Here is a 57,671-nt window from a genome sequence, read left to right on the forward strand (position 1 = left end):
CAAGGAAGATAATTTTATTCCTATGAAAGTGGCTGGTGAAATTGCCCGGGAAAACGGACTGACTCCTTTTGTGCTTCAAACTTCAGGACATATGGGCTTTATTGAACAACGACAGGAGTGTTTGCGGGAAGTGTTTCGGATTATTTACGAATGTTAAATGACAAGTAAATTTAACCACAAAGGATACACGAAATAAAAAATATCTTAGATATAAAAACCCTGTAAACCAGCGCATAGAATTTCCTGCAAAATATTTTACAAATAAAAAAGGATGCCGTAAACAGCATCCTTCCATTTTTGTATCTAACAATACGGTCTTATTTTTTTCCACCACCAAAATGGAAACCAACTTTAACAGACATATAGTTATACTCATCATATCCTTTTTCTTGACCGAAAATCAAGTTGTACTGAAGAGCCATATCGAAATGACCGTAAGAAAAACCTACTTTTGGAGCAATACCAAATTTAGATCCCAGATCCATACTAGCAAGTGTTTCCCCATTAAGTTCTAAATCAGCAGATCCTAAAGCATAAACTCCTGCATCCATACCAACAAACGGACGGAAAGAATTGGTATTAAAATAGTAATCGAAGGTTGCAGCATAAGAAACAACAGCTGAAATATCCAATGCATTTTCATCAGCTGATCCCATAACAGCACCTTCAACTTTAGCTCCTAATAATATGTTATCAGTAATTTGATACTTAGGATTCAAATAATATCCAACACCAGCATCTAAAAGATCTCCACCTGGAATGGCATACAATAAACCAGCATCAACACGAAACGATTTAAAAGAATCAGACTGAGCTGAAGCAACTCCTGCAAACACAACGCAGGCAACAACTAGAGTTAAAATTTTTTTCATATTACAATAGTTTAATTAAAATTAAGCTCAAATAAATACATAAACGATTATAATAACAAGATATAAAACAACACATTCTTAACTTAAGAATATAAATACATATAAAACAGAAGCTTGCATTAAATCTTAAATTCCCGTTTTTGATTAACAACGCAAAATCTTATGTCAGCGCATAAAAAAAAACTGGTGTTATATTTCAATAATAACACCAGTTAATTAAAAATATTATTTGGTTAGTCTTTTAAACCATAAAGCAACTCATATTCTCTTTTGGCCGCTTTGGTATGCCACTCTTCAGGAATTACTTTCCAATTCTGATTGCATTGAATATCAATAGTTCCTTTTTCCTCAATCCATTTCATAAGATAGTAACGTAGATCTTTGGTGGTAGAGTTGATCAAACGAGTCGTCAATTCCTCTTTTGTAAGCCCGGCGCCTTCGGTTAAGTGATTACCACCGCCGTTTCCACGATAAGAATTAAGTGCTACGCGATACATTTTTGCCTCATCAAAAGCCTCTCCATTACTCATCTTCAAAATACTTACTCTTTCTCCATATGGTTTTCTAAGATCTACTACATAATCGATTCCTTCAGCCGAGCTGTAATTAAAAAACATCGTACTAAGCTTGCTGCCCTTCTCAGTAGTTTCAATAAATAACATGGGATCACTTGCTTTTTCCATCTGATGAAACCAATCTTTATAACTGAATTCCAAAAATCCATGAATCTCTTTTCCTGTAAGATTTATGGTGTACAGCAAATTTTCAAACCGATATAAATTAAATAAATCGCGCACCTGAAGTTCGCCTGAATCAATAATCGCATTAAAAGAAAGTGGTGATGCGAAAGAGATATCGGCATCAGCCAAATCCAATTGAATGTTCTGCACCAAATCAATAAAAGGGGAATCACCAAACATAGCATCTTTTGTAGAAATACTATGTTTAAAAGTGCCAACCGGCCGCGAAACATATTTACTCACCTCATCAAATAAAGGTTGAAAACGATCAATATATTCTTTCGATGCCTGCAAATCCCGAACCTCAATTAATTTTGGATTCAGAGTTTTATGATACTTTTTTGTTTCCTGATTCCAGCTGAAATCTACATCAACTTCAGCCAAAAAATGAGCTCTGCTTTGCGGATTTATCACCAAAACCTTCTCCTTGTCAGGATTTTCCACCCAAATAATATTCTCCTGATGATCGTGTCCGCAAATAACCATATCAATACCCGAAACTTTCTCTGCCACAAGAACAGATGCATTTTCAGGGTTTGCCTCTGTTCTATCATGCTCCTCTCCTGCTCCTGAATGAAACAAACCAATTACAAAATCAGGATTCTCTTTCTCCTGAATAATTTTCATCCATTTCTGCGCCGACTCAATCATTGGTTCAAAATGCATTCCCGACCAAATTTTTTCCGGTAACCATTTCGGAATTGCCGGAGTTATCAACCCCAGAACAACAATCTTAACACCCTTCTTCTCAATTACAGAATAAGGCTGAAAGTAAGGCTTGCCGTCTGAGTTACGAACTGCATTGGCTGCCAGCCATGGAAATTGAAATTCTTTCTCTAATTTATCGTAAACCTCATGACCTGGTTCAATATCATGATTTCCAACCGTTCCCGCATCATACTGCATAAAGTTCATTACTTCAGCACAAATATGTTTGGTTTCAGTCTTTTCAAAATTAGAATAGTAAACCAAAGGGTCACCTTGAAGAATATCGCCGTTATCAAGTAAAATAACCTCAGCCCCTTCTTTCTTTCGCTCCTGATCAACATAGGAGTATACCTGCGCAAGAGAAGAAGTTGTCTCTTTATCGCCAACTAAATCGTATGGAAAAAGAGCTCCGTGAACATCACTTGTTCCAAACACTTTCACCTTAACATGTTCTGCCTTATGTCCATTACAAGAAGAAAGAACAAAAGCTGTAAAAAACAGGAAATAAATATAGAATCTTTTCATTTTTATTTTTTTTGGGCTGATAAGATACTACAAAAATGAATACGGAATTACATAAAAATCTATTTCATAAAAAAAGGGGTCCAAATTACCCGGATCCCTCAATCATAAATCTATAAAATCTAATTATTAAAGCGTCTATGTCTGTTTCCATTCCCAAAATCTTGTCCCTTTCCCGAATGACTTAAAAACAGAATCAGTTGATCTTCGGTTAAAAGCTTACGAACCTCCATATTGTGATCCACTTTCATCTTTGCCAATTTATTCTGAATTCCCGACAGGCGATCCATATTTTCAATGATCATTTTCTCATCAATATTTTCTGAAGTCATGATTTGTTTCTGCCTTAACTGCAATATTTCCACCTGATCTCTTAGCTCTTTTGATGCATTAAAATGAGCAATACGAAGATCTTTCATCTGCTCCTTCTGCTCGTCCGAAAGATTCAGCCGGTTTTTATCTTGCCTGTCCTTTTGCATTCCTTGATGCTCAAAGCCTCGGCCATATGCCACGGCTCTTTTATTACGAACACCATCGTTATGCATTTTACCATACTCGTTTTGCATCTTGTTTGTTTCGCCCCGCTTCATTCTCTGTTTTCCTGTCACACAACTTAACCTCATCTGTTTTTGTTCCTCAGTAAGTACAGATTTTATATCCATCCTCATAGCAAACTGTTCCTTTTTCAAGCGGTTTTTTAAATCAGATGCTTTATCAATATTGGCGTAAATGGCTTTTAAATTTGGTTTATCCGCCGACATCAGTGTCTTTTGCTGAGCGCGAAGTTCATTCAATTCATTTTTCAAATCTTTTGTTGCCTTGGCAAACTCTATTTTAGCCTTTTTTATTTGCTCTTTTTGCTGATCGCTATACTCAATCCCTTTGCGACAATCCTTATTCAAACTCATATTTCTTTGAGCATTCAGATTTAATCCTGCACACATCAATAAACCTGCAACTCCAATTACTGCGATGTTTTTCTTTATATTTTTCATGCTGTTTCGTTTTATGGTATTATCAAATTGATTTATGTAAAAACTTAACATTCTCACTACTGCACCATTGTAAAATCGATTTCAGATTTTAGACCTGATCTTTTTAAAAAGGTTTAAATCACACTATCAGAAATAAAAAAGACCCGCAAAATGCGAGCCTTCCCATGAAATATATTTTTTGAAAAACTACTTAAACAAAACTTCAGCTTCAAGTAAGGTTTTATCAAGATCTTTAATAATCGGGTAAAAACCTTCGTCGTCAATTACATCTCTTGCAATATAGGCCTTCAATTGAATCTCAATTACATTTAATGATTGAGCCAATCCGTGAGGGTCCGGTTTTACTCCTTTATTTTTAGCGTAAGCAACCAATTCCTTAACCACAGGCTGATGTTTAATAAATGCAAGCACAGACTTATAATCTTTCAATTCAAGCATTTCAGCCCGATGATCGTCAACAAACGAAAATGCATACTGATAGATTACCCCTTTACTTCTCAGTTCTCTAAAGTAATTTGAATAACCGGAAGTATCAACAGGAATAAATACATCAGGCATAATACCTCCGCCACCGTAAACAATGTTTCCCCCGGGAGTTTCAAACTTTAATGAATCATCAAAATGAATTGAATCTTGTTTCTCAAATTCACCATGCAAAAAGCGGTGATTCAAATCATTGTAATAATCCTCTTTGCCATTCTCGTATGATTTCTGAATGCATCTGCCTGTTGGAGTATAATATCTGGCAACCGTTAATCTTAGTGCTGATCCGTCGGGAAGACTTCTCTGTTCCTGCACCAATCCTTTACCAAATGATCTGCGGCCAACAATCCTGCCTCTGTCGTTATCCTGAATGGCTCCCGCAAAAATTTCACTAGCAGAAGCAGAAACCTCATCAATTAAAACCATTAGAGGAAGATCCTGAAACTGACCATTTCCATTTGACATGTAATCCGCTTTAGGCTGAGATTTACCCTGCGTGTATACTATCATTTTACCTTCAGTCAAAAACTCATTGATCATGTTTGTTGCTTCGGAAAGATACCCGCCTGTATTCCCCCGCAAATCAACAATCAGCTTTTTCATTCCTTGAGCTGCCAATTTTTGTAATCCTTCGGAAAACTCAAAATAAGTAGTGGCCGCAAATCGACTGACCTTAATATATCCAATTGAGTCCGAAAGCATATAAGCAACATCAACACTGGCTACAGGTATAGATCCTCTTAATAATTCTTTATCAATGATCTTTTTCTCTCCTCTTCGATAAATTCCAATTTTAACAGGAGTTCCTTTCGGTCCTTTCAAACGATCAATAATATCATTATCCGACATTTTAACTCCGGCAACAAGCGAATCATCAACCATAACAATTCTGTCACCAGCTTTTATTCCTGCAATTTCTGACGGGCCGCCAGGAATAACGCGCACAATGGCAACAGTATCCTGATAGCGAATGAACTGAACTCCTATTCCGCCAAAATTACCTTTCAAATCTTCGTTTACACGCTGCAGGTCTTTAGCCGGAATATATACAGTATGAGGATCCAGATCTTTCAGTATAGCTGGAATAGCCTTTTCAACCAATTCCCCGGATGACACAGTATCCACATAATCTTTCTCGATCATATCCAATACAACATCCAACTTACTACCTGAACCCTGTAAATTAAAAATGCCCGGCTCAACACCTGCTCCTTTTTGAAAAACGGAATTCAACACCATACCCAATACCACAGCAAAAGCCAAAAGTATTGGAAATAATATTGTGCTTCTCTTGTTATTAATTCCCATGAAAAATATTTTAAATCTGTTCTTTTACATTTACATATTTCACTTCAATCCCTGCTCTTTCCAACAAGTCTTTTCCATCCGTACTATGATATTCTTCAGAATAAACAACCCGAACAATCCCAGCCTGAATTATTAATTTTGCACACTCAATACATGGTGTAGCAGTTACATAAAGTGTTGCATTTTCACTGCTGTTACTTGATTTTGCAACTTTGGTTATTGCATTTGCCTCTGCATGTAAAACGTAAGGCTTAGTCTGAAAGTTTTCATCCTCACAAACATTCTCAAAACCGGAAGGCGTTCCATTGTATCCATCTGATATAATCATTTTATCCTTTACAATTAATGCTCCAACCTGTCTTCTTACACAATATGAATTTTCAGCCCAAATCAGAGCCATTCTCACATATCTTCTGTCTAATTTATCTTGTTTTTGGTCCAAATCCAACTGTTTAGCATTTTGCATATATACTCTCTTATTTAAAATGGTTCAAACAAATGTATAAAAATATATTGGGAGAACTTCTTCCACTGCATATAGATTCAAATAATTTTGAACCCAAATCCTTGCCATTAAATAAATGCCTTTTCGTCATTGTTTTTGTGTCGATTATCAAAATAAACAACACAAAAACCACAATTCACATCAACACACTAGGCATCAAACAAATACAACCAAAGCTTAATTCAAGTGAAATTTGTAAACATAAATTAAACGAGGGGATTTCCTAAGATTTACAGCCACATAAATATACGAACCGGAAACCAATGATTTGTGTCAAATTTCTTAAAATATCAAAAACACCAATCTTAAATTGTTAATTTTTCTTAAAAGAACATATTTTACATGTTCCTTTTACAGAGATATAAAACAGCAAATCCCTTTTAAGAATACTGTAATCAAAAATAACTAATGAGCCAGATCTACAAACAACTGCGATATATCTTACTTATTATTTATTTACTATCAACAAGCTTTGCAAAAGAAGGATATTCATTACATCACAGCAAGATTAATCTTTTAACTTCAATTCCGGATAATTCACTTTCGATTACTATTGATAAAAAAATAATCTGTGAAGGAGAACTTACTCAAATCCATATCACACAAAGTGAGATTGGTGTAAACTACCAACTCAAATCTGAAGATACAAATATTGGCAGTCCGCAGGCAGGAAATGGTTCTACAATCCATTTTACCATAACTCCTAATTACTCGACCTTATACCATATTACGGCAATTAATGCAATAACATTAGAAAGTATTGACCTGTCTCAAACTGTAAGCATCGAAGTTATCAACAAGCCGGATGACAATATCGCCGTAAGCATATCCGAAGATCAAATCTGCATTGGAGAAAAAACAATTATTTCACTAAACAGCAGTCAATTAGGAGTTAGCTACCAATTATACGATGGCACATACATGCAGCAAAGCCCAATTCAGGGAAACAATTCAAGCATTTCTTTTCCTGAATTCTCTCCTTTTCGATCTGTAATTTATCATATCGTTGCAACGAACAACACCTGTGCTTCTACATCAACACTCCAACAAACAGCTAAAGTTTTAGTTGGCCTTCCTCCGGAGGATCATTTACACCCAACTATTGACAAACATACCATTTGCAAAGACGAGGAAGTAATAATTTCTTTGACACCAACCGACCCGGCTGTTAGTTATCAGCTTTTTGCCGGAGATACTCCAATTGGATCGCCTTTAGCTGGAAATAGTGAGGACATAAACTTTGAACCAACTATCCCCTCTTCTTCAACCACTTATCGAATTGAAGCACTGGGAAACAAATGCATAAACCCAATAAATATTAGATATACTGTTGACGTTGACGTTCACAATCCACCACAAACCGATCGGGAGCTTATAGCCAGTCGTGAAAAAATATGTGTCGGCGAAGAAGTCGTTTTATCGATTGAAAATAGTGAAGAAGGCATTTATTACCAAATTCACGATGGAAGTAATTTTCTGGAAGCAAACATTATAGGCAATAGAAATACAATCACCTTTCCTTCATTAAAGCCATTAAAACCGACCAAATATCAGGTTTACGCCTATGAATCTGTTTGTACAGATAAAAAGATTTTAAGCAGCAGTAAACAAATTGACCTTTTTGATATTACCCCTCTCTCACTGGAAAGTTTTGTAACTCCCTCGGAAATTTGCCTGGGTGAACTTGTAGATGTTGAGCTGCCCACGTCAATTGATGGAATAGAATATATTTTGCACGATGGAAACGAGGAGATTGGCAGCATAACCGGTTCGGGAGAAGCAGTTGTTTTCGAAGAAATTCTGCCCAAGGAACAATCCAGTTACAAAATAACAATTGGCAATTGTGCAGATGAGTTCATTGGCTCAAAACCCGAAATTGTGGTTCATAAAAATCCAAAACTGCAAATTCTTAGCAGGGATGTTCAATTTGAGAATGATGGACAGCTCACAATTAGTACAACTGACGGAACACCTCCTTACCAATTTATTATCGATCCGGGCGATACCTACTCGATCGAAGAGAATGTATTGGAGTTAGATAATTTAGCCATAGGAACCTATCAAATACTTGTTGTTGATGCAAATTATTGCCGATCTTCAGATGCTGGTCAGCTAACCGAAATACATTTAGAGGATGGTAAAAAGGTTGTTGTCGGCAATGCACTCACTCCGAATGGTGACGGGAAAAATGACGAATGGCTGATTCAATACGAATCGGATTTAAATGCTCCTGAGGTATCCATTTTCAATATCTACGGACAGGAAATTTATCATGCCAAATCTTATCAAAATAATTGGAAAGGAAGTTATAACGGATCGATTCTGCCCAATGGTGCTTACTACTACCTGATCGATTTTAACTCAGAAAAAATTAACCCGATCAGGGGAACGATATCCATTCTTGGCAAGAATTAAGCTGAATATACGCATATTATGAGAATCCAAGTAAGGCTTACAACAATCATTTTAATACTAATAGCTTTTGCTGATTTTTCTGCAAAAGCACAACAAGTGCCATTACTTGATCAGTATTACATTAATCCTGTTGTATACAACCCGGCAGCTACAGGAGCAAATGGATTATTCAATTCATACCTTATCCGCAATCAAAAATTCATGGGTTTTAATGGCGGTCAGGTTACGCATGTTTTCACAGCAGATGCTGCATTAAATGATGGGAAATATGGTGCTGGCTTAAACCTGACAAACGATGATGTAGGTATTTTTAGTAACACACAAGCATTACTTAGCTATTCGTACCGTTTAAAATTCAACGACAAACACAACCTTCGATTCGGTATTTCTGCCGGAGTTTCAGATTTTAGAATGGATATGTCAGGAATTATAGCAGACTCCAGCGATCCATACTTACTTAACAACAACATCAAAAGCACTGAGTTTATGGCTAACTTAGGTGTTTATTACTCTTATAATAATCTATTACTGGGCATCACAGTACCTCAACTACTCAACAACTCAATATCCGAATCGAGTGGCGGTAAACAAAGTTTTTACCAATTAAACCGACAATTGCTGGTAACCGGTGGCTGCAGGTTTCCAATCAATATGGTTAAAAACCTTAGCATTTCTCCGTTCCTGCTTCTTAGATATGCCGATAATTCACCTTTTCAGTACGATGTGAATGTTATTGCTGATTTAAAAGACAAAGGGTGGTTTGCGGTTAATTATCGTGATGAATTCTCACTGGGGCTTAATTTAGGTGTAAAGATTCTTAAAAACTTTACGATTGGATATTCTTATGATCTTGGTATCAAAAAAGCCGGACGATACGCATCCAACAATCATGAATTCCTTCTTGGCTTTAGTCTCCCACTATCTTCTGATAAAAAACCAGACAGAATCTTGGACAACGACAGCAGTATCCTTAAAACCCTGCTGGCCGAGAAATACAAAAAAATAGATTATTTAAGAAAGGCTTTGGAGGAAATGGAAAAAAGAGATAAACAGTCTGACCAGGACAGAGATGGTGTGGCCGACGATATTGATCAATGTCCTAACACGCCTTCCTATTACATTGTTGACGAAACCGGTTGTCCGGTAGATTCTGATGGAGATGGAATCGTTGACAGTGAAGATCTTTGTCCGGAAATAGCAGGAAGTTTCGAAAACAAAGGATGCCCGGAGCAGAAAGAAGAAAAAATAGATATGGAAGATCATCTTGAAAACATCTATTTCTCGTTTGGAAATTATACCCTTACCGAATATTCCAGAAATAAACTGGCAACCTTAATAAAAATCCTGAAAAAGAACCAGAACTACACGCTTAAAATGCACGGACATACAGATGACATAGGTTCCGACAGCTCTAACATAGAATTGGCTTACAAACGCTTGTTAACTGTAAAAAATTATTTGGTTCTAAACGGTATTCCCGATAACCAAATAATCGTTGTCCCTCATGGCGAAAGTTTACCCGTTGTTGCAAATACTGACAATAAAAGCCGCGCTAACAACCGAAGAGTTTCCTTTGAAATATACAATTACCAGTAAGAATCTAAATTTGCCTTCGATACAAAAATTAAAAAACCAAGGCTAATTAACGGGCCAACTAAAGTACAAAAAGTCCTGCCAACTTTTATCAGCAGAACTTTCTTCATTTATTCTATTGCAAATTTTTATTTAAACAGAAACACTTTTCTTTCCTGAGAACCTGGTCGTCCAATGATATTTTTAAGGTAATCATTTACTTCAGATAAAACACCTGCCTTTTGAATATAGCCTTTCCCCATTGGCATGCATGCACCCCATGCGCCACTAGGACTGCAATCTTCAAAATCGGTAATCTTAACAATTGTGTGCACTCCTACAGTGATAATGCATGTAGAATAGTTTTTTGCTTCGGCTAAAACTTCAACAACATTTTCCTTTGTTAAATCCGCTACTTTATCAGCTTTACTGGCGGCCAACTCGTTAATTGTAAAGATTGGTTGTCCTAAGTCAATATTGCCTGCATCCAATTGAATGGTTCCTTTTAGAAACTCTTTCAGCACTTCAACTTTGGTATTTTGTGCGCTAAGAGCGAACCCGACAAATACAAAAAGTATTAAAATAGATTTTTTCATGGTCTAATTTTTCAGATTAAAATTGATAGTATTCAATTAAGTTATGATATCAAATCTACGAAATATGTTCACTAATTCCACCATGTTTGATTAATAAAAGTTAAATAGTTATTCACTATGCTCTCCAAATGCAAATAAATTAAACAAGTACATCAAAAATAGCCGACTGAAAAACGAATATCATAAAATGAAAAAAGCCCGGGCATCACACCAGACTTTTTCACTAACCACTAATTACTAACCTAAATCTTTAATCTATGAAAAAAACCACTTACTAGTTTTATTCTTTTTTAAAGGTAAATCATTAAAATGTTAATTGCCTGAAAAAGAAGTTAAAGAAGCTTAAATTAATTGGAGTAATTGGTCTGGTAAGATGAACTGCAGTTAAAAAAAAGAAACCCGGTGTTCGGCCGGGTATCAATTTATCTAAAATCCTAAATCTAATCTACTAAATCTATGAAAAACCTAATCTTTAATCTCTATGAAACAAATCTACTTCAAAATGTAGTTAACAGATTGGAACAAGTGTTAAAGAATATTAAAATTGCAATCCTTAAAAAGAATTCCCTATCCGCTTTTTTAAATCTAAAATGGATACGCCGGAATTCCATTCATAGGATTTTGAGGATATTTAAGGCAAAGTTCAACCAGTACATCTTCATGTGTAACTCCAACATTCATTACAGTATCATTTCCCCCGTAATAAATAAATATTGTACCATCATCCTTACGATGAGCACCACAACAAAATACGACATTGGGAACATGAACATACTCTTCGTCTTTCGTTCTGCAGTCTGCTTTAGCAGGAAATAGAATCGGAATATTAGATACCTGAACTTTCTCCGGGTTTTTCAAATCATGAAGAGCGACACCCAAAGTATAAGGATTACCATCCATAGTGCCTCTCACCCCATGAAAAATATTAATCCACCCATATTTTGTTTTAATGGGAGTTGCACCCGGTCCTATTTTACTGCCAAATGTGCTTGGTCCTCCAGCCTGTCTCATAATTGGCTCCTTTGTTAAAATCCAATTATTATTGAAAATATCTTTATTGCAACCAATTTGAATCTCTTTAAAAACGCCTCCGGTGTGATCTTCGGTATGATCATTAGGCCGGAAAAGAGCATAATACCGGTCATTAATTTTCTCAGGAAAAATTACGACATTCCGCATATCCACATCCATTAACGGACCATGCCTTACAAACGACTTAAAATCCTGAGTTGTAATCAACGAAACACGAACCTTATCTTTTTCCAGTGCATGATAAGCACTGTAAGTAATAAAATAAGTGTCTCCTACACAAGAAATCCTTGGATCTTCAACTCCTCCGGCTTCATTTTCAATCAAGTTATTCTTATTAGTTCCCTCAGCAAACACATCCTTATCATTACAGGGTTTTATACTTGGTTCAGAATCAATCGCCCAATTGTTTATTCCATTGCGGCTGCGAGCAGTACCAATCACAGAAATTCCATTTCGAAGATGTGATCTAAACAACATAATCACCTCATCGTTATAGAATGTAATGCCCGCATTGTGAACAGTGATTACCTGGTATCTTGGATCTTTCCAAACACAGTTAACATCGGCACATGTGATAATTGGATTCCCCGGATATCTGGAAACAGGATTATTTAAATCAACTTCTGTCTCCCAATCAGTAATCTGTATTTTTCTCTTGCAATTTTCCATAATTCTATCATTTAAATGGTTCATTCCATTTTCACCACTCTACAAATAAAATCCTTATAGCTCACTGGCTAGTATACTCTACTTCCTTATCTGTATACTTTATTCCCTAATTTACTAAAAACGAGTCTAACAGATAAAATTAGAGTGACTTCACCTTGTCAGGGTATTCGTATTTTGTTACTTTTCCTAAAAAAAATGTTAAGGGTTCTTACTTGGGGTTTAATACTGTTTTTATTTCTTACTGGTTTTAAAGCAAGCAACTGGAGACACAATCAAATAGGAAGTATAGAAGGACTATCCAATAGTGCCGTAACTTCATCTTATTTAGATTCGAAAGGATACATGTGGTTTGGAACATGGGATGGACTAAATCGATTCGATGGAAGCAATATAAAAGTATTCAAGCCCAATGCATTTCGTAAAAACACAATCAACAACAATATCATTAGGAATATTCTTGAAGATCGGTTCAATAATTTATGGATCGTGACCGAAAATGGCCTCAATACATATGATTACGAACAAAATATTTTTACCTCCTATTTAAACAACACTGATTTTATAGAATATCGTGAAGAAAGTTACCGTACCAGTTTAGATTCTGACTCGATAATTTGGTGCAGTAAATACAATTACGGCATTTGCAAATTTGACTATGAAAACAAACAATTTTCTGAACCAATTCAAATTTCCAATCAGGAAGACATTACCAAAAAAACTGTTGGTTTTGCATTTACATCCAATGAACAGTTGTGGTGTTTGTCGGAAGAAGGAAATGCATATAAATTGGAGCACAGAGACACATGGAAAATTACAGAAACAATTTATCTAAGCAGTAAATACAAGTTCGATTCTGATAAAAACTGGTTTTATACCTACCATCAACAGCTCTTTCTTTTTGTAAGCTTAAACAATGGAGGACTTTTATCCATTAATCTTGAAGACGGAACAATTCAAGAAACCAAACCTCAGTCCACTCCCTTTTCTGTTACTTCTTTATCGGTAAGCTTAGATGGTGAATTTTTGTGGGGAGGTACCGATGAAGGAGAAATATTCAAATTAAATTTGTCTGAAGCATGCCAAATCAAACTTTTAGAGAACTCTGAAAACAAAAAGGTTAAGATTTGGTCGATCACCCAAACAAAACCCGATCTTTTATGGATTGGCACCGATGGAGATGGAGTACACAAATACATCATGGAGGGCAATTTCTTCGAATTGATAAAAAAAGGAGATCTTTCGGAAGGCAATTTAAACCACAACATTGTTAGAGCCGCGCATGAAGATGAAAATGGAAATTTATGGATAGGTACCAGAGGAAACGGATTAAATTTAATCACTAAGACTAATACACCCACCAAGGTTTTCGATACCCAAAACGGACTTTCGAACAATGCAGTATTATCCTTAGGCAATGATTCTTTTAAAAACATTTGGATTGGTGTTGATGGTAAAGGAATTGACATGTTTGAAACTAAAACCGGAAAGATTTTACACTTCCCAGATGATTTTGAGAATACATCAGACATTAAATTGGGATCTGTTTATTCAATTTGTTTGGATGCATTTAACGATTTATGGATAGGTACCAGTGGTTATGGTTTATTTCGTTTGAGTATTGTGCGCAAAAAAGATGGGAAATACCGTCTGAGAGATCACAGTCACTACAAAAGTGATCCTCTCAATAAAAACGGACTAAACAGCAATATAATCTATTCAATAGTTGAGGGTGAACCCAATATAATGTGGATAGGTACCCGTGGTGGCGGTCTTTACCGTTTGAATACAATTTCAGAAAAATTTGAGGCTTTCAGAAGCAACTCAAACGATCTTAATTCCTTACTGAATGATGATGTTTTAAGCCTGTGCAAATCGAATAATGAGAACCTGTGGATAGGTACCAGCGGAGGACTTGACAGATTAAACCTAACCACTTTTCCGTATCAGTTTACTCACTACACAGAACAAAATGGATTGCCAAACAATACGATTCACGCTATTCAGACTGATCAAAATGACAACATCTGGGTAAGTACAAATAATGGATTGGCAAAACTGAATTACAGGAACAGACAAATACGGAGCTATTTTTATTCAGACGGACTGCAGAGTAACGAATTTACTGATGGTGCATCGTGTTTTGGAAAACAGACCGGCAAATTATATTTTGGTGGTGTTAACGGTCTTACTTATTTTGATCCGAATAAGGTTTCGGACATAGAATATTTCCCGAGGCTTGCCATTACTAATTTTTCGGTATTTAACGAACCTGAGAAAGAAAAGAACCCTGTTCCTTTCTACATTGATATGTCTGATTCGTTAAAACTAAACTACGACCAAAATTTTTTCCGATTCGAATTCACCACCCTAAACTTCCATAACAAGCAAAAGTGCATGTATGCTTTTAAGCTGGAGAATTTTAACACAGATTATACATTAATTAAAAAAGAAGGTGAAGCCACTTACACCAATGTTCCGCCCGGAGATTATATTTTCAAAGTAAAATGTACGAATGAAGACGGCATTTGGAATCCGGACACACGTGAAATCAAACTCACAATCTATCCCCCTTTCTGGAAAACAACCTGGGCATATATTTCATATGTCTTCATTACATTTATGGCCATTTTTCTATTCATCTTTTTACTTCTTCGCAGAACAAAAATGAGAAATAAGTTAGAAATTGAGAAGTTGGAAATTCAAAAAACCAAAGAAATAAACCATTATAAATTTCAATTTTTTACGAATATCGCTCATGAATTTAGAACTCCCCTTACCTTAATTATGGCTCCGGCAGCTCAACTCATGGATCTGCACCCCAACGACAAAGAAATTTCTCCGTATGTAAAATCTATCTACAACAATTCCACCCGGTTATTGCATCTTATTCGTGAATTAATCGATTTTAGGAAAGTGGAAACCGGCCATTTTAAATTGCAGGTTCAAAATTACAACCTTACTGATTTCACAAGAACAATAACAGAGGCATTTACTCAATATGCTGAGGAAAAGGACATTGAATTAAAATTGATCGACAACTCACAAGATATCATTGGCTGGTTCGATAATAATATCATGGAAAAGATATTGCTGAATCTGATATCTAACGCACTAAAATACACCCCGCAAAAAGGAAGTGTTAGTATTGAATTACTACGCCAACAAAAAAATGCAGTCATAAGAATAACTGATAACGGAATTGGAATCCCAACAAAATATCAGGATAAAATATTTGACCGTTTCTTTCAAAACGCAAACTCTTTGCCTAAAGAAAAAAGATTTTCGGAAAGTGCCGGAGTTGGTTTGTCATTAACCAAGAGTCTGATTGAACTTCACAAAGGAAGCATTCAATTGGAAAGTAAGCCCAACATAGGCAGTTGCTTTACAATTTCAATTCCAATCTCGAAAAGTCAATATTCAAATCGTGAAAAACAAAATGAAATTGTAATTGATGAAAGCAGAATAAAAGACAGAGCAATTGAAGAAATAATGGGTTTAGAACTTGTCTCTTTTGCAAACAAAGAAACAGAAACTTCTGATGGAGAGAACCCTAAACCCAATATTCTGGTTGTAGATGATAATGAACAGCTTCGAAATTTAATCGACGATATTTTACATCAGGACTATAATGTTTTACTGGCAAAAAACGGTCTTGAAGCACTCGATAAAATAAATTCAAATGATGTTTCGGTTATTGTAAGTGACATTATTATGCCTGAAATGGATGGTCTGGAATTGTGCAACGCCATAAAAGAAAACATTAACACCTGTCATATTCCGGTTATTTTATTGACTGCAAAAGGAGAACTGGAACATCGGATTCAAGGAATTGAATCGGGTGCAGACAGTTACATTCCAAAACCATTTGATCCCCGTCATCTTAAAGTTCGAATTCGAAAATTAATCGAAATGCGAAATCAGGTTCGTGATGCTTTTCAATCGGTTCAAACTGTTTCGGTAAAAGATGTGTCGGGACTTTACAAACGAGATGTGAAATTTGTGGACAATCTGCAGAAATTTGTAGATGACAATCTGGATAAAACCGAATTAAACGCCGACCTATTGGCAGATCAACTGGCGATGAGTAAAACCCAATTGTACCGTAAGATAAAAGCAGTTACCGGATTTACACCTCATGGATTCATTCGTAATTTTCGATTGAAGAAAGCTGCATCTCTTCTACTGGAATCTTCTTACACGGTCTCTGAGATCATCTATGAAACAGGATTCAATAACCGAACCTATTTTTACCGTTGTTTTAAAGAGCTTTATGGTGAATCGCCTACTGATTACAAGAAAAATATCCTCAACGATACCAATCAGGAAAACACCTGAAGACCATTGGTAATGGTATCAAAAAGATGTCCTCAATATCACATTTGATATTGAGGACATTTCGTTTAAATAATTATTAATAACGATTCTCTATTTTTTACAATCAGGATCCATTTCGGGAGTTCTAAGTCCGGCAACCTCATTAGCCATCAGAATAAAAACGTTCCAGCATAATCCACGGGTTGATGGCCACCAAGTATCTGTTGTCTCCCATTTTGTCGGAATAAATTCTTTGGAATAAGGCCATTCCGGATTGAGATTAATTTCTGCCCAAGCTCTATTTTCCATAAGCGCTTCTGCTTTTTTCCATCCATGTCTTAAACCTACAACATATCCACAATATTCCGCACGCATCCAACTCCCACCGTTGTAATACATCCCATCTCTAGCTCCATTTTTATAATTAGATACTCCAAACTCTCTAAATGGCTGATAATCCGAAGTTAAATAAGCATATCCCTTTTCATCATCTGTTAATCTTATACAAACCGGAGCTGTTGTTCCATATTCTGGATAAGGTGAATTTGAAACTTTATTAAGAATTGGTGTTTGTTCAAGATGATTAATTACCATCTCATCAGTTAACATGGGTCTATTAAACAACCACAAAGAAAAAAATTCTGGTTCTAAGTCGGTAAAAGTAATGATGTCTGGATATTCTTTATCAAACACCATATGCTTTCTTGTTGTATCATAAAAGTTCAAATATGCCTTTTCAGCTTTTTCCAAATATGAATCTGAAATATCATATCCCAACTCTTTAATAGTGCGAAGCGCAATAGCAAGCATTCCTTGATTTACCGCTAAATCACTTGTTTTTGGATTGTATTCATTAATGTCAATTTGGCTTAATGTAAAATGAGAAGCACATATTCCATCTCTATTCTCATCAAACTCATTTAAGACATAAGAAACTGCTTTATCAATTTTATCTTTAGGAAGGCTTACTCCAAAACGTCTTTTGTTCATCATTGCCCAAATTAAGAATTGAATAGTTGCTTCATTATCTTTAAACTCAACAGTACCCATATAAGGCGTTATAATGGTGGCTATGGCTCCTTTTTCGTTTTGAGTTTTTGCCCATTGCTCCCATATTTCAAGATTCAATTCTTTATTATAACTTGAAACTATTGAGAAAAATGAATCTCTGTTGTACATGTCGGGTGCATAATTCATATTAGGCACATTCAAGGGTGTAAAATCATTTATAGAAGTAATCCATGTTAGCATGTTGAAATTTGAGTACAACATCTTCTCTATCAGAGTTCCTTTAAATCCTTTCCCTTCTGCTAAACGGGATTGTGAAGAAATTACAAAATCATGATGATTTACCCAAGGCTCAACAAAAACATAGGTAGTTTTAGTTGCCTTTTCTCCCATATTCATTTTATTGTATGGTTGTACTAAAGGTTGATGTTCAACAATCTGCAAATCTTTAATTTGAATGGAATATTTTTCCCCGGATTGAGATCCAATAAACATAGAAACACTATCATGCTCAATATACGGAACCATTATACTTCCTTTAAAAAGTGTCCAGTCATTTTCTTGTATTGGAAATTGGTCAATGTATTTAATACCATGTTCCAATTCCACCGTTTTTAGGCCATTCTTATTCCTAAAAAGTTTTACGGCTATTGGAGAACTTCCTTTAGCCAAAAAAGAAATTGTGTATATTTTTTGGTCTGTTAAGGGCGTAATTAATTCAATTCCGGAACGATTAGAAGATTCCCCACTAAGAGTAAATAAATCAGTGGTTTTATTAATAGTGACAACACCAACTTTTTTATAAGTATCCTCAAGTTTTAAAATTGTCTCTTTCCCGGTATCTAAATTGTACATTTCACCAAATGTTTGTTTGATAAAATGCTGCTTATTTTCTCTTTCTGACAATGTTGCTACTTCCACCAACGCTGGATCCGGAAGTCTTCTCATTCCTACAAATCCTCCACCATGACCGTTAAAACGACGTCTGGTTGTTCTTGTATAATGATTTTTATACCCGGCATCCATTAAAAACCCTACCAATAAATTATTGGGAGTCACAAAACCTGCTGAGGGATTCATTTCATGGGAAAAACCTCCCGGGAAATCATCGTGTTCAAAAGTTACATATTTTGAAGGTTCTTCTGCTGGTTTTGAAGTTTCTTCAATTGTAAAATATAAGGTTGGAATCCCCGATTGAAATAAATCAACCGTTTTTTTAACCACATGTTGATTGATAACTTCATAGGTAACTGTGATTAATAAGTTCAAATCAAAATCTAACAAATAGGTCTCTTTTGATAATTTTATTAGATTTTCATTTCCTGTCCATTCAGCTCCTTTCCATGCAGCAATTTCGCTTGTCTCACTCAAATCCAGATTTGCTGCTTTTAATGAAAATTCTTCTGAATTATGAATCAGCAACTGATTGTTATTGTAGATATCTACACTAAAACCTTGTTCAGTATTTCCAACAACTTTTAGATTGATATTTTGACTAAACCCAATTGTTTCAATGAAAAAAAACAAAAGGAGAATTGCAAATTTTATATTTTTATCCAACATTTATTGTTTATTTAACGAATTGTATATTAGGTATTTATCATAGGTTAATATGCCCATTTCTTAAATAATACAGCCATTTTATGCTTGATAAAGGATCACGCATTAAAATAAAAGAGAAGCAGCGTCTTAGAACTAACTACTTCTCTTTAAACATCAATTAACTCAACAATATTCCCATTACAAAAGATCTTTTAATAACCTTGATTTTGTGTAATTGATCCACCAGACTTATCAATATCTTTTTGAGGAATTGGATAAAGAGCATTGTGATCCTGGTAATTTCTTCCAAGTGCCGTTAATACTGCTTTGGCTGTTCCCCATCTTTTCAAGTCATTAAATCTTTGTGATTCAAAACCCAATTCAACTCTTCTTTCAGACATTAACCAAGCTTTTATTTCTGCCGGATTTGTTGAGCTTCCTCTGTTTGCAAGCGTTCCTGCAGGTACTACCGAGCCATCAGCTGTTGGACTGGTTCTGGCTCTGGTTCTTATCTGGTTAATTATGGCAACTGCACCTGGGTAATCTCCAGTTTCATTTAAAGCTTCTGCTTTCCAAAGTAATACATCAGCATAGCGTATAAAAATTCTGTTACCAGGAGAACTATCATTCCCTTTATAATCTGTAGTTGAACCTAGAATTTTAGAAACATGTTGATTCTCAATATCAACAGTATACAACAATCTTGGGTCATTTGCTTCAAAAGCATTAATAAAATCATCTGTAGGAGCAAAAAATCCCCATCCAGAAACTGCAGCAAGTCCGTTTCCTCTATTTGGATTTTCACCAGAACGGTGATCGTATGCAAAAATAACCTCATCCTCAGTAAATTCTTTGCTAGCATCAAAACTATCGAAATAATTTCCATTCAAACTGTAAAAGCCAAGAGCGTCCAATTCTGTAATTAAGCTAAGTACTGTAGTCCAATCATCATTGTACAATGCAACTTTAGCCTGCAATGCAATAACAGCACCTTTTGAAGCTCTTGATTTGTCAGATTCATCAGGATATTTCACGTTTGGTAAAATAGCTTTAGCTTCTGATAAATCTAAATTTATCTGAGTCAAGACTTCATTAGCAGGTACTCTTACTGCAACATCAAAAGCTTCTTGAAATGATTTTAATGGAGTAAGTAGTAAGGGTACATCTCCAAAATTATTTATCAAATCAAAATAATAGAAAGCTCTTAAAAAATAAGCTTCTCCTAATAATTGATTTTTACGACCTTCACTCATACCAACAAATTGAACTGTTTCGTCATTTGTTAGTAAACTTATTCCAAAGTTTATTCTATTGACACCTTCATAATCATAAGCCCAAACACCATTAAATGCAGGATTTTCAGATGTAAAATTAAAAAGGCCTAATTCATCCATCCATGCTTGATCGCCATCAGGACTCCATTTTTTATTCATATCATTGGCTGCAATGTCCTGTAAAATAATATCATTTCTGAATACAGTTCCATTTCCCCATTGCCAACCTCCAAAAATACTATTTAAAGTACTTCCTAATGGTTCGTATGATGATTTCACTGAAGATTCGACACCAATTAGTGTAGGTGTTGCATCAACTTGATCTATGGTTAGCAATCCTATCGGATCACTTGTAAGTTCATCGTTACAACCTGCTAGTATTGTAAAGAAGAATATTACGATTATACCATTATATATAATTTTCATATTTAATTATTTTATAGATTAAAACTTAACATTTACACCCAACAAAAATGACTTTGCCGACGGGTAAGTCCCCTTGTCAATTAAATCAGTAGATTCTGGATCCATCCCAGTATAGCTTGTTGATGTAAATAAATTTTGACCAGATAGATAAAAACGTAAATTTTGAATTCCCATTATCGATTCTATCGTATATCCTATTTCTACATTTTTAAGACGGAAATAAGACGCATCCTCAACAAAAATGCTGGATACTTTACTACTTCCATTGTCATTAAATGTAACTCTTGGCATTGAATTAGTACTACCTTCCCCGTCCCAAGCGTTTAAAATATTTGTAGTATAATTGAACGGACGTGTATCATAGTCAAGAATTTTTTTAGAATCATTGTATCTGTCAACTCCTTCTACTCCTTGAAAAAGTATTGAAAAATCAAACCCTTTATAGTTAGATGAAAAAGAAATACCATAAGTAATATCTGGTATTGGATCGCCAATAAAGGATCTGTCATCAGAATCAATTTTTCCATCACCATTTACATCCTTGAATTTGATATCTCCTGGTTTTGACTTTTCTAAATCTGGTGTTCCGCTTAAATAACTGTCTATTTCAGTCTGATTTTGATAAATTCCGACCATTTTATATCCATAATAGGAATTTAATGATTGTCCAACCTCAGTCTTCGTTACATCTCCACTGATATTTGGTAAGTTTGGATGCAATTTTTCAACATTATTAGTTGCAGTTCCTAGGTTTGCATTTACACTGTATTTAAATTCATTCTCAGAATTTCTATAGTTTACAGAAAATTCAAACCCTTTGTTGCTTACTTCACCGGCATTTACAATTGTAGCAGCGACGTCTCCAACAATGCTTGGCAAACTAATTGGCAATAAGATATCAGATGTGTTCTTTTCAAAATAATCTACTGATATTGCCATTTTATTATTCAATAAACCTAAATCAACTCCGATATTTGTTGAGGCAGAACTCTCCCATTTTACATCTTCATTTCCATAACGATCTGTTACAACTTTACCTTCCTTTTGACTAATTAAAGTTAAATAGGCATAATTATCAATCTCTTGATTTCCTGCTTCACCCCAGCCTGCTCTTAATTTTAAATTAGACAACCAGTCAACATCCTTCAAGAAATCTTCATCTGAAATTTTCCATCCTGCAGAAATAGAAGGGAAATATCCCCATTGATTTTTCTTAGAAAAACGTGAAGAAGCATCAGCTCTCATATTAGCAGTCACCATATATTTGTCATCAAACACATACGATGCCGAACCAAACAAAGAGAATAAGGTCCATTCTGAAGCGCTTCCACTATTCCATAAATCAGTATCTTTTCCACCATTATCTAAATACCTGAAAGTATCAAAAGTATAAGGGAAACGAGTACGACTGGCTCCAATAGATGATGAATAATTATCTATATATTCTGTACCAGCTAATAAACTTAAGTCATGTTTATCATTAAATGTTTTCACATAGTTTAATGTATTATTAAACGTTATTGTGCGTGCTTCACCTCTTTCTTCATTCAAACTATTAGGTCTGTTTTTTCGCCCCAATCCTTGATCTTCTTCAATTCCATTTCCATCATCATCACCAAAATTCTCACCAAAAGATTTATTGTGAATAAATGATAGGTCTACTCCTAAGTTGGTTCTAAATGTTAGTTCTTTATCTTTCAAAAAAGCATACTCACCATAAAAATTCCCAAAGGTTCTAAAATCTTTTCTTTTGTCATCAGTAAAACGAGCTAGTGCAACTGGGTTTGCCGACCATTCATATTTGCTGCTTTCCCATCCACCATCACGATCAGTATAAAATGGCAAATCCGTATAAGGATCCCTTACAGAATAGGTAGGATCATTGATATCTTTATAAACCGAAATAACCGGAGGTCTCAGCAATGCATGTCTAATAATTCCCGGCTCATCACCTTTTGATGATAGTGCATCTTGTGTTGCGTATGATAACTGAAGATTGGTTCCAATTTTTAAACGATCGGTTAATTCAGCACTAATATTAGTCCTGTAATTTAGTTTTTCGTATTTATCGTTGTTAAAAATTACAATTCCATCTTGGCCATAATAACCTAAAGAGATTAAAAACTGAACTTTATCACTTCCGCCACTTGCTGTAAATTGTAAATTTTGTGATCTTCCTGTTTCAAACAATTCATCAAGCCAATCAGTATCAGAAAAATCAGCTCTCCCTTTATCTGCTGTATAAGGATTTGAATCACCTAAACCAATTGAATTGTTCCATGCTTTTTCTACAGTATTCATGTACTGATCAGCATTCAACATATTAGGAAGATTGGAAGCGTTATGAAATCCGGTGTAATAATCTACATCAAAACTTGTTTTCCCTTTCACACCACTTTTGGTTGTAATCAACACCACACCACCAGAAGCTCTGGAACCATAAATTGCTGCTGCTGATGCATCTTTCAAAACAGTCATTGTTTTAATATCAGCTTGGTTTAGGAAGCCAATATCTCTTGAAGCAATACCATCTACTACGTATAATGGACTGTTATTCCCAATTGTTCCTTCTCCACGAATGCGAACTTCAATAGGATCTCCTGGTGCTCCGGTACTTGCTGTAACTTGCACCCCTGCAACTTGACCTTGCAAAGCCTGAGAAACATTTGTAACCCTTGTTCTTTCCAAATCGGCCATATCAACAATAGCAACAGCGCCTGTTAAAGTTGACTTTTTTCTTGACGTATAACCGACAACAACAACCTCATCTAAACCCGTAACATCTTGCTGTAAGATAACATTGATGCTGGTTTGTCCGGTGAATTCAACTTCCTGTTTTTTCATTCCAATAAAAGAATAAACCAAGAATTGTGTATCGTTCGGTACTTCTAAACTGTAATCTCCGTCAATATCTGTAATAGAACCAATGCTTGTCCCTTTTACAAAAATACTAACACCTGGTAGTGATTCCCCACTTACGTCGGTAACCTTTCCTGACACAAGAACCTGCCCAAAGACAGCACTTGTCAAAAAGACAAATACTAAGCCCAGTATTCCTCTTTTGAAATTTAATAAAATAGTTTCCATAGGTTTTATTTTAATTAACAATAGTGAATTAAAAGCGTAATTTTCATATGTAACAATTCATTCTTAAGGTTCTCCGAAGAAATTGCTATCGTTTTCGTAATCGTTTAATTAAATGATACTATATCTAAAGCACTTGAGATCTTATTATTTCCAGTTGAATTGAATCGTTTAAATGATCCAATTCAACCAGATATTTATATTGTCATTTTACCAATAGAACCGCCCATTTCAAAAAATAGTAGTTCCTTAATAAAAAGAGATAACAATTCCATTTGCCGTCACTTTCTCTTTTGATCGTTCTATTTTTGATCCCGCAGGAATTTCAACCACTACCATCGCTTTATTTCCTTCAATTGAAAAGCTTCCTTTGCCAAAAATCTTTTCAGCAACAAGCTTCCCCGAAACAATATCATACAGATCAACTCCTTGTTCTGAAGAATAGTCGATTTTCTTTACCTCATCGTAAGGATTGAAGTATAAATAAGTTGGATAGGATTCATTTTTATAGAAATCTGTCGCAAGACAATCCAATTGCAGAATCTTCTCCACATTTGTTTTCCTGATGATAGAACCAAAGATTCCGGCATGTGCCGATCCGTAAATACTAAACATGGATAGTTTTGGCTGACTAACCACCCAATTGGGTCCATCGCCCAATGCAACCGGCGAAACTCCTTTAAACTCCTCGGTGTTATAAGCATCAACCTTCTTTAATCCCTCGTAGGCGATTACATTACGGGTTATGCTTTTATTTTCAGGCAAATACTGATTTCTGTCCGGAATTTCGTAAGGATAGAACAAACGAGAGGAATTTGCTGCATTCAACATCCATTTCCCAATGGACCGGGCATATTCTTGATCGTATCGAACCATTGGTACCAGCGGCCAGGCCATGTCGAAGGTGTTCATTAAAAAACCGTAGCCACCATCCTGAGTCAGGCTTCCCTGTATGCCCGAAACATCATAATCTCCCCAGCGATCTGCAATAATTCCCCAGCCGGTGCGGCCCTTTTCCGCAGTACATCCGTCGAAAGTCCAATCAAGTATTTTCGAAACATCGTAATTGGTTCCCTGTTCCGCATTTAAGCGGGCTGCCACATAAGCTCCAAAAGGCATCAGTACTTCGTAAAACCGACTTTCTTTTTGGCTCAACAAAGCCTCAATTGCTGATTTTGCACCTTCCAGATAACGTGGATCTCCAAATTTTTGATAAGCCGAGTAAAGCACATAAGCATGTCCTGCTGCTGCATCCTGCTGATAAGGAATCTGATTTCGTTTCCCTTTCATCTCAGCATAGTCGAAATAGGAATAATCGTAATTTCCATTCAAGGTAGAATCGGCCTTAAAGAACTGCTCGGCAATAGTTTTCTGAATCACATCTGCACCTTCTACATTAGGCTGTAATTCCGAAACGGCATAATACAGCACATTTGGAAAAACATCGTACCACCAGTCGCGGCCATATCCTCCACCTAAAAGTGCAACTTCCGGACAAGTATTGTTCATCATGATATTCCAACCATTATCGGTGTTGAAATAATTCTGAACCATTTTCACAAAGTTGTATCCCTTCTGATCCCGCTTGTCAATTCCCACTAATCCGGCACTCATCAAAGCGCCCAAAGAATTGATTGCTTCGTGAAATTCACCCTTATTTTTATTTGGTCCTTGTCTCACATCACCTATAACAGTGTACAAACCAAATGTTGTCTGTGGAAGATTTCTCTTTGCACTATCCAACCAAATAAAAGGCCGAAATTCGCCTGTGGCATCAAAATCGAATATTGCTTCGTCGAAATTCACTGCCTTTTCATGCCAGTCAAGCATCTTATATGGTTGCGGCTGATTAGGCATACTTTCTACACGACTAATCTGCAGCTCTTTTACAGCTGTTTGCGGTTGTGTCGTGCACGAAGCAAAAACGAAACAACATAGTATCCAAAATAAATAGTTACGATTCATGTGTTATAATTTATTTTTTTAGTTGTCATATGGAACTCCCAAATTACACTCATCCACCTGTTTGTAATAGTGTTACATAGTCGTTTCACCTGTTAATGGATTTGTATCTTTTATATTTTCAGAATTGACCTTAAATTATTTTTTTCTCAAAGCTTGCAAAGCTATTGAACCAAAGGTTCTACTACTAATTTATCATCTACATCTCTTAATCTTACGTCTTGGCCATTTGATTTGAATTCCTCTTTACTGGTATGTTTAATCACCATTTTGGCAACAGGAATAGAGATTAATTGCAGCAGTGCAATAATCAGTAAAGAATACTTAAGAGCGAACACCTCCGAAACGTAGTGTGTAAGCAACAAAAACATTACTAATCCGAAAACCCGTCCAACAAAAAGTCCAAATTCATGATTAAAAATGTAAGCAAATTCATTTCGTTTCTCCTTTCGGGAAAGCACATCAATCACTCTCATCTGAATCGGAAAATAGGCAATATCGTGCAGGGGTCTGAATAATACCATCGCCAGCATAAACACCATTGCACCTGTTGCCGAAAACATAATTGCATTGGCCATTGTGCCTGCAACAAAAATGAGCAAACCCACTGCAAATATGTAAATGCGGTGTTCCGGTTTGGAAAATCGTCCCAGCAGATACAATACTATTGCCGTAACAATTCCACTTATGGCCTGAATTGTTCCCAAAGATCCTTCGTCACCAATTAAATACATGATCAGAATAGCCGGTGCTGTCACCAAATATCCTTGTGCAAGTCCTTTTAGTCCGGCTAAAAATAACATTTTGTGCCATAATCGGTCGAAGTGGAAATGCAGAAATTTCTTTTGCTTCGGATTTTTAAATTTTTCCCTGTGGATTACAATGGATGAAATAATCGTTAGAATGAATACGCAAAGCGTAATAACCTGATAAGCTCTGTGTTCACCAAACCAACCCAATGTTTTTGACGATATAATAAACCATCCAACAATTAAAGGAATTATTATTGATGTTATTGTAAAAAAGAAGGTTTCCAAACCGTAATAGTAATTCCGGTTTTTATCATTTGTAGTATCCAAAGCCAAAAAATCACGGTTGGCCCAGAAAAACCCAAAAGATGCACCCATTATTAATCCGGAAAAAACAACTCCTGCAAAATTAAGATGATCAAGCGTCATCATAAACAACATGGAGATACCACTTAAAAGCATTCCAAAACTATATAGATTGGCTATTTTGATCTTTTTCAAGAGAAAACCATTAATAAAAAAGGTAAGCGGTATTCCGGTATAAATAGCCAGCTGATAATAGGCTACCAATGTAAAATCGTTATTGGTGAAACGCATGATATAGGCGCTTACAAAAATATCGACCACCGGAAGCACGAAGGCATAAATCATGTTGGTAATCAACAAAACCCTCATATCTCGTGGGTTACTTAGGAAAAAATAATACTCTGAGAGTGCTTTTTTCAATATTTTGGTAATAGCAGCCATAAATTAATAGTTTAACGATTGTAAAATTTCACTGATAGAGAATTCGGCCCCACAAATCACTTCATCCGAAGCTCCGTAGTAAATTGTAATCGTATCGTCGCTAACGATATGCCCATTGGTAAAAACCACATTGCCAAAAAATCCGGTTTTCTCATATTCCATAATGGGTTCCATAATAGGTTCCTCGCTTCGGGCAAGTACTATCGAAGGATCATTTAAATCCAATAGTAAAGCACCCAAACAATACCTGTGTTCCTTTGTTGCTCCGTGGTATATTTCCAGCCAGCCCTTTTCAGTTCTAATGGGCGATGCTCCTGCTCCAAGCCGGGCATTGTCCCATTTTCCGGCGCGTGTTTTTGCCAGCAATTGATGATTCCCCCAATGAATACGATCGGGCGATTCAGCAATCCAAATGTAATTCCCGCCCAATTCGGGACTACTCGGACGGTGAAGTGCATAATATTTACCGTTAATCTGTTCTTCGAAAATGGCACAATCCTTATTGTGTGGCGGGAAGATCATTCCGCAACGATCAAACTGTTTCCAATCCTTAGTCTGAATATATCCAACTCCAACCCCATGGGCAGAAACCTTTGTATAAGTCAAATGATATCCATCATCCATTGTTGCAACCCTGCAATCTTCTATTCCGAAAGTTTCCTGAGAACCAACTCCCATAATTGGAGCGTAACCTTCAGGCTCCGCGAAATTAATCTGGTCGTCACTGCAAACCAACCGAAGATGTGAAAGAGTGGTTAGGTAATACTCCCCTTTATAAATCACGATCCTGGGATCGGACAAGTCCAGATCGGCATCGTTTTCGTCGAAGCATAAAATTTCGACGACTCCCTCTTTATTATAAACAGGAAAACTAATTTTACCCTCTACCTGCTGAGGTCGTTCTGCCACCCGAAGCAATAACCAGGTTTTATTGTTGCAGCGAAACACACCCGGGTTTAACAAGCATTCAATTTCCATTCCTACCATACTTGGCAGGATGTCTTTTGGTGAGAGTAAAGGGTTTTGCTCAAATCTCTTTGCGATATCCATAGTTCTATTCTTTTTCTACTGCAAAGAACGACCATTTCTCACTACGTGTAGTTAACTATACTGCCATTTCTGTGTGTTATAGCCTTAAAGAAAGCACATTGGAAGCATACCACACAGAATTGAAGCTATTGTGTACACACTATTGCCGGTTAGCAGCTTTTGCCAACAATTTAATTTCTGAAAAACAGATTATTGATGCCATCCGGGGAAAACGTAGATGAGTAATTGTATGGCAAATTTATAATTAAGCCAACTGATATCTTAGACTTCGGACAATTGAGACCTGAGTCCCTGAAACAGAAATCAAAACGATTTACAATAAACTTTGCTTTCTAAATTCAGCAGGTGATTTGTGAACAACCTGCTGAAAGGTATAGCTAAAGGCAGAAAGACTATTGTAACCACTCTTGTAGGCGATCTCACTTATTGAAAGATCTGTTTGAAGCAATTGCTCCATACTTTTAATGATTCTGACAAGCTTCACATATTGCAGAAATGAGATATCCATATTTTTCTGAAACAAACGGGATAATGTTCTGGAACTGCAGCCAAATTTTTCGGCAACATGATCCAGATTCAAAGGCTGATCAATATTCTGGTGGATGTATTTAAACACTCTCCTTAAATTTTCGTTTTTAGTAGTTGGAAGCACTACAGGCAAAGGAGTGGTGGATACATCTAAAACAATATTTTTTAAAGCGATCAGAAATTCATATTTAAAAACACTGTCCTTGCCAATTTCTTCCTGCCAATTTACAGTATAATAAATCATTTCCATCAACAGATTTGTTACAGGATAAATACCCTCCCGTTCCCTTACCTGATGATCTTCGGGAAATAAATTTCTTGGAAAATAAATGTTATGCACCATTTTCACCGAGGTGCGTGAAACAACGTTATGCTCTATTCCCGCAGGAATCCATAAGAAATGACGTGCAGGAAGAAAATACGACTTATCGGGCGTATTCAAAAACGCAACACCACCTTCCACATAGCACATCTGATGTTTGTTGTGACTGTGCATGGGAAGTTTTTCCTCGATTTTTGAATGCAGCACGTAAAACACATCCTCATTCCTGTTAACATCTTTAATAAAAGAATCAATTACCGACATAAACACAATTTTAAGTGGCCTAAATTATAAAACAATTGTCCAATTTTCGAAAACATGCCTAAATATTAAACGGGATATTTGCAAAATGAAATTTTTGAAAATGAATCGTAAATCAAAAAATGCAATTGCATTCATCCTCATACTACTAAGCTGCCACTGCATAACTAATGCTCAGGAGAGTGTATCGATAAGTTTGCAGGAAGCTTGGCAAAGAGCAAATACCTTTAGTAAAGAATTGCAGTTAAGAAAGATTGACACAAAAATAAGCGAAGAAAAAATTCTGGATGCAAAGAACAAATGGCTGCCTGAATTCGGTGCAGATGCGAGCTACGGCAAACTCGCCAACATTCCCATTTTTGAAAATGGAATTTTAAAAAGCCCTGAATATATTCCACTGGAAGACCATAGTGTTTATGATGCTGGGATTGAAGCTTATTTTAATTTGTACAATGGGCATAAAACAAAAATTCGGGTGAAGCAGGCAGAAACCAAACAGGCTTTACTGCATTACCTGGAAGAAGCAGGCTTTTCGGATATCCACTACAAAGTAGCCCAAGACTATTTGGGGATACAAGCTTCGCTGGCCTTTAAAAGACTGATTGAACGAAACATTTACAAAAATAATGAACGGCTGAATCAGATTGAAAAATTATACCAGAACGGAGTGGTTTTAAAAAGCGATTTATTAAGATCTCAACTGCAGCTTTCCCGGCAAAAAACGAACCTTCTTAAAATAGAAAACAATCTGGAACTATCTACGCAGCAATTGAATATTCTAATTGGGTTTGACGATGATCAAGCCATTGAACCCACTGACAGTATTGCAATTGGTTCTGAATATATTAAGACCGAACTGCTGTATCAGGATTACTTGGGGCAGGCAATACAGTTATCTCCACTTGAAAAAATTGCCCGGGCTCAAATTACAATGATGCAGCTTTACGAAAAAGATGTAAAAGCTGAAAAGCTTCCTAAAATCGGTCTTTTTGGAGAATACACCTATTCGTACCCACAAATTAAATTATATCCTTACTCAAATTCGCCCTATTTAATGGGTGTTGCAGGAATCAAAGTTTCGTACAACATCTCGGCTTTGTATCATGACAAACACAAAGAAAGGGTAGCTTCTATATCGATAAGAAAACAAGAGCTGGCGCAGAAACAGACCGAAGATCAGCTTCGCATAGATGTAAGAACAGCCTACAAAAGGTTTCACGAAAATTTAAAGGAAATAGAAACCGCAAAAATGAACATTCAACAGGCCGAAGAAAATTACAGAATTGTAAATCAAACCTATTTTAACCAATTGGCTCTGCTCACCGATTTACTGACTGCAGATACCCAGTTGCTGCAAGCCAAATTTGAATTGGTGAACAGTCAGGTTTCGGCCAAATTACATTACTATCAATTACTTAAAATAACGGGGCAACTATAATGAGCGATAAATTAAAGAAGTACGAAAAAATAGACCGTGCAGCTGTAAAAATAACCTACGGAGCAGCAGTAAGCATTTTAGCCGCCTTACTCGTTTGGGGACTGTTTTTAATGGTGAATTTTTGGAAATACGAAGAAACCAACGATGCACAGGTAAAAGAGTATATCAATCCTATTTTGAGCCGTGCCGCCGGTTACGTGCAGGAAATCAGATTTAATGATCATCAAAAAATCCAGAAAGGAGATACCTTGCTTGTTCTGGATATTGAAGAAGAAAATGTAAAGCTGCTCGAAGCCAAGGCTGCCCTAACAACTGCCAAGGCTCGTTTAAAAGTACTGCAAAGCAATGTGAAGACCTCATCAGGCAGTTCCAGTATCAGTCATGCAAAAATTAGTGCTGCTAAAGCCCAACTATGGCAGCAGCAGCAAGAGTTTGCACGTTATCAGAAACTACTGGAAGGCGAAGCTGTTACCCAACAGCAATTTGAGAATGTAAAAACAAAATTGGAAGTGGCCGAATCGAATTACCAGGCCATTCAAAACTCCTTTAGCGTATCGCAAGACAAAACTCAGGATGTTACCGCTGAAGTTGCGGTAGCTAAAGCCAATATCGAACAGAAAAAAGCAGCTCTGGAACGCATTAATCTGGAAATTAAATATGCCGTAATTACCGCACCTTCTGATGGAACCATGGGAAACAAAAGCCTTCAGCAAGGACAATACATTCAGAAAGGACAAACCATTGGTTTTATGGTGGATAAAAAACAAGGCAAATGGATTGTGGCCAATTTTGAAGAAACACAAATCGCGAAAATGAAAGAGGGACAGGAAGCCAAAATTACGATAGATGCTTTTCCGAACAAATCGTTTCATGGAAAAATAGAATCGTTCTCTCCTGCCACCGGATCCCAGTTTTCATTGCTTCCGACCGATAACGCAACCGGAAATTTCGTAAAAATTACGCAGCGGTTCCCTGTGCGCATTCAGTTCACCGATAATGATGCTTTGCTGGAAAAACTACGTGCCGGTATGAATGCTGAAGTATCAATACCCAAGAAATAGGCTATGCCAAACGAAAATAACAAACTCATTTTTAAAAGCCGGGTACCTTACTGGTTGGTATTGTTTACCATTTTTATAAGCCTGATGCCCATTGCCTTGGTATTGGGAATCTATCTGAGCGGAGCATCCAGCGCAGCAAGTTACTACGGCGTTGACATTATCGATGTTAAATATTCCACGGTAGTTTACTACCTTGCCATTGCCGCCTCGTTTCCTCTCGAGGCCAAATTTTTCAACTACTTTTCGTCCAAACCCTATTTAATAGGCTGCAGCATTATCTACGCAGCAATAAACCTTATTCTATACAACAGTCATAGCTTTGCTTTGCTATTGGTGCTCCGATTTGCCGGCGGCATGCTTTCGCTGGGCTTTATTGGCATGATATTCTCGCTGGTTTTTAAGCAATTTCAGGCACAACGCAGCCGGATTTTAGGCTATGCAACCATGTATGCGGCCTTATTTTCCAGTGCTCCTCTTGCCCAATTATTAGACGCATTCATATTTACCAAATACGACTTTAACAGCATTTTTCTATTTAAAATTTATAGTGCCTTACCCGGAATTATATTGCTTTGCTGCATTCTTAAAAAAGGCACAGATTTAAGGCGCGATGGAAAAATCCCCTTAAAATTAATTCGCTGGGAGAGCTTTGTTCTTTATGCATCATCCCTGTTATTGGCAGCCTATATTTTACTGTATGGGCAATATTACCATTGGTTTAGCAGCATACGGATTACGGTTTGCACAATTGTTCTGGTATTTTTTATGTGCTTGTTTTTCCTCCGGCAATTTAAACTCGAAGAACCCTATATCGATTTAAAGATTTACAAGTCGCGAAATTTTCGAATAGGCATGTTGCTGTTGGTGCTGTTTTACTTTAGCAAAGGCGATATGAATTTGCTCAATGGATTCTTTTCCAACAGTGTTCATTTAGATATGTATCACAAGGGCTATATCATGCTGATTAATGCTGCAGGTATTGCCGCAGGATCGCTTATATCTGCCCGGTTTATATTAGCCGGACGAAAAATACGGCTGATCTGGATGACTGGTTTTGGCGCGCTGTTGGCTTATCATGTTTATATTCTTTGCATTTTAAGCAATCAGGCTGAGATCGCAGATTTACTCATTCCCCTGTTTTTACAAGGATTTGGGAATGGAACTCTGATCATCTCTATTGTGATTTTCTATGTGACTTCAGTTCCTGCCGAAATAGCTTTTTCGGCTTCGGTTACGGGAGTAGCTTTTCGCGCCGTTACTTTTACCGCCAGCATGGCCTTAACTTCCTACATGGGTCTGCACTTTCAAAAAATTCATTACCAAAGTGCAGCCCACGAAATTACTTCGCTCAATCCGTATGCTGTGCAACGCATCGGTCAGTACAAACAAGCATTACTCAATGGCGGAGCAAGTATCCCTCAGAGCAATGCCGGTGCCATTAAACTTTTGGGAAAAGCAGTCGCAAATCAAAACAATCTCTTATTTGTCAGAGATTATTATTTATACATGAGTGCCTTCATCCTGCTTATCATCATGGGAATCGCTTTAATTCCTCATTTTCAGTATCACATTAAAAAAATTGGAGCCAAACTAATCCCAATGTAAACACAACAACGATTCAATTCTAAAATAGAAACTGCAATAGCCTGAAAATGGTTTTTTGCTCATGCCTAAATAGGTAAAGCCTGAAAAAATGATTTTTTGCTCAATGCCTAAATAGGTAAAGCAAAAAATGATATTTCGAAAAAACTAAATGGGTAAAACAAAAAACAAAATTCTGAATCATCACGAAATACTAACTTTTACAAAATGTGACCAATGACATTGATTAAAAAGATCAACCCGAGTAGTCGCAATATCAGCATTAGCTTCATCATTCCGTTTAATTTACTGCGTTGGTTTATTTTCCAAGCGAACCAGAAATTTCAATCAAATTGATCTGTTTTGCTATCAAAAAGATCGTTTAAGCAGGATAAACGATCGGGATAGAAGCGGGATAAGTGATCGAGATAGGAACTAGATAAGATCTGGATAAATACCCCTCAAGAACCCTTTATTATAGTTTAATCATTAGGTTTTATTCTCTGCATGTACCAATTAATCTGCTGATATGTTTTTTTATTCGCGAATAGAAATACATCGTTTCTTGGTTCAATATTCAGCTTATCCAGTTATCGAGATAACAACTTCTTTAAAATTCGATTTTACGGATTGAAAGATGGCAGGTTTGACAGTATGAATCTTAGTTTAGAATTAATACTTTAGTAAAAGTAATTAATATCGTTTTATAGATGACATTTAAAGAGTATCATCACAATAGGTGCACAATACATGCCATATTGGTATGTATTGTGCACCTTTTTACTTGATATATTAAAAATAAGTGCACCAGTGCACATATGAACAAGTTATGCCTCATTTTAAACAAAAAAATATCCTTAATGCGTATATGTGTTCTGAATAGAATTATAGAGAATTAAATACCTAAACAAATAATTTGAAACTATGTCAGTTAAAGAAATTAAAGGTCAATTAATATGTGACACATGCGGGAGTGATAACCACTTTGAAACAAACGATGATAAAACCTATGTGAAATGTCATGCTTGTGGTAGAGAATATTTTGGTGGTTATAATGAACTATTAGAATTGAATAAGGTAAATATTGAAGAAAGAGCTAAAGCCAAAGGTAAAAAGATCGTAGAAGATAAGCTAAAAGATATTTTAAAAAAACTTAAATAATATGGAGGCTAACACTATTTCATATATCGCTTTGAGTATCTCTGCTGTAACCGCAATATCAGGTTTTTTTGTATTCTTAAGATATGACAGACGGCTAAAGAAGCAAGCAAGAGAATTAAATGAGAAATTGGAGATCATTTATGATTCCCAAATTAGAAAGATAGAGCAAGAAAAGACGATTCAAGATACAGCTACTTTTTTAGTCAAGTCTTTGCCATATAACGGGCTTGGAAAACATACTATAAGAATATCAAATATTGGAAAAGGTAAAGCTACGAATATCCGATTAGGAAAAAACACATTTACAAATTCTAATGGAATTGCATCTTGTAATTTCCAAACAATCAATGGTCTTGAGCCAAAAGGGAATGCAGACTTTGCACTTATAACTCTTAGTGGTGTTAAACAGAATTTCACAATGACGCTAATATGGAATGACAAAAAGAATGAAGATAATTCGAAAGACTTTTCTATAAATCTCTAATGTCAATTCTTAAATTAAAAAAACGAAGGCATAACAAAAGCTAAATTTCATGGGCGCTGATAAGCAGTTCGAAAGTTTAGTACAATTAAGAAACACCAGCAAGCCTATTAAAATTGGTTTGTGCAAAATATAAACAATTTCACTCGGCTTGCTTATTTGGCGGTTTGATAGGGCAATTGTTTTAATCGCCCACGCAACTTAGCAAGCCCGTCAGACTGTCTAAAAAGGTAAAACTTGATAGCAATTTATTTAGATTAATTAGAGAGATTGCCGTAAAACCCAATATTCAATGAATATTTACAAGGGGGACAAATAAGGGTATATCCAAATAACAAAAGCCAGTAAGACAACTAGCTGTCAATTATTAGAATATTTAAAATTGGATTCTTTTGGGACTATACCCTAAATCCTCGTTGGCTTTTCTTGCGGGGATTCGTTTTTTAGGTGAAATATTTCTGAGAAGTCTTATTGCTTTAATGTTGGAAATAAAGACCTACATAAATCTTTTGAAAAGGTGAAAAAACACATTTAAACTACTGTTCAAACCTAAACCTTCATAATTTTCAATTGCAATAGTTTTCTCTCAAAATAAATTAATTCCCAAGTGTATTCAGCTTGTTAAAAGTCTTTTCAATTTCTGAAATTACCGGTTTTGAGATGCCACAATCCTGAGCTATATACTTCCACTTCGAAAGGGCTTCTTTTACCCTCTCAATTATTAATTCAGGTTTCTTAATTCCAAAATGATCTGCCAATTTCAGCAAGTGTTTTTCGCCGGGATTCCTGCTCTCTCCTGCCACCATGGTACTGTGTATGCCATAAGCCGAAGTAGAGAATGTAAGATCGTAGGCAGGTGCCATTTTCCAGTTTCCTTTGCCATCCATTAAAAAGGAGAAGTTTTTACTGTGATCATCCCGGTTGTGGGCAAACACATTAAATGCAGCAAGCCGAAGAACTTTTTCATAGGCATTTACATGCTTTTCGAGTCGAAATGCACAATCCATCAAATGACCGTAATCCATTGTGCTCATTCTAAAATTATCGTGCATTAAACCACTGGCAGTATGCACATGAAGTCTACCCGTTTTTGTTCTGTCGAAACGCCTGGTACCAAAGTAGGTTTGATCTGTTTTGCCATGAAACAATTGACATTCACTCATTTCTATTCCTGCTTTCAGAGCCATTTGATAGTAAGCATATTCAATTTTGGCAATTTCCTGATTATCCTGAGATGATGGGAATTTAATCAACCATTCTTCAAAACCATCCTGCATTTGATCATATCCATGAACCAGTTCGTTGTTTTGTTTATTGAAGCCTACTAAAATTTTAGGACGGGCTCCACCTGAAGATCCTCCCAAAGTGAAAAGCTCTTCTATCATCTCTGTACTCTCCCCTTTTAGAACATGCTTCATCTCCTGAGCAATTGTATCCAATTCCAATTGCTTATCAAAATCATGTTTACCTTCCTGTTGTGGCTGATAACACAAAGCTCCCAATCCGGTCTTGCCCACATAAGCCAATCGATCCAAAGGTGTTAATCCATAAATATCAATTTCCTTGGAACTTAAACTTCGATCTAAGAGCAATCTGCCCCAACCATCGGGTAATGAATCGTTAAAAACTCCGTAAAGCCCTTCAAATGGTTCTTTTTCAGCATTGCTTATTTCTCCGGTAAATGGAAGTTTTAGAGGTGAAATATTTAATCCTGTCTTTAAAAACTCCTGATGATATCGAAAATAAATCTGTCTGTTATTCACAACCAGCTCTCCCACCTCATAAGTTTTCCCTTCCAACTGAAGAGAGACCAATATGTTTCTTGTCTCTTCCATTGTCTAAACTTTTGAAGTAAATAAATTCTCAATACCTGATTGATCTTCCTGAGCTTGAAACACATTTTCAAAATCTTGAAGACGATTCATTAGATGAGCCAATTTTAAAAGTGATTCCAATGAAATTTTCCCAGTGTTTTCAAAACGCTTCAGGCTTCCTAATGACACTCCTGAACGTTCAGCCATCTCAATCTGAGAAAGTTTTAAATGTTTGCGCAAAAGCTTATGGCGTTCTGCCAAGGCTCTGCTAATGTCTGATGGTGTTGTTGAGAGTGAATACATATAGTTAATATTTTAGCTAAAAATACACATTTTAAGCATAAATAGCTAATATATTAATCCATATCTTAATTGGATGTAGAAATAAAATTGATCCATTTTTTGCCATAAAAAAATCCTTCCGAAAATATCGAAAGGATCATTTTGTACCCAGGGCCGGGATCGAACCGGCACGGGTTGCCCCACTGGTGTTTGAGACCAGCGCGTCTACCAATTCCGCCACCTGGGCATTGCTTTTGAATGCGATGCAAATATAGATGTTTGTTTCAATCCAGCAAAACAAAAGCTGTCTTTTTTTTCAAAAAAAACTCTCTCCTAAGATCCTTGCAAAACAGGCAAACATCAGATGTACTGAGCTTCATTTGATTATCACATACAAACCCCTGCCGTTTTATTTCCTCCGGCAACAACATCGAAGAGAAAAAGTGGGTTAATATTGAAAAAAGAAAATGCAATTCTCACTTTACACACAAAAACAACTTGGCAATTCACATCAGGATTCTCTATATTAGCATAAAGATTATTGATTTGTTATAATCTGTTTGCAAAACTACATTTGAGTAAACAAAATAAACACAAAACATAAACTAAAATTTTCTGACATGCCAAACTTAGCCACCAATTATCTTGGATTGGATTTAAGCAGTCCTATTATAGCTGCAAGTTCGGGTCTCACCGACTCTATTGAGAAATTAATTGAATTGGAAGTTCATGGCGCCGGAGCTATCGTTCTAAAATCCCTTTTCGAGGAAGAAATAATCATGGAAATGGATGAGAAAATACTTGCCATGACCAGTCGTCCGTATGTATATCCTGAAACTTTCGACTATATGGATGAAGATCCTCAGGAAGATACCGTTCGTAAATACCTAAGACTGATAAAAGAAGCCAAAGCAGCTGTTTCGGTTCCAATTATTGCGAGCATTAACTGTGTAAGTGCTCAAAAATGGACTTATTTTGCCCGGGAAATTGAAAAAGCCGGTGCCGATGCTTTGGAAATCAACTTATTTGTTCTTCCTACGGATATGAACAGAACCGGTGATGAAAACGAGCAGATTTACTACGATGTTCTTAAAACTGTAAAAGATCAGGTTGCCTTGCCTATTGCCTTAAAAATAAGCCCGTATCATTCCAATCTGGCCAATTTAATCAAACGGCTTGATGATATGAATGTGGATGGAATTGTAATGTTCAATCGCTTTTACAGTCCTGATTTCGACATTCATAATTTAAGCGTAACCAGCGGACAAATATTGTCGGGACCTGATGATTACAAGAACTCTTTACGATGGACAGGAATCATGTCGGAACGGGTAAAATGCTCTATTGCCGGCACAACAGGTATTCACACATCCGAAAGCATTATAAAACACCTGCTTGCCGGTGCCGATGCGGTTCAATTGGCTTCAGTACTATACAAAAACGGCCCCGAATACATCGATGTTCTATCGAAAGAAATTTATGCATGGATGGAAGAACATGGATTTAAGAGCATTCGTGATTTTAAAGGCAAAATGAGTCAGTCTAAATCCAATGATCCGGCAGCTTTCGAAAGAGTACAATTCATGAAACAATTCAGAAACTTCGTGATGTAAAATGCAATTTCTCAAATTATAATTATCAAAATCATCAGAACCCGAATCACAGACGATTCGGGTTTATTTTTGCTTTACAAACAGTCATTCATATGATTATAATTGTATGTTTTTGCCATATGGAACTTACCCTGCTGAGAATAATCATCTCCCTGTGTGTCAAAATGACTTTGGCATGGACGTTTCATATGATATAAATCATAGGGAAAATGCCTTACAATCATTATCTTGTGAATTGCGAATTTAAAAAATTGAATGCTAACCCCTTTTTGGTGGATATCCGCACTTCTGCCAAAAGACAAATCATACGAAAATATGAAAGATTTTGGAGTTCAGGAAACACTAAAACGCCTTGGCATTGATCCAATTAACGAAGGAGTTTCGACTGGTACGAATTGGTTCGATTGCAACGGTGCAGTAACCGAATCGGTTTCTCCCATTGATGGATCTGTAATCGCAAAAGTGAAAAATGCCAATGCCGCTGATTACGAAAAAGTGCTGGAAACTGCTCAGGAAGCATTTAAAGTGTGGCGAAAAATACCGGCTCCAAAACGAGGCGAAATAGTTCGTCAGATTGGCAATTCGCTCCGCGAGGCAAAAGATGATCTGGGGAAATTGGTTAGCCTCGAAATGGGGAAAATTTATCAGGAAGGATTAGGCGAAGTTCAGGAAATGATAGATATCTGCGATTTTGCAGTGGGCCAGTCAAGAATGCTTTACGGATTTACCATGCATTCCGAGCGTCCGGATCATAAAATGATGGATCAGTACCACCCGCTGGGAATTGTAGGCGTAATTTCTGCTTTCAACTTTCCGGTTGCTGTTTGGGCATGGAACGCGATGCTGGCAGCGGTTTGCGGCGATGTGATTATCTGGAAACCCAGCTCGAAAGTGCCTCTGTGTGCTCTGGCTTGTCACAACATCATTCAAAAAGTACTAAAAGACAACAATGTACCCGAAGGTGTTTTCAACTTGGTAGTTGCAAAATCATCAGTAATGGGTGATAATTTTATAGAAGACAAACGTGTTCCGTTAATTTCCGTTACCGGATCGACAGCCATAGGCAAACGGGTTGCCGAAAAAGTAGGTGCCCGATTGGGAAGAACCATTGCTGAATTGGGTGGCAACAACGCAATAATCATGGCTCCTTCGGCCGATTTAGACATGGCCATTCCGGGAATTGTATTCGGATCGGTTGGTACTGCCGGACAGAGATGTACCTCTACCCGACGTCTGATTATCCACGAAAGTATTTACGAGGATGTGAAAACCCGTTTGCTGCATGCATACAAACAGGTGGAAGGTAAAATTGGCAATCCGTTGGATGAAAAAACATTGGTTGGCCCCGTAATTGACAGCGGTGCCGTAGAAGTATACAAACATGCCATTGCTGAAGTAAAAAAGGCAGGCGGTAAAATTGTTTACGGCGATAAAGTACTGGATGGTAATTTTGTGGTTCCTACCTTCTGCGAGGTTGAAAATCACTGGCAAATTGTTCAGGATGAATCATTTGTTCCGGTTCTATACATCATGAAATACAAAACCCTCGACGAAGCCATTCATTTGCACAATGATGTGCCGCAAGGTTTATCCTCATCGATTTTCACCATGAACATGCGCGAAGCTCAAACCTTTATTTCTGCTATTGGAAGCGATTGTGGAATTGCCAATGTAAACATTGGAACATCAGGAGCTGAAATTGGCGGTGCTTTTGGCGGCGAAAAGGAAACCGGCGGCGGACGTGAATCGGGTTCCGATTCCTGGAAAACGTACATGAGAAGACAAACGAATACCATAAACTATGGCGTAGACCTGCCATTGGCGCAAGGAATTAAATTCGATTTTTAGACACAACACACCAAACACTTACGATTATTTAAAAGCAAGTACCCCGGCAATCGTCGGGGTATTTTTTCAGGGGTTCATTCAAGCCTTTTCTTTGCTGCAAAGATATCGTACACATAATTTTTTAAACATTCGATAAATTGCTATTTTTGATCAATCACTTTTCCACGCAACCGACCAAATATGTTGAGAAAAATTTTAACCTACCTACTAATTCTTTTGCTTCTGACAATTACCGTTTTAGGCTATCTATACCTTCAAAAACAACGCGAATACAAAGGGATAGATCCTTTCTCGGCCATTCCGGTTAATTCCGAGATGATTATTCAATTTGAGAGTCTGGAAGATTTAATCACCAAATTGGAGAACAATACCGGTGCATGGAAAGAACTGAGCAAATTCGATAAAATTGCTGACATCAATAAAAATCTTCAATTTATAGACAGCCTGATCAGTCATTTTGATTCGGAAGGCACTTTATCTTTGGATCGGTCGTTTACCATGGCGAGCCATTTGCAGGGTAAAAATGAAATTGAATACCTGTACATTCTTCCGATTACTGATTATCTGGAAGAAAAGAAAATTAAAAATGCCATCATTAATTGGGTTGGTTTGGACAGATCGGTTTCGGAACGAAAATACCACAACACAACATTATATAGTATTCCGCCTCAAAACCCAAAGGATAAAGGAATTCACTTTACCTTTTCGAAAGGATTATTTATTGCCAGCAGATCGATGTTACTGCTTGAAAATTCGGTGTTGCAGCTAAGTACTGAAAACTCCATCTGCAATTCAAAGGGCTTTGAACAAATTCGCCGTACAATCGGCAAAAATGTGGATGCCAACATCTTCCTGAACCTCAAAACCTTTCCCAAGCAGGTTTCCTTATCTCTCGATAAAGATTACAGCAAATTTATACGAAATTATACCAATTTGGCGAACTGGACAGAGCTTGATCTTAGTTTCAGAAATAAAATAATTTTGCTAAACGGATTTACATACAGCGATCCTCAGCAAGGCAACCTGATGAATCTGTTTCTTCAGCAAGAACCAGTTAAAATGGAAATGGAATCGATGATTCCATCGAGTACCAGTATTTTAGCCATACTGGGTATTGATGATGCTCCTTTACACAAAGGGAAATACCGGAAGTACCTTGATCAGATGGGGCAATTATCCGAATATCTGAAAAATATTAACGACGTAAAAAAGAAAACCGGAGTGGATTACGAAGACGCAATCTATTCTATCATCTATAAAGAAATTGGCATTGCTTTTACCGAAGGCCAAACCAACAAACGCTTCACCATAATACGAACTAAAAGCGCCAGTATTGCCAAGGAAAAAATGCTGGAAATGATTAATGGCAAGGCAAAAAAAGAACAACGCACTCTTGCCTATTACATGCGCACTTATCATCTCGACAAGGAAACCAGCTTCGATATTTTCAGATTGCCTGAAGACCAACTTCCGGAAAAGCTTTTTGGAACCTTCTTTGCCGGCGCCTCATCGGCCTACTTCACTTTTATCGATAATTACTTGGTGATGGGACCTGATATCAGCTCTCTTTCCGAATTTATTAAAGAATCGGTTCTGGGTAAAACCCTCAATACCAATCAAACCTATATGGAAAACAAAGAGTTTCTGTCCAATAAGGCGAACTTTTATTTTTATGCTTCAACACCCAGAGCAAACTCATTTATTTCGGGATTCCTAAATACCGGTTTGCAAAAGGAAATTCAAAACCACAAGCAGAGCGTAAATAAATTTCAGGCTGTCGGCCTGCAATTAAGCTCGAACAGAAATCTGATTTACAACAACTTATTCATCGAATACGATCCGATACTGGAGTTGGCTCCTCAAACCGAATGGGAATCGAGGTTGGATACCTGCTTTGCTCACAAACCATATTTGGTTCAGAATCATTACACAAAAGAGAATGAAATTTTGGTTCAGGATATTAATAATCAGCTTTATCTTTTAAATCCTTCGGGACGTGTGTTATGGAAAAAAGCTTTGGAATCTAAAATTGTTGGGCCAGTTCAGCAAATTGATCTATTTAAAAATGGCAAACTACAGTATCTGTTTGCCACTAAAAACAAGCTTCATTTGGTAGATAGAAATGGCAACAACGTGGGGAATTACCCGATAAAGCTGAAATCTGAGGCTGTTCGGGGTGTTTCTATCTTCGATTACGACAACAACAAAAATTACCGGTTTTTCATTCCCTGCAAGGATAAAAATATTTATGCTTACACGAAAGATGGCAGGACTCTTACCGGTTGGAATCCGGCTAAAGCTGAAAATGAAATTAATTGCGAAATTCAGCACTTTCGGGTAAAAAACAAGGACTACATTGTTTATGCCGATCAATACCGCATTTACATTCTAAACCGCCGTGGCGAAGAAAGAATCAGATGTAAAGAACAGTTTTCAAAATCGAAGAACAACCCATTCTTTTTGGAGAAATCTGTTGGAAATATCAGCGACAGACTGGTGACAACGGACATAAATGGAAACATCTACTACTGCTATTTTGATGGAAGCATTGAGAAAAAAACATTCACACAACTATCCGATTCACATTTTTTTACAGCTGCTGATATTGATACGGATGGCAGAAATGAATATCTGTTTGCTGATTATAACATCCTTAGAATATTTGACGATTCGGGAAAACAAATTCTCGAGAAAAAGTTTGATTCCAATATTAGCTTCCGACCTAATGTTTACAGCTTTTCGCGGAGAAACATTGAAATTGGAATTTGTCTGGAAGATGAGAACAAGATCTTTCTGATTGATAAAGAGGGAAATAACCATGAAGGATTTCCTCTTAAAGGAAATACGGAATTCTCAATCGGCTTTTCAAAAACCGGTGATAAATCCTTTAATCTTTATGTAGGAGATAACCGAAACTTCCTTCTCAACTATTCCGTACAATAATTTTTTGTCATCAATAACGAAATATTCATGCACCAAAATCAATGCTCTGCACAAACTATTGATTTTTTAGGATTTACAATTAGAGCCTAATAATTTATCATAGCATTATTAGGGTTTCAAATGCTTTGTTCGGTGCATTCTATATAAACGCATATAAATAAAACAACTATGATATTAAAACTTAGATCCCTAATTCCATTCTTGCTTGTCGGCATTTTAGCCATTTCAATGCAATCCTGTTTTAACGGAGACGACTACGACTTCGACAAGCTTTCCGATAAAATAGACTGGACACCCAATATGATTGTTCCGGTTGGTTACGGAACCTATTCATTGTGGTATTTACTGAATCAACATGAGGCAAACCCTGCCGATCAAACCATTACTCTTGATGCGGAAGGCATGCTGCACATCAAATACATGGAGGAAGATATTTTTTCTTACAATATTGATGAAGTGCTGAACTTTCCCAATCAATCTGCCTTGGATCTAAGTTATACATTGCCAAATTTTGGTGTTGGCCTTCCTTATTCAGCTATTGCCGGATTAGGCTTAAGCGCACAAACAGATCAAATTCAGATCATCACGGGCAACACGGACGTTAAACTTTATGAATTGGATTTGGATGCAAACATTCGATTTGCTTTAACAAATCCTTTAAATACTGAAGTTGATATCACCATTGAAATTCCGAACGGAACACAAAGCGGAATTCCAGTTAATCAGACTTTTACATTAGCTCCAAACGCAATAAATCAAATTGAAACCTTAAATCTGGCAAACCTAAATTTAGCTTTCAACACACCATACACTACCAATAATGATATTGACATTACTTTTGACATTGATATTAAAGACAATGCCAGCCATATAATTAGCAGTACTGGTGATTTGGGAATTAACCTAACTGTTCAGAACATCAATTTTCAATTGGCCAAAGGTGATTTTGGAAATCAGATCATTACTCTCGATGCCGGAAACTTTGACATGAATGTTGATTTTTGGGATGATATTGAAGGTGATTACCAATTTGCTGATCCCCGCATTAATCTTATCATGGAAAACTCGGTTGGAGTTCCGTTCCAAATTAATGCCGACATTACCGGCTATGCATCGGATGGAAGCAGTGCAGCACTTAATCCGGATGCATTGCAACCTGCCTATCCTGATAAAGTATCTGCTACAAATCCGTTAACGATCGATGCAATATCAGAAACAATAACCTATGACAAAAGCAATTCCGGTATTGTAGATTTAATGGCTCTGCCACCATCAGACAGATTGGAATATTTTGGAAATATTGCGTTAAATCCAGCTGGAGCCATTGCTCCAACTCCAACAACTCCAAACATCATCAGCAACAGTTCTGCAATTAATGTAGATATTGAAATTGATGTTCCTTTGGATTTTACGGCTACAAATCTGATGCTTAGAGATACAGTAAACGACATTGACATTAGCGATGCAGATAAAATTATGAATGCTGCCGTGGTTATCGTGACTGAAAACGGTTATCCGCTCGACGTAACAATTGATAAAATTTACTTTACCGATGCTGCTTACCATGTAATTGATTCCATTTCAGACAATGGAGTGATTGATGCTGCAACGGTATTTACATCTGGTGCCAATATCGGTGAAGTTGATCCTGCCTCAGTAAAAGAGGTCGAGCATAAAATACAATTAAACCAAAGTCAGATAAAAAACCTGAACCAAACCAAAAACCTAATTATAAACGCTGGCGTAAGTACCGAAAATGATGGCGTTCCTGTAAAACTTAAGGGGGACTACGAACTAAAATTCACTTTATCTGTTCAGGCTCAAATCGATCTTAATAACTAAGCACCCAGACACTCCACTATGATTAAATTTATATACAAAACATCTATAGCAGGATTGATATTTCTGTTTTTATCTGTTTCGGCTTCAGCCCAAAAAATGAACAACACTTTGTATTTAATGCAAAATGTTCCTCAGTCAAATCAGTTGAATCCGGCAATTCAACCCGAATGCAAAGTATTTGTTGGATTTCCGGCGCTGAGTTCAATTTATCTGAATTACAGCAACAGCAGCTTTGCTTACAGCGATATAATTAAAGATGGTACAGGAATCCGAAAAGATTCTTTAGTTGTTGATATCAATAGCTTTCACGATGCATTGCAAACAACCAATTTTGTGTCGCAGCAATTTGAACTGACTCTTTTTGCCCTCGGAATACGCGCAAAAGATTACTTTTTCACACTGGATGTGATTGAAAAGGAAGATTCCCGTTTCAGTTTCGATCAGGAAATGGTGACATTTTTGAAAGACGGCAACGCCTCATACAGAGGAAAAACTGCAAACTGGGGCGGACTGGGATTGGATGCAAGTTACTATCACGAAGTTGCTCTGGGTGTATCGAAAAAAATAAACGACAAATGGACGGTTGGTATCAAAGGAAAAATGCTGTTTGGTATAGCCAACATGCACATGGAAGATTCCGACATGTCCGTATTCACCTCTGCTTCTGGTAACGAGATTGTTTTAAATTCGGAACACCGTCTTCGTGTTTCCATGCCAATTAATCAAATCGGTTTGGATGCTGACGGATATGTGAACGACATTGACATTGATGGTGATGATTACGATGCAGATTTCTTCGCAAACACCGATAATAAAGGTTTTGCCGTTGATTTGGGTATGACTTACCAAATGGATGAAAAAACCCGCTTATATGCAAGTATATTGGATATTGGATCGATTAACTGGAAAACGGATGGTCATGAATTCTCTCAAAAAGGTTCATTTACCTGGACAGGAGCCGACTGGTCGCAATCGGGAAATTCAAAAGATCCAAACTACAAAGAAATTGAAGATGTATTTGATGATTTAACAGACTCAATTGCTGACGAATTTCGCGTGACAAACGGAATAGATTCATACAAAGTTGGACTGCCTGCCAAAATATATTTAGGCGGAACACACGACCTTAACAAAAGAGTGAATGTAGGTGCATTAAGCAGAACCGAAATTTTTAACGGTAAAATTCAATCGTCATTAACACTCTCAGCCAACGCACGTTTTTTCAGAAATCTTAGTACTACATTGAGTTACTCGGTGGTAAACCATTCGTACAACAACGTTGGATTTGGACTAGCTGCGAAATTGGGTCCTACACAGTTTTATGTGGTCAGCGACAATGTAATGGCGGCCATTAAACCAAATACTGCTCACTTGGCAAACATTCGTTTCGGAATTAACTTTTTGTTTGGTTGTAAGGACAAAACAAAGAAAAAAGATTCCTGCTCTTTCGAGGATGAAATTAAAAACAAGAAGAAGCCATTGTACAAATAAATAAAACGATTTTTTTACTCCAATAACGGAGAGTTTACATCAATTTGAATTCGAGACTGCCTTGCGGGGCAGTCTTTTTTTTGATATTAATAAGGATGTTACACCAACTTAATAAGTCTGAAACCCGCGCGCAGGCTAGGTGATTATAGCGCAGGAAGGGGTAAAATGCTGCAGGAAGGATGGGTTTACCCGCAGAATTACCTATTTTGCCCGCAGGGCGTATTGTAAACCCGCAGATTTAACTCATTCTGCCACAGAACGTATTGATTTGCCCGCAGAAGGGTATATAAAGCCACAGATTTCACTGATTGTACCGCAGAACAGAATTTTTTGACTCAGAGAAACAACAACAGAACATAGGACGGACAATTCCTGTCAAAAAAAAACAATTTACCACAAAGAAAAAGTTCATAACTTCCCGTTATTTATTTGGTTATAAAACATTAGAACCAAGCGACGAGAGGAATTTCACCTGATAAATGGTACCATGCGTTAGGGATTGCAGTGGAAACCCCGCAGCGAAGAATGAGCGAGGAGTTGCAGCGAAAAGCCCGCCCGAAGGGAACGCCCAAAAGCAAATGCCGAAGAACATCAAAAAAAAAAATGAAATGCTTATATTTGCCTTTCAAAAGAAAAGAATATGGCATTTATCAAATTTATAATCATAGCTGTTGGGATCTACTACATATTAAAGTGGATTTTGAAGGCAGTATTCCCGTTTTTGGTGAAGAAAACCTTCGATAAAATGCAGGAACAAGCCAAGCAGCAACAGCAGCAAACAAGAAAAGAAGGTGAAGTAACCATTGACAAACCATCGGGTAAAACAGGCGATCCGCACAAAAAAGATGTGGGCGACTATGTTGATTTCGAAGAAGTGGATGATTAAATGGTAAGCGAATAGCTATTGGTAGTTGGCCTTTAGCTTTTTAACATTCCACTCACCTAAATTTATTATTCAAAATATCTATAAAAACGCTATAAATTAATTGGATGTAAATCCATTGAATCGTATTTTTGCCTTTCCTTTTTGGAAATTATACAATGCTAATAGCCAATGGCTAAAAGCTAATAGCTTAAAAAATTAACCTCAAAATATAAGATTTATGGCTCAGGAAGATGTTTTCAAAAAACTGGTAGCTCATTGTAAAGAATACGGATTCGTGTTTCAATCATCGGAAATTTATGATGGATTGAGTGCCGTATATGACTATGCGCAGCTGGGAGTTGAATTGAAAAACAATATTAAAAAATACTGGTGGGATTCAATGGTGAAACTGCACGAAAATGTAGTGGGTATTGATTCGGCTATTTTTATGCATCCTACTATTTGGAAAGCTTCGGGCCACGTTGATGCTTTTAACGATCCGTTGATTGACAATAAAGATTCGAAGAAACGTTACAGAGCTGATGTTTTAATTGAGGATTTGCTGGCCAAGTATGAAGGCAAAATGGACAAGGAAGTTGCCAAAGCAAAGAAAAAATTTGGCGAAAGTTTCGACGAAGCTCAATTTCGTGAAACCAATCCTCGTGTATTAGCAAACAAAGAAAAGATGGATGCTGTACATACTCGTTTTGTTGATGCTTTAGATAAAAATGATCTGGATGAATTGAAGCAAATCATTATTGACAATGAGATTGTTTGTCCTATTTCGGGTTCTAAAAACTGGACAGATGTTCGTCAGTTCAACCTAATGTTCTCTACCGATATGGGTTCTACTGCCGATGGAAGCAGTAAAATTTATCTTCGTCCGGAAACTGCACAGGGTATTTTCGTTAACTACCTGAATGTTCAGAAAACGGGTCGTATGAAGATTCCTTTCGGAATTGCCCAGATCGGAAAAGCATTCCGCAACGAGATTGTGGCACGTCAGTTTATTTTCCGTATGCGTGAATTCGAACAAATGGAGCTTCAGTTCTTTGTTCGTCCGGGTGAGGAAATGAAATGGTTCGATGCCTGGAAAGAAACCCGTATGAGCTGGCACAAAGCGCTTGGTTTTGGCGAAGAAAAATACCGTTTTCACGATCACGATAAATTGGCTCATTACGCCAATGCAGCTACCGATGTTGAATTTAAATTTCCATTCGGATTTAAAGAGGTAGAGGGAATTCACTCCCGTACCGATTTTGATTTAAGTCAACACCAAGAATTCTCAGGTAAGAAAATTCAATATTTCGATCCTGAATTGAACAAAAGCTACGTTCCTTATGTAGTTGAGACTTCGATTGGAGTTGACCGTATGTTCCTGCAAATTATGTCGGAAGCATACGTAGAAGAAAAGATTGAGAAAGAAGATGGTAAGCTTGATGAGCGTGTAGTACTTAAATTACCTCTTGCTTTGGCTCCGGTTAAGCTTTGTGTAATGCCTTTGGTGAAAAAAGACGGCCTTCCGGATAAAGCCCGTGCAATTATCAACGACCTGAAATTCGATTTCAACTGTCAGTACGACGAAAAAGATTCAATTGGTAAGCGTTACCGTCGTCAGGATGCCATTGGTACTCCTTTCTGTGTAACTGTTGATCATCAATCTTTAGAAGACAACACTGTTACCATTCGTCATCGTGATTCGATGGCACAAGAACGTGTTGAAATCTCAAAATTGTATGATATTATTGAAGATCATGTAAGCATGAAAAAATTATTCAAACAATTGAAATAGACAGATGAGATGTTAGCCTTTAGATGATTTGCAAGGTGTAAATTACAAACTCTGGATTAACGGAACGAATCAACTAAATAGATAATAAAATGGCCATTCTTTTGCAGGATGGCCATTTTTATTATTTAAAACAAATCATCATATGACCACATCGTCAAAGAAATTCTATTTCTTGAAATATAACTTTACACCCATTCTAACATTCACATATACAAAATCATAAAGTCGATCATTCGGATTAATCTCCTCCTGATAAACAACATTACCTTCCACCCATTCCTCAATACTTACTTTCCTGTACGTCCTGCTTTTGTTAGTTCCGGTAATTTGAAGGGAAGCGAACGGAGCAATAGGGCGCCGTCTGTTCTTCGATGGATTAGGCAGCCATTCCAATTCAATTGAGCCACCATAAACAAAGGATGGTTCTAACTGATAGGTATCTGTTTTTCTTGCCCGAACATTGGAATCATTGTTTCTCAAAATTATACTTGATTCAGTATTCTTAGAACTAGTGATAACACCTCCAAGCATTGTTCCCTGACACTTTAAACGGCCAAAAATCGTTTTTTCATAACCAAATCCACCCAAGTAGCTGTAAACGTTAATATCATCAACATATGAACAATCAGAATAATTCTCAACATTATCAAATTCGTAGTTATGTCCATCCCAACTCCCTTTTAAGTTTACAAATACTTTATTCCACACAAAATACCGCAGGTCAACAGATGCTGACCTAGTTAAAAATTCAAACTTGATATCTAGATTTTTATATTGAACAAATACCCCCAAAGTTACTGATTCCTGATTATATGAATAAATGTCTTCTACTTTATTGTTTTGTAAAATCTCCTGAATTTTTACCTGAGAGCTTAAACCCCATTTCAGATCCGTTTCCTGTGCACTTGAAACAAGAGTGTGTACCAACAACAACAATATCATGGCACTAATCCTTTTATATTTATTTAGCATGATAATCAATTTATGGGATAAGGGTTACACGAAGTTGATCATTGAAGGTTTTATTGTTTTTTAGGGTCAAATCAACCTTAAAAGCAAGCGTGATGGTATCGCTTATCAAAGCCACTGCTTTAGGAGCCAATTCAGTCTGATTGGTAAAATACAAATATGGTTCGGAAGATTTTGTAACACCTGCTTCAACATATTGTGCTATTGTTTGATACAAATCTTCAGTATAATAATGTTCTCCATCATCCATCAAAAAAAACCTGCTTACATCATCATTTTTTGCAATCCCGGCATACAATCCGTCACTAAGCACACTAACCTTTATATCAGTAATTTCACTTACCATTTGCGGATTAAGTCCATAATCCTGAGCATACTCATTGTCAGATTTCAGTTTCATCATTATAACAAATTTGTCAGCTGAAATAGTATCGCCTTTATCCCTATAGTAATAATCATTCCTTAAAGACAGCTCAACTCCATCCACCTCATATTCCGGACCATAAGGTTCATTATCACCATCACTGCACGAGACACTTAATCCGTAAAGCAAAGTGATACTTACAAGTAAATTTCTAATTTTCATGTTTTAATAATTTGGTTTAGATTAATACTATATCAACAAATACAACATAAAATATTATTGAAATATACTAAAAAAACATATTAAATACGACATGGTCAATTAAACAATTGCTAAATTATTATACGAAACAAATCACAATACTTACAATTGCTTTAGATATGTCTTAACAATAGATCGTTAATTTCAGATAAGACTGCACTATTGTTCTAAACAACCTTTTAAAATCAATTTTGTTATAAGTAAAATACAATACCTAAATGAATCATCCTGATAAAAAGAAAATACCTATTCAAGTCCAAATTGCTTTTCTCTTTAGTGAAGAAACAATTGTAAAATATTAAGTGAAGCACAGGGCAAAATTGTTCTGTGCTTTTTGTATTTTAGGGGCGGAATTAAATAATTAAAATTAAAAAATATGAATTATGAATTGATTCACTACTAATTCATAACTCCTAATTCATAATTACCATGAGCTTCAAGTCGATCATCAAGTCCCTTATTCCCCATTTATCAGCCATCATCATTTTCCTAATTATTGGATTTGCATTTTTTCAGCCTATATTGGATGGAAAACAGCTAAGAAAAGGAGATACCTTAAATGCTCTAGGCTACAAAAAGGAAATCATGGATTTCAGGAAATCCACCGGAGAAGATCCTTTGTGGACCAATTCTATGTTTGGAGGAATGCCGGCCTATCAAATCTCCGTTGAGTACAAATCGAAGTTCATGCAATTCTTTAAAGAAGCCATGGAACTGCATACTCCGAGTCCGGTACGCTATTTAATGATCTATTTAATTGGATTTTATATCTTACTAATATCATTACGGGTAAATCCCTGGCTCTCCATCGGAGGTGCCATTGCCTATGCCTTTTCAACCTATTTCATTATCATTATTGGTGCCGGGCATCTCTGGAAAGTAAATGCTTTGGCTTTTATTCCACCAGCCCTTGCGGGAATATTGCTTACGCTCCGGGGAAAATACATTTTAGGCGGATTGCTCGCATCTTTCTTTCTGATACTCGAATTGTATTCCAATCACATACAAATGACCTACTATTTTCTGATTACGGTTCTTTGTATTGTCGGGTTTGAATTTTATTATCGCCTGAAGCAGAAAGAATTAAAGCAGTTTTTTACTGCCATTGGAGTTTTAGCCATTGCATCAATTCTGGCTGTTGGTGTAAACAGTTCCAATCTTTTCAATTCATACGAATACGGAAAACAAACCATTCGTGGTAAATCGGAACTAACTCTTGGCAATAAAGACAACAAAACCAATGGTTTGGATAAGGATTACGCCACTCAGTGGAGTTATGGAATTCAGGAAACTTTAACCCTGTTAATTCCAAATGCAAAAGGTGGTGCCGGATCTCCTCAGGAAGCAACTCAGCTGGTGAGTTACCTAAGCGGTGGACAAATTGAAAATGTAGCCAAATACTACGATATTGAACCAATAAAAGACCATCATTACTGGGGGAATCAGCCTTTTACAGCCGGCCCTGTATATGTTGGTGCTGTTATTCTATTCCTATTCTTTTTAGGATTGATTATTGTTCCCGGACGTTTCAAATGGGGACTTTTGACAGCCTCTATATTAGCAATTATGCTGTCGTGGGGACATAATTTCCAATTCCTTACCGATCTGTTTTTAGATTACTTTCCCCTGTACAATAAATTTAGAGTGGTTTCGTCCATTCTGGTTGTCGTTGAGTTGTGTGTTCCAATTTTGGCAATTTTAGCCGTTAAAAAGGTATTGGATGAGCCTGAAATCCTACAGAAAAAAGTAAAATTATTTTCTGTAAAGTCGAATGTCTTAATCTTGCCATTACTACTAACAGCAGGAATTTCATTGCTTCTATATTTGCTTCCATCTCAATTCATGGATTTTATTACGAAGCCTGAAACAAGCTATTTTGCGCAAATAAAATCAGGAAATCCGAATGCTGTTACTTACATCAATCAAATTGAATCTGATATTTTTAATGCACGTGTTTCTATTTTTAGAGCCGATGCATTGCGTACCATTCTTTTTGTTGGCCTAATTGCGGTACTTCTTTTCGGATACAGTAAAAAGTGGTTCCAAGCTAACATTCTAATTGCTGGTGTTGTTGTTCTGATTTTGGTTGATTTATGGCCGGTTAACAAACGCTTTTTAAATGCAGACAGCTTTGTTCCAAAAAAAGAACTGAAAGTTGCATTCAGCCCTACTCAAGCCGATTTTGAAATTTTGCAATCTGAGTTTTCATCTCGACCGGAATTACAACCATTGGCTAAAAAAGCACAGGATGAATATAAGAAAGAGAACCGCAGAGCTAGTAAATTAGAATTGGCTATTGTTCCTTTCACAGTACTAAACCAACACAGCAATTACCGGGTTTTAAACACTTCTGTTCAAACCTGGCAGAATGCGAGCACTTCCTTCTACCATAAATCAATTGGTGGTTATCACGGAGCCAAGTTGCGACGTTATCAGGAATTAATTGATCATCACATCACAAAAAACAACATGAAGGTGATCAACATGCTAAATACCAAATACATCATCACACCCGATAAAGAGAAAGGAAATCAGGCACAATTGAATCCTGATGCTTTAGGTGAAGCATGGATTGTTCCCAACTACAAAATTGTTGCCAATGCCGATGAAGAAATCATGGCTTTAAATACCTTCGATCCTGCAAAAGAAGCTTTAGTTGACAAGCGTTTTGCATCTCAATTGGAAGGATTTACAAGTCAGGCTGATTCTTTGGCAAGTATTTCAATGGAAACATATGCCCCCAATAAAATCACTTATCAGTTCAATGCAAAAAGTGACCAATTGGTTATTTTCTCAGATATTTATTATCAGCCGGGCTGGAATGCCTATGTAGATGGTAAATTGTCTCCGCACTTTAGAGCCAACTACATATTACGGGCGATGAAAGTTCCCGGAGGAAAGCATAAAATCACCTTTAAATTTGAGCCAAAAGCAATGACAGTTACCGAAAATATATCTGTTGCCAGCATGGTTTTATTCTTTTTGCTGCTAGCCGGAGGAGTTGTTTTTGGAATTAAAAATATCCGAAAAGAAACGATTGAAAATGAATAGTCAGTACTCCCGAACACAACAGTTTGTGAACTTCATGCAGAAAATTGTTTTTCTGCATATTGTTTTGTTTTTAATGCGCCGCTTTTACTTTTTGCTGGAAAAATTGGTCCCAAAAGACAAACGAATTGCGCTCTTCTTTCTCACCGAAAAGGTATATTTCGACAATTCGAAGTATTTGTTTGAGTACATGCGGGAAAAAAATGATTTCAACAGCATTCTGTTCACACCTTACAAATCTTTGTACCGTAAATTAAACGCTAAATTTCCTGGAGAAGTCGTTTATTCCTGGTCGTTAAAAGGCTTTTTCCTCTTTTTAAGAACCAAGCATGTCATTCTTTCCTATGGAATTAGTGCTGCTGCTTTTAAGCCATTCTATTTGCACGAAAAATGCAAAAACATCATCTATCTGGGGCATGGCACGCCCATGAAAAAAATGGGCCTGCAAACGCCGCCTTGGCGCAAATATGCCAAACACAGGCAATTGCAAAAATACAGTTACATGGCAGCATGTTCTCCGTTGGAACAGATCATTCATGCCGCCGGATTCAATATTGACATGAACGATGTTTGGGTGAGTGGCTTGCCTCGTAACGATTATTTGCTTCAGGATATCAATTTAAGTCCGTCTTTATTGGTTGCAAATCCATTTCTCGACCGTAAAATTATTTTATACGCTCCAACCTGGCGCGAAGAAGGTTACAAAACTCACTTTTTCCCTTTCGGGGATTTTGATGCAAAACGGCTTTCTAATTTTCTGGAGAAAGAAGATGCCTACATCTTGGTTCGTGGTCATAAAGAGGATATAAAACGAAAGTCTGTTGAAAAAACTCATGATTTCTTTTCTATTGACAGAGTACTAAAAGCTGATCAGGACCGATTCCCCGATGTGTATGAATTATTGCCTTACGTAGATGTTTTGGTAACCGATTATTCATCACTTTGGATTGACTACCTGCTTTTGGATCGGCCAATTATTTATTTGCCATACGATTTAGACGAATACAAGCAATACAAAGGCTTTTTTATCGATTTCGAGGAGAATACTCCTGGAGCAAAGTCAAGCACGCAAAAAGAATTTATAACGCATTTACAACGCTATTTCGAACAACCTCAGACTCATGCCAAGTGGCGCAAAAAAATCAGGGATATGTATCACACTTATCAGGATACAGAGAGTTGCGAGAGAGTGTTTCAGGAAATTAAAAAATTGAATTAATGAATCTCAACAAATACTCCAAACCAATCATTTTCATTACCACCTTATTGGGCTGGATATTTATAGTTCCAATCACCTATCTTATTCCAAAAAAAAAGAATCTGATGGTGCTTATGGGAGCAAAAGATGGTTTTTTTATTGATAATGTGAAGTTCTTTTTCCTCTACTTATCGGAAAAGGAAGAAGATCAGGAATTCTATTTCCTGACCGCAAATAAAGAGACTTATGAATCACTCAAACATCAATACAGCAACATATTGTACTACCCATCAGCCAAGGCCTATTGGATTTCGCTGAGATGTAAGGTTTTTGTAGTTGATAATTTTTCGTGGATGGATAATTGTCGGTTTCAGTTATTCTGGCGGGCAAAAATTATTCAAATCTGGCACGGAATAGGCTTCAAAAAGATTCAGCGCGACAACAAATTCTTTATTCAGGAAACCAGCTCGCTCTACCGCAGATTTATTTTGAATTTTGTTGGAAAACTACCTGTTTACGATGCACTTATCTCAACAGGAGAATTCTTTACCGAACATTTTTTCAAACCTGCATTTATTTCAGACCACTTTATTGATACAGGATATCCGCGTAACGACATCATTGTAAACCCAATAAAATATAAGAATGCATTAATCAACTCGGATGAGAAAACCATTCAAAAGGTGATTGAATTGCGTAAAAAAGGAATCAAATCAATCTTGTATGCACCAACCTTTCGGGATACCGGAGGTGATGGTATTTCCGATGGAATTCTTGACCTTCATAAATTGAATGAATTCGCCATTAAAAATGATTTTGTATTTGTTTTCAAGCTGCATCCATTGCCACAATACAAGACTATCAGTAACGAATTCGAACGCATTCTTTGGTACGATAATGTGAAAGACGTATATCCTCTTCTTCCTGAAATTGATGGTATGGTGAGCGATTACTCTTCCATTTACATGGATTATATTTTACTGAACAGGCCGGTGTTTTTCCTGCTGTATGACCGCGAAAAGTACGAAACCAAAGATCGTGAATTACATTCCTTCTTCAACGATTTTATTATTGGATCTATTTCTACCACTCAAGAAAAACTGGAACAGGATTTACTCAGTACATTTACTGAAAATGACGATTTTGTTGGAGGTAGAACCCAAATTATCGAAAAATCATATCTAGATACAGATGATAACAGTTCTCAAAGAATTTTTAATTTCATTCAGGAACATTATCTTCGCAGGAATCAATAAAGCAAAACTATGAAAAGAGTAATCACCTTTGGAACATTTGACCTTTTTCACATCGGACATTTACGGATTTTAGAACGTGCCAAAGCACAAGGTGATTATCTTATTGTTGGTATTTCAACCGATGCTTTAAACTATTCCAAAAAGCAGAAAAATCCAATCTACTCAGAAAAAGACCGAAAGCGAATTATTGAATCGCTTAAAGTGGTTGATGAAGTATTTTACGAAGAATCATTGGAACTAAAAGGAGATTACATCAAACAATTCAATGCTGATGTTTTAGTGATGGGAAACGACTGGGAAGGCCGTTTTGATGAATTCAAATCACTTTGCGAAGTGGTTTATCTGGAACGAACTCCATCTATCTCAACTACCGAAATAATTGAGATTATTAAAGAGTAGTTTTATTCTTAGCTGCTGATATCAAAAATAGAAAACTTACCTCCAGCCCAATTTTTCACGAACAAATTCGTTAAAATCATTCGAAATTTTAAGAAAAAAAGTGAGCAGTAAATAAATACCTCCTACCAGAGTACTTCTTACAATAATATCAAATACAAACCAATCCATTTTTGGCAGTAAATAACCTAAATAAAAAGACGTAAGAGCAATCCCTAAAACAAATAGATATTTCCTGTTAATTGGTTGAAATCCATAGGTTTTCCAAAGAAATATGTATTTC

The 57,671-nt window shown here is 36.6% G+C and carries 39 protein-coding genes and 1 tRNA gene (2 of these 40 only partly in view); 20 read left to right on the forward strand and 20 right to left on the reverse strand.

What is annotated here, in order from left to right; translation table 11 throughout:
- Nucleotides 1–157 carry the end of an alpha/beta fold hydrolase gene (locus tag ACY0M5_RS02095; RefSeq protein WP_124993435.1) on the forward strand. The gene continues 635 nt to the left of window position 1, outside the view, so the window shows 157 of its 792 coding nt (coding positions 636–792); its start codon lies beyond the left edge, outside the window; the stop codon is at nucleotides 155–157.
- Nucleotides 158–317: 160 nt separating this feature from the next.
- Here the strand turns inward: ACY0M5_RS02095 and ACY0M5_RS02100 are convergent, their stop codons facing one another.
- From ACY0M5_RS02100 to ACY0M5_RS02120, 5 genes are all read right to left on the reverse strand, one after another.
- Nucleotides 318–872, reverse strand: a complete 555-nt coding sequence (locus ACY0M5_RS02100) for a hypothetical protein (RefSeq protein WP_461630655.1) — start codon at nucleotides 870–872, stop codon at nucleotides 318–320.
- A gap of 233 nt (nucleotides 873–1,105) precedes the next feature.
- A complete protein-coding gene (locus ACY0M5_RS02105) occupies nucleotides 1,106–2,845 on the reverse strand; it encodes a bifunctional metallophosphatase/5'-nucleotidase (protein WP_461630656.1) in 1,740 nt (579 codons plus the stop codon).
- 119 nt (nucleotides 2,846–2,964) lie between these two features.
- The gene (locus ACY0M5_RS02110) at nucleotides 2,965–3,837 is read right to left on the reverse strand and encodes a Spy/CpxP family protein refolding chaperone (protein WP_461630657.1); all 873 of its coding nucleotides are present in this window, start codon (nucleotides 3,835–3,837) and stop codon (nucleotides 2,965–2,967) included.
- A 186-nt stretch (nucleotides 3,838–4,023) separates the two neighbouring features.
- Complete coding sequence (locus ACY0M5_RS02115; RefSeq protein WP_461630658.1) at nucleotides 4,024–5,628, reverse strand: S41 family peptidase; 1,605 nt, start codon at nucleotides 5,626–5,628, stop codon at nucleotides 4,024–4,026.
- Nucleotides 5,629–5,638: 10 nt separating this feature from the next.
- A complete protein-coding gene (locus ACY0M5_RS02120) occupies nucleotides 5,639–6,094 on the reverse strand; it encodes a deoxycytidylate deaminase (protein WP_160463482.1) in 456 nt (151 codons plus the stop codon).
- Between the two features lie 447 nt (nucleotides 6,095–6,541).
- Here ACY0M5_RS02120 and ACY0M5_RS02125 point away from each other — a divergent pair, with 447 nt between their 5' ends.
- Nucleotides 6,542–8,548 carry a gliding motility-associated C-terminal domain-containing protein gene (locus ACY0M5_RS02125; protein WP_461630659.1) on the forward strand — a complete coding sequence of 669 codons (2,007 nt, stop codon included), beginning with the start codon at nucleotides 6,542–6,544 and terminating at the stop codon, nucleotides 8,546–8,548.
- An 18-nt stretch (nucleotides 8,549–8,566) separates the two neighbouring features.
- Nucleotides 8,567–10,144 carry a PorP/SprF family type IX secretion system membrane protein gene (locus ACY0M5_RS02130; RefSeq protein WP_461630660.1) on the forward strand — a complete coding sequence of 526 codons (1,578 nt, stop codon included), beginning with the start codon at nucleotides 8,567–8,569 and terminating at the stop codon, nucleotides 10,142–10,144.
- 125 nt (nucleotides 10,145–10,269) lie between these two features.
- Here the strand turns inward: ACY0M5_RS02130 and ACY0M5_RS02135 are convergent, their stop codons facing one another.
- Complete coding sequence (locus ACY0M5_RS02135) at nucleotides 10,270–10,716, reverse strand: hypothetical protein (protein ID WP_461630661.1); 447 nt, start codon at nucleotides 10,714–10,716, stop codon at nucleotides 10,270–10,272.
- A gap of 585 nt (nucleotides 10,717–11,301) precedes the next feature.
- The gene (locus tag ACY0M5_RS02140) at nucleotides 11,302–12,417 is read right to left on the reverse strand and encodes a glycoside hydrolase family 130 protein (RefSeq protein ID WP_461630662.1); all 1,116 of its coding nucleotides are present in this window, start codon (nucleotides 12,415–12,417) and stop codon (nucleotides 11,302–11,304) included.
- 195 nt (nucleotides 12,418–12,612) lie between these two features.
- Here ACY0M5_RS02140 and ACY0M5_RS02145 point away from each other — a divergent pair, with 195 nt between their 5' ends.
- A complete protein-coding gene (locus ACY0M5_RS02145; protein WP_461630663.1) occupies nucleotides 12,613–16,752 on the forward strand; it encodes a hybrid sensor histidine kinase/response regulator transcription factor in 4,140 nt (1,379 codons plus the stop codon).
- A 90-nt stretch (nucleotides 16,753–16,842) separates the two neighbouring features.
- Here ACY0M5_RS02145 and ACY0M5_RS02150 read toward each other — a convergent pair whose 3' ends face one another.
- The 7 genes from ACY0M5_RS02150 to ACY0M5_RS02180 all read right to left on the reverse strand — a co-directional run bounded on the left by ACY0M5_RS02150 (nucleotide 16,843) and on the right by ACY0M5_RS02180 (nucleotide 29,687).
- A complete protein-coding gene (locus ACY0M5_RS02150) occupies nucleotides 16,843–19,302 on the reverse strand; it encodes a hypothetical protein (protein ID WP_225441418.1) in 2,460 nt (819 codons plus the stop codon).
- A gap of 191 nt (nucleotides 19,303–19,493) precedes the next feature.
- Entirely contained in the window at nucleotides 19,494–20,981 is a 1,488-nt protein-coding gene (locus ACY0M5_RS02155) for a RagB/SusD family nutrient uptake outer membrane protein (protein ID WP_461630664.1), read from the reverse strand.
- Nucleotides 20,982–20,999: 18 nt separating this feature from the next.
- The gene (locus tag ACY0M5_RS02160) at nucleotides 21,000–24,068 is read right to left on the reverse strand and encodes a SusC/RagA family TonB-linked outer membrane protein (RefSeq protein ID WP_461630665.1); all 3,069 of its coding nucleotides are present in this window, start codon (nucleotides 24,066–24,068) and stop codon (nucleotides 21,000–21,002) included.
- A gap of 246 nt (nucleotides 24,069–24,314) precedes the next feature.
- Complete coding sequence (locus tag ACY0M5_RS02165; protein WP_461630666.1) at nucleotides 24,315–26,030, reverse strand: hypothetical protein; 1,716 nt, start codon at nucleotides 26,028–26,030, stop codon at nucleotides 24,315–24,317.
- A 161-nt stretch (nucleotides 26,031–26,191) separates the two neighbouring features.
- Entirely contained in the window at nucleotides 26,192–27,523 is a 1,332-nt protein-coding gene (locus ACY0M5_RS02170; protein ID WP_124993425.1) for an MFS transporter, read from the reverse strand.
- 3 nt (nucleotides 27,524–27,526) lie between these two features.
- Nucleotides 27,527–28,573, reverse strand: coding sequence for a glycoside hydrolase family 130 protein (locus ACY0M5_RS02175; protein ID WP_461630667.1), 1,047 nt, complete (start codon nucleotides 28,571–28,573; stop codon nucleotides 27,527–27,529).
- Between the two features lie 313 nt (nucleotides 28,574–28,886).
- Nucleotides 28,887–29,687, reverse strand: coding sequence for a helix-turn-helix domain-containing protein (locus ACY0M5_RS02180; protein ID WP_124993423.1), 801 nt, complete (start codon nucleotides 29,685–29,687; stop codon nucleotides 28,887–28,889).
- A gap of 100 nt (nucleotides 29,688–29,787) precedes the next feature.
- On the opposite strand from ACY0M5_RS02180, the gene ACY0M5_RS02185 reads away from it, so the two are divergent.
- The 5 genes from ACY0M5_RS02185 to ACY0M5_RS02205 all read left to right on the forward strand — a co-directional run bounded on the left by ACY0M5_RS02185 (nucleotide 29,788) and on the right by ACY0M5_RS02205 (nucleotide 35,409).
- Complete coding sequence (locus tag ACY0M5_RS02185; protein ID WP_461630668.1) at nucleotides 29,788–31,122, forward strand: TolC family protein; 1,335 nt, start codon at nucleotides 29,788–29,790, stop codon at nucleotides 31,120–31,122.
- Nucleotides 31,122–32,183, forward strand: coding sequence for an HlyD family secretion protein (locus ACY0M5_RS02190; RefSeq protein WP_461630669.1), 1,062 nt, complete (start codon nucleotides 31,122–31,124; stop codon nucleotides 32,181–32,183). Before ACY0M5_RS02185 ends, ACY0M5_RS02190 begins: the two co-directional genes overlap by 1 nt.
- Before the next feature lie 3 nt (nucleotides 32,184–32,186).
- Nucleotides 32,187–33,788: an MFS transporter gene (locus ACY0M5_RS02195; protein ID WP_461630670.1), complete on the forward strand. Its 1,602-nt coding sequence runs from the start codon at nucleotides 32,187–32,189 to the stop codon at nucleotides 33,786–33,788.
- A gap of 900 nt (nucleotides 33,789–34,688) precedes the next feature.
- Complete coding sequence (locus ACY0M5_RS02200; protein ID WP_461630671.1) at nucleotides 34,689–34,925, forward strand: hypothetical protein; 237 nt, start codon at nucleotides 34,689–34,691, stop codon at nucleotides 34,923–34,925.
- A 1-nt stretch (nucleotide 34,926) separates the two neighbouring features.
- Nucleotides 34,927–35,409, forward strand: a complete 483-nt coding sequence (locus tag ACY0M5_RS02205) for a hypothetical protein (RefSeq protein ID WP_461630672.1) — start codon at nucleotides 34,927–34,929, stop codon at nucleotides 35,407–35,409.
- A gap of 593 nt (nucleotides 35,410–36,002) precedes the next feature.
- Here ACY0M5_RS02205 and ACY0M5_RS02210 read toward each other — a convergent pair.
- The 3 genes from ACY0M5_RS02210 to ACY0M5_RS02220 all read right to left on the reverse strand — a co-directional run bounded on the left by ACY0M5_RS02210 (nucleotide 36,003) and on the right by ACY0M5_RS02220 (nucleotide 37,749).
- Nucleotides 36,003–37,241 carry a type II toxin-antitoxin system HipA family toxin gene (locus tag ACY0M5_RS02210; RefSeq protein ID WP_461630673.1) on the reverse strand — a complete coding sequence of 413 codons (1,239 nt, stop codon included), beginning with the start codon at nucleotides 37,239–37,241 and terminating at the stop codon, nucleotides 36,003–36,005.
- Nucleotides 37,242–37,244: 3 nt separating this feature from the next.
- A complete protein-coding gene (locus ACY0M5_RS02215; RefSeq protein ID WP_156194849.1) occupies nucleotides 37,245–37,523 on the reverse strand; it encodes a helix-turn-helix domain-containing protein in 279 nt (92 codons plus the stop codon).
- Nucleotides 37,524–37,667: 144 nt separating this feature from the next.
- Nucleotides 37,668–37,749 (reverse strand) — tRNA-Leu (locus tag ACY0M5_RS02220).
- 373 nt (nucleotides 37,750–38,122) lie between these two features.
- On the opposite strand from ACY0M5_RS02220, the gene ACY0M5_RS02225 reads away from it, so the two are divergent.
- From ACY0M5_RS02225 to ACY0M5_RS02255, 7 genes are all read left to right on the forward strand, one after another.
- A complete protein-coding gene (locus ACY0M5_RS02225) occupies nucleotides 38,123–39,115 on the forward strand; it encodes a dihydroorotate dehydrogenase-like protein (protein WP_461630674.1) in 993 nt (330 codons plus the stop codon).
- 315 nt (nucleotides 39,116–39,430) lie between these two features.
- A complete protein-coding gene (gene amaB, locus ACY0M5_RS02230) occupies nucleotides 39,431–40,963 on the forward strand; it encodes an L-piperidine-6-carboxylate dehydrogenase (protein WP_461630675.1) in 1,533 nt (510 codons plus the stop codon).
- 180 nt (nucleotides 40,964–41,143) lie between these two features.
- On the forward strand, nucleotides 41,144–43,906 hold the full coding sequence (locus ACY0M5_RS02235) for a hypothetical protein (RefSeq protein ID WP_461630676.1): 2,763 nt from the start codon (nucleotides 41,144–41,146) through the stop codon (nucleotides 43,904–43,906).
- A 168-nt stretch (nucleotides 43,907–44,074) separates the two neighbouring features.
- Nucleotides 44,075–45,748 carry a hypothetical protein gene (locus tag ACY0M5_RS02240; protein ID WP_461630677.1) on the forward strand — a complete coding sequence of 558 codons (1,674 nt, stop codon included), beginning with the start codon at nucleotides 44,075–44,077 and terminating at the stop codon, nucleotides 45,746–45,748.
- A gap of 18 nt (nucleotides 45,749–45,766) precedes the next feature.
- Nucleotides 45,767–47,239, forward strand: a complete 1,473-nt coding sequence (locus ACY0M5_RS02245) for a DUF5723 family protein (RefSeq protein ID WP_156194844.1) — start codon at nucleotides 45,767–45,769, stop codon at nucleotides 47,237–47,239.
- A gap of 640 nt (nucleotides 47,240–47,879) precedes the next feature.
- Nucleotides 47,880–48,125, forward strand: a complete 246-nt coding sequence (locus ACY0M5_RS02250; RefSeq protein ID WP_124993410.1) for a DUF4834 family protein — start codon at nucleotides 47,880–47,882, stop codon at nucleotides 48,123–48,125.
- 217 nt (nucleotides 48,126–48,342) lie between these two features.
- Nucleotides 48,343–49,896 (forward strand): glycine--tRNA ligase, encoded by a 1,554-nt coding sequence (locus tag ACY0M5_RS02255; RefSeq protein ID WP_461630678.1) that lies wholly within the window; start codon nucleotides 48,343–48,345, stop codon nucleotides 49,894–49,896.
- 165 nt (nucleotides 49,897–50,061) lie between these two features.
- Here ACY0M5_RS02255 and ACY0M5_RS02260 read toward each other — a convergent pair whose 3' ends face one another.
- On the reverse strand, nucleotides 50,062–50,868 hold the full coding sequence (locus tag ACY0M5_RS02260; protein WP_461630679.1) for a hypothetical protein: 807 nt from the start codon (nucleotides 50,866–50,868) through the stop codon (nucleotides 50,062–50,064).
- Between the two features lie 10 nt (nucleotides 50,869–50,878).
- Nucleotides 50,879–51,451: a hypothetical protein gene (locus ACY0M5_RS02265; RefSeq protein WP_461630680.1), complete on the reverse strand. Its 573-nt coding sequence runs from the start codon at nucleotides 51,449–51,451 to the stop codon at nucleotides 50,879–50,881.
- A gap of 468 nt (nucleotides 51,452–51,919) precedes the next feature.
- On the opposite strand from ACY0M5_RS02265, the gene ACY0M5_RS02270 reads away from it, so the two are divergent.
- The 4 genes from ACY0M5_RS02270 to ACY0M5_RS02285 are packed head-to-tail and all read left to right on the forward strand — an operon-like array spanning nucleotide 51,920 to nucleotide 57,391.
- Entirely contained in the window at nucleotides 51,920–54,541 is a 2,622-nt protein-coding gene (locus ACY0M5_RS02270; protein ID WP_461630681.1) for a YfhO family protein, read from the forward strand.
- Complete coding sequence (locus ACY0M5_RS02275) at nucleotides 54,534–55,757, forward strand: CDP-glycerol glycerophosphotransferase family protein (protein ID WP_461630682.1); 1,224 nt, start codon at nucleotides 54,534–54,536, stop codon at nucleotides 55,755–55,757. Before ACY0M5_RS02270 ends, ACY0M5_RS02275 begins: the two co-directional genes overlap by 8 nt.
- Nucleotides 55,757–56,992, forward strand: a complete 1,236-nt coding sequence (locus ACY0M5_RS02280; RefSeq protein ID WP_461630683.1) for a CDP-glycerol glycerophosphotransferase family protein — start codon at nucleotides 55,757–55,759, stop codon at nucleotides 56,990–56,992. Before ACY0M5_RS02275 ends, ACY0M5_RS02280 begins: the two co-directional genes overlap by 1 nt.
- Before the next feature lie 9 nt (nucleotides 56,993–57,001).
- Nucleotides 57,002–57,391, forward strand: coding sequence for an adenylyltransferase/cytidyltransferase family protein (locus ACY0M5_RS02285; protein WP_101309747.1), 390 nt, complete (start codon nucleotides 57,002–57,004; stop codon nucleotides 57,389–57,391).
- A 36-nt stretch (nucleotides 57,392–57,427) separates the two neighbouring features.
- On the opposite strand, the gene ACY0M5_RS02290 is transcribed toward ACY0M5_RS02285, so the two are convergent.
- On the reverse strand, nucleotides 57,428–57,671 hold the 3' end of the coding sequence (locus ACY0M5_RS02290; RefSeq protein WP_124993402.1) for a lipopolysaccharide biosynthesis protein. The gene runs 1,229 nt beyond the window's last position; the window shows 244 of its 1,473 coding nt (coding positions 1,230–1,473); its start codon lies beyond the right edge, outside the window; its stop codon occupies nucleotides 57,428–57,430.

Source organism: Labilibaculum euxinicum (genome assembly GCF_963678175.1).
GTDB lineage: Bacteria > Bacteroidota > Bacteroidia > Bacteroidales > Marinifilaceae > Labilibaculum > Labilibaculum euxinus.

Coding starts and splice junctions, on each gene's coding strand:
- ACY0M5_RS02100 (WP_461630655.1), bottom strand. CDS start 872: ATGAAAAAAATTTTAACTCTAGTTGTTGCCTGCGTTGTGTTTGCAGGA.
- ACY0M5_RS02105 (WP_461630656.1), bottom strand. CDS start 2,845: ATGAAAAGATTCTATATTTATTTCCTGTTTTTTACAGCTTTTGTTCTT.
- ACY0M5_RS02110 (WP_461630657.1), bottom strand. CDS start 3,837: ATGAAAAATATAAAGAAAAACATCGCAGTAATTGGAGTTGCAGGTTTA.
- ACY0M5_RS02115 (WP_461630658.1), bottom strand. CDS start 5,628: ATGGGAATTAATAACAAGAGAAGCACAATATTATTTCCAATACTTTTG.
- ACY0M5_RS02120 (WP_160463482.1), bottom strand. CDS start 6,094: ATGCAAAATGCTAAACAGTTGGATTTGGACCAAAAACAAGATAAATTA.
- ACY0M5_RS02125 (WP_461630659.1), top strand. CDS start 6,542: ATGAGCCAGATCTACAAACAACTGCGATATATCTTACTTATTATTTAT.
- ACY0M5_RS02130 (WP_461630660.1), top strand. CDS start 8,567: ATGAGAATCCAAGTAAGGCTTACAACAATCATTTTAATACTAATAGCT.
- ACY0M5_RS02135 (WP_461630661.1), bottom strand. CDS start 10,716: ATGAAAAAATCTATTTTAATACTTTTTGTATTTGTCGGGTTCGCTCTT.
- ACY0M5_RS02140 (WP_461630662.1), bottom strand. CDS start 12,417: ATGGAAAATTGCAAGAGAAAAATACAGATTACTGATTGGGAGACAGAA.
- ACY0M5_RS02145 (WP_461630663.1), top strand. CDS start 12,613: ATGTTAAGGGTTCTTACTTGGGGTTTAATACTGTTTTTATTTCTTACT.
- ACY0M5_RS02150 (WP_225441418.1), bottom strand. CDS start 19,302: ATGTTGGATAAAAATATAAAATTTGCAATTCTCCTTTTGTTTTTTTTC.
- ACY0M5_RS02155 (WP_461630664.1), bottom strand. CDS start 20,981: ATGAAAATTATATATAATGGTATAATCGTAATATTCTTCTTTACAATA.
- ACY0M5_RS02160 (WP_461630665.1), bottom strand. CDS start 24,068: ATGGAAACTATTTTATTAAATTTCAAAAGAGGAATACTGGGCTTAGTA.
- ACY0M5_RS02165 (WP_461630666.1), bottom strand. CDS start 26,030: ATGAATCGTAACTATTTATTTTGGATACTATGTTGTTTCGTTTTTGCT.
- ACY0M5_RS02170 (WP_124993425.1), bottom strand. CDS start 27,523: ATGGCTGCTATTACCAAAATATTGAAAAAAGCACTCTCAGAGTATTAT.
- ACY0M5_RS02175 (WP_461630667.1), bottom strand. CDS start 28,573: ATGGATATCGCAAAGAGATTTGAGCAAAACCCTTTACTCTCACCAAAA.
- ACY0M5_RS02180 (WP_124993423.1), bottom strand. CDS start 29,687: ATGTCGGTAATTGATTCTTTTATTAAAGATGTTAACAGGAATGAGGAT.
- ACY0M5_RS02185 (WP_461630668.1), top strand. CDS start 29,788: ATGAATCGTAAATCAAAAAATGCAATTGCATTCATCCTCATACTACTA.
- ACY0M5_RS02190 (WP_461630669.1), top strand. CDS start 31,122: ATGAGCGATAAATTAAAGAAGTACGAAAAAATAGACCGTGCAGCTGTA.
- ACY0M5_RS02195 (WP_461630670.1), top strand. CDS start 32,187: ATGCCAAACGAAAATAACAAACTCATTTTTAAAAGCCGGGTACCTTAC.
- ACY0M5_RS02200 (WP_461630671.1), top strand. CDS start 34,689: ATGTCAGTTAAAGAAATTAAAGGTCAATTAATATGTGACACATGCGGG.
- ACY0M5_RS02205 (WP_461630672.1), top strand. CDS start 34,927: ATGGAGGCTAACACTATTTCATATATCGCTTTGAGTATCTCTGCTGTA.
- ACY0M5_RS02210 (WP_461630673.1), bottom strand. CDS start 37,241: ATGGAAGAGACAAGAAACATATTGGTCTCTCTTCAGTTGGAAGGGAAA.
- ACY0M5_RS02215 (WP_156194849.1), bottom strand. CDS start 37,523: ATGTATTCACTCTCAACAACACCATCAGACATTAGCAGAGCCTTGGCA.
- ACY0M5_RS02225 (WP_461630674.1), top strand. CDS start 38,123: ATGCCAAACTTAGCCACCAATTATCTTGGATTGGATTTAAGCAGTCCT.
- amaB (WP_461630675.1), top strand. CDS start 39,431: ATGAAAGATTTTGGAGTTCAGGAAACACTAAAACGCCTTGGCATTGAT.
- ACY0M5_RS02235 (WP_461630676.1), top strand. CDS start 41,144: ATGTTGAGAAAAATTTTAACCTACCTACTAATTCTTTTGCTTCTGACA.
- ACY0M5_RS02240 (WP_461630677.1), top strand. CDS start 44,075: ATGATATTAAAACTTAGATCCCTAATTCCATTCTTGCTTGTCGGCATT.
- ACY0M5_RS02245 (WP_156194844.1), top strand. CDS start 45,767: ATGATTAAATTTATATACAAAACATCTATAGCAGGATTGATATTTCTG.
- ACY0M5_RS02250 (WP_124993410.1), top strand. CDS start 47,880: ATGGCATTTATCAAATTTATAATCATAGCTGTTGGGATCTACTACATA.
- ACY0M5_RS02255 (WP_461630678.1), top strand. CDS start 48,343: ATGGCTCAGGAAGATGTTTTCAAAAAACTGGTAGCTCATTGTAAAGAA.
- ACY0M5_RS02260 (WP_461630679.1), bottom strand. CDS start 50,868: ATGCTAAATAAATATAAAAGGATTAGTGCCATGATATTGTTGTTGTTG.
- ACY0M5_RS02265 (WP_461630680.1), bottom strand. CDS start 51,451: ATGAAAATTAGAAATTTACTTGTAAGTATCACTTTGCTTTACGGATTA.
- ACY0M5_RS02270 (WP_461630681.1), top strand. CDS start 51,920: ATGAGCTTCAAGTCGATCATCAAGTCCCTTATTCCCCATTTATCAGCC.
- ACY0M5_RS02275 (WP_461630682.1), top strand. CDS start 54,534: ATGAATAGTCAGTACTCCCGAACACAACAGTTTGTGAACTTCATGCAG.
- ACY0M5_RS02280 (WP_461630683.1), top strand. CDS start 55,757: ATGAATCTCAACAAATACTCCAAACCAATCATTTTCATTACCACCTTA.
- ACY0M5_RS02285 (WP_101309747.1), top strand. CDS start 57,002: ATGAAAAGAGTAATCACCTTTGGAACATTTGACCTTTTTCACATCGGA.